Source organism: Vibrio sp. YMD68 (assembly GCF_029958905.1).
Lineage (GTDB): Bacteria > Pseudomonadota > Gammaproteobacteria > Enterobacterales > Vibrionaceae > Vibrio.
This window is the reverse complement of record NZ_CP124614.1, coordinates 632,171-688,915: the sequence shown is the minus strand read 5'-3', so window position 1 is coordinate 688,915 and position 56,745 is coordinate 632,171. Positions and strand designations below refer to the sequence as shown.

Annotated in this window: 61 protein-coding genes, 4 tRNA genes, 3 rRNA genes and 1 other annotated feature (2 of these 69 only partly in view); of the genes, 40 read left to right on the top strand and 28 right to left on the bottom strand. The window is 44.5% G+C overall.

Annotated elements, in window-relative coordinates; all coding sequences use genetic code 11:
* Positions 1-72 carry the 5' portion of a Fe-S cluster assembly transcriptional regulator IscR gene (gene iscR, locus QF117_RS09290; RefSeq protein ID WP_017034139.1) on the bottom strand. 435 nt of this gene lie to the left of the window's left edge, so only the first 72 of its 507 coding nucleotides appear in the window; the start codon lies at positions 70-72; its stop codon lies off the left edge, out of view.
* A 109-nt stretch (positions 73-181) separates the two neighbouring features.
* Entirely contained in the window at positions 182-910 is a 729-nt protein-coding gene (trmJ, locus tag QF117_RS09285; protein ID WP_282388644.1) for a tRNA (cytosine(32)/uridine(32)-2'-O)-methyltransferase TrmJ, read from the bottom strand.
* A gap of 175 nt (positions 911-1,085) precedes the next feature.
* Between trmJ and suhB the strand changes: the two genes are divergently transcribed.
* On the top strand, positions 1,086-1,889 hold the full coding sequence (gene suhB, locus QF117_RS09280; protein WP_282388643.1) for an inositol-1-monophosphatase: 804 nt from the start codon (positions 1,086-1,088) through the stop codon (positions 1,887-1,889).
* Positions 1,890-2,607: 718 nt separating this feature from the next.
* On the opposite strand, the gene QF117_RS09275 is transcribed toward suhB, so the two are convergent.
* The 4 genes from QF117_RS09275 to QF117_RS09255 form a co-directional block, all read right to left on the bottom strand.
* The gene (locus tag QF117_RS09275) at positions 2,608-3,177 is read right to left on the bottom strand and encodes a hypothetical protein (protein ID WP_282388062.1); all 570 of its coding nucleotides are present in this window, start codon (positions 3,175-3,177) and stop codon (positions 2,608-2,610) included.
* 145 nt (positions 3,178-3,322) lie between these two features.
* Positions 3,323-3,823 (bottom strand): hypothetical protein, encoded by a 501-nt coding sequence (locus tag QF117_RS09265; protein WP_282388064.1) that lies wholly within the window; start codon positions 3,821-3,823, stop codon positions 3,323-3,325.
* 53 nt (positions 3,824-3,876) lie between these two features.
* A complete protein-coding gene (locus tag QF117_RS09260) occupies positions 3,877-4,839 on the bottom strand; it encodes a tyrosine-type recombinase/integrase (RefSeq protein ID WP_282388065.1) in 963 nt (320 codons plus the stop codon).
* A gap of 46 nt (positions 4,840-4,885) precedes the next feature.
* Positions 4,886-5,182, bottom strand: coding sequence for a helix-turn-helix transcriptional regulator (locus tag QF117_RS09255; RefSeq protein WP_282388066.1), 297 nt, complete (start codon positions 5,180-5,182; stop codon positions 4,886-4,888).
* Between the two features lie 107 nt (positions 5,183-5,289).
* Between QF117_RS09255 and QF117_RS09250 the strand changes: the two genes are divergently transcribed.
* The 26 genes from QF117_RS09250 to QF117_RS09125 all read left to right on the top strand — a co-directional run bounded on the left by QF117_RS09250 (position 5,290) and on the right by QF117_RS09125 (position 15,278).
* Entirely contained in the window at positions 5,290-5,562 is a 273-nt protein-coding gene (locus QF117_RS09250; RefSeq protein ID WP_282388067.1) for a hypothetical protein, read from the top strand.
* Positions 5,559-5,723, top strand: a complete 165-nt coding sequence (locus tag QF117_RS09245; protein WP_282388069.1) for a hypothetical protein — start codon at positions 5,559-5,561, stop codon at positions 5,721-5,723. Before QF117_RS09250 ends, QF117_RS09245 begins: the two co-directional genes overlap by 4 nt.
* Positions 5,720-5,917, top strand: coding sequence for a hypothetical protein (locus tag QF117_RS09240; RefSeq protein ID WP_282388070.1), 198 nt, complete (start codon positions 5,720-5,722; stop codon positions 5,915-5,917). The genes QF117_RS09245 and QF117_RS09240 overlap by 4 nt, the downstream gene beginning before the upstream one ends.
* Positions 5,918-5,920: 3 nt before the next feature.
* Positions 5,921-6,091, top strand: coding sequence for a hypothetical protein (locus QF117_RS09235; protein ID WP_282388071.1), 171 nt, complete (start codon positions 5,921-5,923; stop codon positions 6,089-6,091).
* Between the two features lie 2 nt (positions 6,092-6,093).
* Positions 6,094-6,228, top strand: coding sequence for a hypothetical protein (locus QF117_RS09230; protein WP_282388072.1), 135 nt, complete (start codon positions 6,094-6,096; stop codon positions 6,226-6,228).
* A complete protein-coding gene (locus QF117_RS09225) occupies positions 6,225-6,434 on the top strand; it encodes a Lar family restriction alleviation protein (protein ID WP_282388073.1) in 210 nt (69 codons plus the stop codon). The genes QF117_RS09230 and QF117_RS09225 overlap by 4 nt, the downstream gene beginning before the upstream one ends.
* Positions 6,428-8,263 (top strand): replication endonuclease, encoded by a 1,836-nt coding sequence (locus QF117_RS09220; RefSeq protein ID WP_282388074.1) that lies wholly within the window; start codon positions 6,428-6,430, stop codon positions 8,261-8,263. Before QF117_RS09225 ends, QF117_RS09220 begins: the two co-directional genes overlap by 7 nt.
* Before the next feature lie 65 nt (positions 8,264-8,328).
* Positions 8,329-8,517, top strand: coding sequence for a hypothetical protein (locus QF117_RS09215; protein ID WP_282388075.1), 189 nt, complete (start codon positions 8,329-8,331; stop codon positions 8,515-8,517).
* Positions 8,510-8,785, top strand: coding sequence for a hypothetical protein (locus QF117_RS09210; RefSeq protein ID WP_282388076.1), 276 nt, complete (start codon positions 8,510-8,512; stop codon positions 8,783-8,785). Before QF117_RS09215 ends, QF117_RS09210 begins: the two co-directional genes overlap by 8 nt.
* Positions 8,785-9,036: a hypothetical protein gene (locus QF117_RS09205; RefSeq protein ID WP_282388077.1), complete on the top strand. Its 252-nt coding sequence runs from the start codon at positions 8,785-8,787 to the stop codon at positions 9,034-9,036. The genes QF117_RS09210 and QF117_RS09205 overlap by 1 nt, the downstream gene beginning before the upstream one ends.
* An 8-nt stretch (positions 9,037-9,044) precedes the next feature.
* Positions 9,045-9,590 carry a hypothetical protein gene (locus QF117_RS09200; protein ID WP_282388078.1) on the top strand — a complete coding sequence of 182 codons (546 nt, stop codon included), beginning with the start codon at positions 9,045-9,047 and terminating at the stop codon, positions 9,588-9,590.
* Complete coding sequence (locus QF117_RS09195; protein WP_282388079.1) at positions 9,583-10,287, top strand: hypothetical protein; 705 nt, start codon at positions 9,583-9,585, stop codon at positions 10,285-10,287. The genes QF117_RS09200 and QF117_RS09195 overlap by 8 nt, the downstream gene beginning before the upstream one ends.
* Before the next feature lie 114 nt (positions 10,288-10,401).
* The gene (locus QF117_RS09190) at positions 10,402-10,524 is read left to right on the top strand and encodes a hypothetical protein (RefSeq protein WP_282388080.1); all 123 of its coding nucleotides are present in this window, start codon (positions 10,402-10,404) and stop codon (positions 10,522-10,524) included.
* A 1-nt stretch (position 10,525) separates the two neighbouring features.
* A complete protein-coding gene (locus tag QF117_RS09185) occupies positions 10,526-11,374 on the top strand; it encodes a major capsid protein P2 (protein WP_282388081.1) in 849 nt (282 codons plus the stop codon).
* 10 nt (positions 11,375-11,384) lie between these two features.
* Complete coding sequence (locus QF117_RS09180) at positions 11,385-11,633, top strand: hypothetical protein (protein ID WP_282388082.1); 249 nt, start codon at positions 11,385-11,387, stop codon at positions 11,631-11,633.
* Positions 11,630-11,839, top strand: coding sequence for a hypothetical protein (locus tag QF117_RS09175; protein WP_282388083.1), 210 nt, complete (start codon positions 11,630-11,632; stop codon positions 11,837-11,839). Before QF117_RS09180 ends, QF117_RS09175 begins: the two co-directional genes overlap by 4 nt.
* A gap of 8 nt (positions 11,840-11,847) precedes the next feature.
* Positions 11,848-12,054, top strand: coding sequence for a hypothetical protein (locus tag QF117_RS09170; protein ID WP_282388084.1), 207 nt, complete (start codon positions 11,848-11,850; stop codon positions 12,052-12,054).
* Positions 12,039-12,407, top strand: a complete 369-nt coding sequence (locus QF117_RS09165) for a hypothetical protein (protein ID WP_282388085.1) — start codon at positions 12,039-12,041, stop codon at positions 12,405-12,407. The genes QF117_RS09170 and QF117_RS09165 overlap by 16 nt, the downstream gene beginning before the upstream one ends.
* Positions 12,397-12,873, top strand: a complete 477-nt coding sequence (locus QF117_RS09160; RefSeq protein WP_282388086.1) for a hypothetical protein — start codon at positions 12,397-12,399, stop codon at positions 12,871-12,873. The genes QF117_RS09165 and QF117_RS09160 overlap by 11 nt, the downstream gene beginning before the upstream one ends.
* Positions 12,873-13,538, top strand: a complete 666-nt coding sequence (locus QF117_RS09155) for a hypothetical protein (RefSeq protein WP_282388087.1) — start codon at positions 12,873-12,875, stop codon at positions 13,536-13,538. Before QF117_RS09160 ends, QF117_RS09155 begins: the two co-directional genes overlap by 1 nt.
* Positions 13,531-13,947: a hypothetical protein gene (locus tag QF117_RS09150; protein ID WP_282388088.1), complete on the top strand. Its 417-nt coding sequence runs from the start codon at positions 13,531-13,533 to the stop codon at positions 13,945-13,947. The genes QF117_RS09155 and QF117_RS09150 overlap by 8 nt, the downstream gene beginning before the upstream one ends.
* Positions 13,944-14,267, top strand: coding sequence for a hypothetical protein (locus tag QF117_RS09145; RefSeq protein WP_282388089.1), 324 nt, complete (start codon positions 13,944-13,946; stop codon positions 14,265-14,267). Before QF117_RS09150 ends, QF117_RS09145 begins: the two co-directional genes overlap by 4 nt.
* Positions 14,264-14,779, top strand: coding sequence for a structural protein P5 (locus tag QF117_RS09140; RefSeq protein WP_282388090.1), 516 nt, complete (start codon positions 14,264-14,266; stop codon positions 14,777-14,779). Before QF117_RS09145 ends, QF117_RS09140 begins: the two co-directional genes overlap by 4 nt.
* Positions 14,780-14,813: 34 nt before the next feature.
* Complete coding sequence (locus QF117_RS09135) at positions 14,814-14,999, top strand: hypothetical protein (protein WP_282388091.1); 186 nt, start codon at positions 14,814-14,816, stop codon at positions 14,997-14,999.
* Complete coding sequence (locus tag QF117_RS09130) at positions 14,999-15,157, top strand: hypothetical protein (protein WP_282388092.1); 159 nt, start codon at positions 14,999-15,001, stop codon at positions 15,155-15,157. Before QF117_RS09135 ends, QF117_RS09130 begins: the two co-directional genes overlap by 1 nt.
* On the top strand, positions 15,150-15,278 hold the full coding sequence (locus tag QF117_RS09125) for a hypothetical protein (RefSeq protein WP_282388093.1): 129 nt from the start codon (positions 15,150-15,152) through the stop codon (positions 15,276-15,278). The genes QF117_RS09130 and QF117_RS09125 overlap by 8 nt, the downstream gene beginning before the upstream one ends.
* 75 nt (positions 15,279-15,353) lie before the next feature.
* Here the strand turns inward: QF117_RS09125 and QF117_RS09120 are convergent.
* From QF117_RS09120 to rluD, 10 genes are all read right to left on the bottom strand, one after another.
* Positions 15,354-15,430: transfer RNA gene (locus QF117_RS09120), tRNA-Trp, on the bottom strand.
* A gap of 35 nt (positions 15,431-15,465) precedes the next feature.
* Positions 15,466-15,542 (bottom strand) — tRNA-Asp (locus tag QF117_RS09115).
* A 93-nt stretch (positions 15,543-15,635) separates the two neighbouring features.
* Positions 15,636-15,751: ribosomal RNA gene (gene rrf / locus QF117_RS09110) — 5S ribosomal RNA — on the bottom strand.
* 113 nt (positions 15,752-15,864) lie between these two features.
* Positions 15,865-18,753, bottom strand: a 23S ribosomal RNA gene (locus QF117_RS09105).
* 358 nt (positions 18,754-19,111) lie between these two features.
* Positions 19,112-19,187: transfer RNA gene (locus QF117_RS09100), tRNA-Ala, on the bottom strand.
* A 43-nt stretch (positions 19,188-19,230) separates the two neighbouring features.
* Positions 19,231-19,307 (bottom strand) — tRNA-Ile (locus tag QF117_RS09095).
* A 66-nt stretch (positions 19,308-19,373) separates the two neighbouring features.
* Positions 19,374-20,920 (bottom strand): 16S ribosomal RNA (locus QF117_RS09090).
* The 16S, 23S and 5S rRNA genes sit together here with 4 tRNA genes alongside, the layout of an rRNA operon.
* A gap of 618 nt (positions 20,921-21,538) precedes the next feature.
* Positions 21,539-24,118, bottom strand: coding sequence for an ATP-dependent chaperone ClpB (clpB, locus tag QF117_RS09085; protein WP_282388642.1), 2,580 nt, complete (start codon positions 24,116-24,118; stop codon positions 21,539-21,541).
* A gap of 126 nt (positions 24,119-24,244) precedes the next feature.
* On the bottom strand, positions 24,245-24,967 hold the full coding sequence (gene pgeF, locus QF117_RS09080) for a peptidoglycan editing factor PgeF (RefSeq protein ID WP_282388641.1): 723 nt from the start codon (positions 24,965-24,967) through the stop codon (positions 24,245-24,247).
* 2 nt (positions 24,968-24,969) lie between these two features.
* Positions 24,970-25,944, bottom strand: a complete 975-nt coding sequence (gene rluD, locus QF117_RS09075) for a 23S rRNA pseudouridine(1911/1915/1917) synthase RluD (RefSeq protein WP_017036905.1) — start codon at positions 25,942-25,944, stop codon at positions 24,970-24,972.
* A 129-nt stretch (positions 25,945-26,073) separates the two neighbouring features.
* On the opposite strand from rluD, the gene bamD reads away from it, so the two are divergent.
* From bamD to yjjX, 6 genes are all read left to right on the top strand, one after another.
* The gene (gene bamD, locus QF117_RS09070) at positions 26,074-26,799 is read left to right on the top strand and encodes an outer membrane protein assembly factor BamD (protein ID WP_017039777.1); all 726 of its coding nucleotides are present in this window, start codon (positions 26,074-26,076) and stop codon (positions 26,797-26,799) included.
* Positions 26,800-26,925: 126 nt separating this feature from the next.
* Positions 26,926-28,374: a lytic transglycosylase F gene (locus tag QF117_RS09065; RefSeq protein ID WP_282388640.1), complete on the top strand. Its 1,449-nt coding sequence runs from the start codon at positions 26,926-26,928 to the stop codon at positions 28,372-28,374.
* A 345-nt stretch (positions 28,375-28,719) separates the two neighbouring features.
* Complete coding sequence (gene raiA, locus QF117_RS09060) at positions 28,720-29,046, top strand: ribosome-associated translation inhibitor RaiA (protein ID WP_282388639.1); 327 nt, start codon at positions 28,720-28,722, stop codon at positions 29,044-29,046.
* Between the two features lie 109 nt (positions 29,047-29,155).
* Positions 29,156-29,276, top strand: a sequence feature (Phe leader region).
* A 13-nt stretch (positions 29,277-29,289) separates the two neighbouring features.
* Positions 29,290-30,465 carry a prephenate dehydratase gene (gene pheA / locus QF117_RS09055; RefSeq protein WP_017035443.1) on the top strand — a complete coding sequence of 392 codons (1,176 nt, stop codon included), beginning with the start codon at positions 29,290-29,292 and terminating at the stop codon, positions 30,463-30,465.
* Between the two features lie 239 nt (positions 30,466-30,704).
* A complete protein-coding gene (locus QF117_RS09050) occupies positions 30,705-33,089 on the top strand; it encodes an EAL domain-containing protein (RefSeq protein ID WP_282388638.1) in 2,385 nt (794 codons plus the stop codon).
* A complete protein-coding gene (gene yjjX, locus QF117_RS09045) occupies positions 33,061-33,588 on the top strand; it encodes an inosine/xanthosine triphosphatase (RefSeq protein ID WP_282389449.1) in 528 nt (175 codons plus the stop codon). The genes QF117_RS09050 and yjjX overlap by 29 nt, the downstream gene beginning before the upstream one ends.
* Before the next feature lie 160 nt (positions 33,589-33,748).
* Here the strand turns inward: yjjX and trpR are convergent, their stop codons facing one another.
* Positions 33,749-34,042: a trp operon repressor gene (gene trpR, locus QF117_RS09040; RefSeq protein ID WP_017035446.1), complete on the bottom strand. Its 294-nt coding sequence runs from the start codon at positions 34,040-34,042 to the stop codon at positions 33,749-33,751.
* Positions 34,043-34,100: 58 nt separating this feature from the next.
* Positions 34,101-36,005: a murein transglycosylase gene (gene sltY, locus QF117_RS09035; RefSeq protein ID WP_282389448.1), complete on the bottom strand. Its 1,905-nt coding sequence runs from the start codon at positions 36,003-36,005 to the stop codon at positions 34,101-34,103.
* Positions 36,006-36,307: 302 nt separating this feature from the next.
* On the opposite strand from sltY, the gene ettA reads away from it, so the two are divergent.
* Positions 36,308-37,975: an energy-dependent translational throttle protein EttA gene (gene ettA, locus QF117_RS09030; RefSeq protein WP_282388637.1), complete on the top strand. Its 1,668-nt coding sequence runs from the start codon at positions 36,308-36,310 to the stop codon at positions 37,973-37,975.
* 281 nt (positions 37,976-38,256) lie between these two features.
* Entirely contained in the window at positions 38,257-38,634 is a 378-nt protein-coding gene (locus tag QF117_RS09025) for a PilZ domain-containing protein (protein WP_282388636.1), read from the top strand.
* 141 nt (positions 38,635-38,775) lie between these two features.
* Here QF117_RS09025 and tyrA read toward each other — a convergent pair whose 3' ends face one another.
* Complete coding sequence (gene tyrA, locus QF117_RS09020; RefSeq protein ID WP_282388635.1) at positions 38,776-39,903, bottom strand: bifunctional chorismate mutase/prephenate dehydrogenase; 1,128 nt, start codon at positions 39,901-39,903, stop codon at positions 38,776-38,778.
* A 12-nt stretch (positions 39,904-39,915) separates the two neighbouring features.
* Positions 39,916-40,989 carry a 3-deoxy-7-phosphoheptulonate synthase gene (locus tag QF117_RS09015; RefSeq protein WP_282388634.1) on the bottom strand — a complete coding sequence of 358 codons (1,074 nt, stop codon included), beginning with the start codon at positions 40,987-40,989 and terminating at the stop codon, positions 39,916-39,918.
* A 237-nt stretch (positions 40,990-41,226) separates the two neighbouring features.
* On the opposite strand from QF117_RS09015, the gene QF117_RS09010 reads away from it, so the two are divergent.
* Positions 41,227-42,903, top strand: a complete 1,677-nt coding sequence (locus QF117_RS09010; protein ID WP_282388633.1) for a sensor histidine kinase — start codon at positions 41,227-41,229, stop codon at positions 42,901-42,903.
* A 9-nt stretch (positions 42,904-42,912) separates the two neighbouring features.
* Positions 42,913-43,632, top strand: coding sequence for a two-component system response regulator BtsR (gene btsR, locus QF117_RS09005; RefSeq protein ID WP_282388632.1), 720 nt, complete (start codon positions 42,913-42,915; stop codon positions 43,630-43,632).
* Between the two features lie 161 nt (positions 43,633-43,793).
* On the opposite strand, the gene nagZ is transcribed toward btsR, so the two are convergent.
* Positions 43,794-44,777 carry a beta-N-acetylhexosaminidase gene (gene nagZ / locus QF117_RS09000; RefSeq protein WP_282388631.1) on the bottom strand — a complete coding sequence of 328 codons (984 nt, stop codon included), beginning with the start codon at positions 44,775-44,777 and terminating at the stop codon, positions 43,794-43,796.
* Positions 44,778-44,875: 98 nt separating this feature from the next.
* Between nagZ and QF117_RS08995 the strand changes: the two genes are divergently transcribed.
* Positions 44,876-45,988 carry an anhydro-N-acetylmuramic acid kinase gene (locus tag QF117_RS08995; RefSeq protein ID WP_282388630.1) on the top strand — a complete coding sequence of 371 codons (1,113 nt, stop codon included), beginning with the start codon at positions 44,876-44,878 and terminating at the stop codon, positions 45,986-45,988.
* A 10-nt stretch (positions 45,989-45,998) separates the two neighbouring features.
* Complete coding sequence (murQ, locus tag QF117_RS08990; protein WP_282388629.1) at positions 45,999-46,925, top strand: N-acetylmuramic acid 6-phosphate etherase; 927 nt, start codon at positions 45,999-46,001, stop codon at positions 46,923-46,925.
* A 191-nt stretch (positions 46,926-47,116) separates the two neighbouring features.
* On the opposite strand, the gene QF117_RS08985 is transcribed toward murQ, so the two are convergent.
* Complete coding sequence (locus QF117_RS08985; protein WP_282388628.1) at positions 47,117-47,458, bottom strand: DUF2799 domain-containing protein; 342 nt, start codon at positions 47,456-47,458, stop codon at positions 47,117-47,119.
* A gap of 262 nt (positions 47,459-47,720) precedes the next feature.
* Here QF117_RS08985 and QF117_RS08980 point away from each other — a divergent pair, with 262 nt between their 5' ends.
* Positions 47,721-49,205: a carbon starvation protein A gene (locus tag QF117_RS08980; RefSeq protein ID WP_282388627.1), complete on the top strand. Its 1,485-nt coding sequence runs from the start codon at positions 47,721-47,723 to the stop codon at positions 49,203-49,205.
* 119 nt (positions 49,206-49,324) lie between these two features.
* On the opposite strand, the gene ispH is transcribed toward QF117_RS08980, so the two are convergent.
* From ispH to murJ, 6 genes are all read right to left on the bottom strand, one after another.
* Positions 49,325-50,287, bottom strand: a complete 963-nt coding sequence (ispH, locus tag QF117_RS08975; protein WP_017035459.1) for a 4-hydroxy-3-methylbut-2-enyl diphosphate reductase — start codon at positions 50,285-50,287, stop codon at positions 49,325-49,327.
* Positions 50,288-50,323: 36 nt separating this feature from the next.
* Complete coding sequence (fkpB, locus tag QF117_RS08970; RefSeq protein WP_282388626.1) at positions 50,324-50,755, bottom strand: FKBP-type peptidyl-prolyl cis-trans isomerase; 432 nt, start codon at positions 50,753-50,755, stop codon at positions 50,324-50,326.
* A 136-nt stretch (positions 50,756-50,891) separates the two neighbouring features.
* Complete coding sequence (gene lspA / locus QF117_RS08965; protein WP_282388625.1) at positions 50,892-51,404, bottom strand: signal peptidase II; 513 nt, start codon at positions 51,402-51,404, stop codon at positions 50,892-50,894.
* An 82-nt stretch (positions 51,405-51,486) separates the two neighbouring features.
* A complete protein-coding gene (gene ileS / locus QF117_RS08960; protein WP_282388624.1) occupies positions 51,487-54,345 on the bottom strand; it encodes an isoleucine--tRNA ligase in 2,859 nt (952 codons plus the stop codon).
* A gap of 63 nt (positions 54,346-54,408) precedes the next feature.
* Positions 54,409-55,344 carry a bifunctional riboflavin kinase/FAD synthetase gene (gene ribF, locus QF117_RS08955; RefSeq protein ID WP_282388623.1) on the bottom strand — a complete coding sequence of 312 codons (936 nt, stop codon included), beginning with the start codon at positions 55,342-55,344 and terminating at the stop codon, positions 54,409-54,411.
* Between the two features lie 68 nt (positions 55,345-55,412).
* Positions 55,413-56,745, bottom strand: the 3' portion of a protein-coding gene (gene murJ / locus QF117_RS08950; protein WP_348984837.1) for a murein biosynthesis integral membrane protein MurJ. Its footprint extends 230 nt past the window's final position; only the last 1,333 of its 1,563 coding nucleotides appear in the window; its start codon lies beyond the right edge, outside the window; its stop codon occupies positions 55,413-55,415.

Here is a 56,745-nt window from a genome sequence, read left to right as displayed (position 1 = left end):
GTTTTGCTGAGAGTGTAAAGCCACATCTAACATGGCTGTTACTGCGTATCGTCCTTTAGATGTCAGTCTCATATTGCTCATATCCACATCGTTTGTATGGCATGAATCTTTTCATACCCGACTAAATTGGTCAAGTATTATTTGAGCATTTTAGTCAGGTATCGAATGAGAATGTTTTCTGCTATTTTTCTCTTTTTTCTATAGATGTCAAAATCCCTCTGAGGATATTGATTTCCTGAACTTCAGGGCGTGCTCTACTGAATAACCTCTTAAGTTTATTCATTACTTGCCCTGGTTGTTCTTTGGATATGAATTGGGTCCCAATGATCACATTTTCAAGGTGCTCATAGAACATTTCTAGCTCTTTGTGACGAGGGTATTCTTCTTGTAAGTCATGACTCTTAGTATATTTACTTTGCTCTAATGCTAGGTGTGCAACTCTAACTTCATAACTCAGAGTTTGTACAGCCATCGCTAAGTTCAATGAGCTATATTCGGGATTAGCGGGGATACACACATGGTAATGGCAAGTTTGCAGCTCTTCATTTGTCAGACCGGTTCTTTCACGACCAAACACCAAAGCAACAGGATGGCTTAGCCCTTCGACAGCAAACTTTTCACCACACTCTCTAGGCTCTAGCATCGGCCACTCTAAAGTACGGGACCGAGCGCTAGAGCCTACAACCAATCCGCAGTCTTCAACAGCTTTAGATAAGTTATCGACGATAGTCGCGTTTTCGACTAAATCACTGGCACCAGCCGCTAACGCAAGAGCTTGATCGTCTACTTCACACTGAGGGTCGACTAAAACCAGGTGCTTTAGACCCATAACTTTCATAGCACGAGCGGCTGAACCTATATTTCCTGAGTGTGACGTACCAACGAGTACAATCTTAACGTTGTCTAACATAAAGCTTCTCTATCGCATGATTAAAAACGGATAAATTCTAACATATCTATGATTAATAGTGATGAGATGATACTGTTGATTTTTCTTGAACAAAAAATAACCACTTCCATTTGGAGATTTCTCTGTTATAATTCCGCAGCTTTTTTTTGTTCTTTAACATCCGCTGGGAAATTTTATGCATCCAATGCTAAACATTGCTATTCGCGCTGCGCGAAAAGCTGGCAACCATATTGCTAAATCGCTAGAAACTTCAGATAAAATTGAAACTACTCTGAAAGGTACGCACGACTTTGTTACCAATGTAGATCAAGAAGCTGAAACACTGATCATCGATACCATTAAAGCTTCATACCCTGATCACTCAATTATTGCTGAAGAAAACGGTCTTATCGAAGGAAAAGATAATGACGTGCAATGGATCATTGACCCAATGGATGGAACGCCAAACTTTGTAAAAGGCTTGCCACACTTCGCTGTATCTATTGCTGTTCGCATTAATGGCAAAACTGAAGTGGCTTGTGTTTACGACCCAATGTTAAACGAACTGTTCACCGCTCAACGTGGTGCAGGTGCACAGCTTAATAATAGCCGCCTTCGTGTTAACCCACTAAAAGACCTCAACGGCGCTGTTCTTGCGACTGGCTTTCCTTACAAGCAAAAGCAACACTCTGACTCTTACTTCAAAATAATGTCTTCTCTATTTGTTGACTGTGCTGATTTCCGCCGTACCGGTTCACCAGCCCTTGACCTATGTTACTTAGCTTCAGGTCGCGTGGATGGTTTCTTTGAGCTAGGCCTAAAGCCTTGGCAACTCGCAGCTGCAGAACTCGTAGCTCGCGAATCTGGAGCAATCTTGACAGACTTCTCTGGTGGCACTGATTACATGAAATCGGGTAATACTGTTGGTTCTAGTGCTCGCGGTGTTAAATCGATTCTTAAGCATATCCGTGAGAACGGAAACGAAGCAATGCTAAAGTAAGTTTTAAAGATTTATACAAGAAGCCTCGCTATATGCGAGGCTTTTTTTGTTTTTAGTCATAAGATAAATGTTTAAGAACCCAATACTCTATGGGACTCTTCACATTTTTATCAGCATTATATCTAAACTCATTTAACGCACTCGTTAGGCTGGCCAGTGCTGTATGGCACTCCAATGATATTGCCAATCAAACTTCCCAACATTTTCGATAGAGCTAAACCCTATCGAACTACTTTTGAGCTGATTACGACCACACTATCTAGCTAGCCAAAGCGTCGCTCATTATAACGACACTGTTTTTACAATTTTTTGTGTTTGGAATAGTTTCCTTGAGTGCAGGGATTAGAACCAGAATAGTAGCGGGAGAAATTGGTTGGGGCTTTGCAGTTTTCAGTGTGCCCTTATCGAGGTAATCCAAAAAGCAAAAAGGCTCTAGCATTTCTGCTAGAGCCTTAAATATGGCAGGGGTGGAGAGATTCGAACTCCCAACACGCGGATTTGGAAAACCGCCTAACAACCTTAAAAAACAATCACTTAGTATAGTAATAATTCGACAAGTAACGTTATATGCACGCGAAATGACTTTATCTGACAGTGAACAGACTATAAAAAGGCGACTAACGTTAATTCAGTCGCCATTGGTAATGGTGCATAGATATGTTTAATTTCTACTAACCTATATATTAGACTTGAAACCTTAAACACTTGTTAGGTGTATTCACCTTGGTCTATTGAGCCGAAATTCATGGCTAGGAATTTCTATACGCCATGCATTCTCAGGAAGAACTATAAAGTCAAAATCGTAATGTGATCCAGTGCAATATATTTCCTCTTTAGAAACCGTAGTCGCATAAACAGCCAAATTACCCAAACCATTAATTTCTGAGTGGTGAGCTGCATACCAAATAGCTTTATCTAGAGAATCGCACCATGACATACCAAGGTTATGTTTAGGACCGGCACAACCTCTAAATAGAGTGTATCGTGAACCTTTGGAAAATTGATGCCCCTCGCGTATAGGAAAACTCTCTTGCAACCGAGACTTGGAGCAAACATCAAAAACAGCTTTAAGTTGTTCTAGCGTAGTTTTTGAAAAATTACTTGAATGTAAATATGCTTCCATCCAGTTCGATTCTAGAAGTTTTAATTCAGCCAAATATCGATAGTTTCGCAAGATAAAGTCAAATCCCTTTTCAGGAATATAACCATAAAACTGCTCCCGATTTAATATAGCTTCCTGAACATTTTTTGATTCACCTGCATCTAATAATGAATAATCAATATTCATTCATACCTCACAAATTCTGATAAACACCTAACGCCCTGTTAAGGTGTGAGCAACGCAATACTGAAGCTCCCGCAAACCACCTTAAACACTAAACACAACGCATAGCAAAAATGCCAAGCGTTGCGAATCACTCTTAAACAGATTGTTAACTGTTTATGAGCCCCATTCTACCCGCATTTTGTATAAAGATTGTCGCATCGTCGTCCGACAATAGTTCAAGTGGGGTGTACACAACGCCCATTTCGATCAATTTATGTTTTTGCCCAACTAGGTAGGCAGTACCACGCTCAAACCTCGCCTCAAAAAGGCTCTGAATGCGAAGTGAAGCTGCTTTTGAAAATACCGTTCGAAATAGCGACAAATCAATGATTAAGTCATCAACCTCAACCCAAGCGTGACCGTCCCATTTGCCAATTACACCTTCCTTTTGACTAAGTATTGGTTTAATTGCTTGATGAGCAAAGATCTTAGATTCAGCAACTGATAAACTTCCTGTCACAAAGCGAGTCTCGACAGGCAAGTGATCATTCATCATCGCAGCTAACGTTGCACTCATATACAGACAGCTACCATCTACAGGTTTGAACTTCTGAGTTATATTTTCAGCTATATACTGGACTTCTTGTACTAATTCGCTTCGTGTCATTTGAACTCCAAATTCTGGAAACAGTTAACGCCTATTAGCCGACAGATTGTCGCCTAATAACGAAAATGCTGATTTAACGGATTCAGCTCTAACACCTCTTCTAGATGGTCAGGAGCTAAATGCGCGTATCTCATTGTTGTTGTGATCTCACTATGACCTAACGTATCCCTCAACTTCACAATATTTCCACCACCTACCACATAGTGACTCGCAAAGGTGTGCCGTAGAACGTGAGTCATTTGGCCTTTAGGTAATTCAATTTTGCTTCGTGCTACCGCCTTGCGAAATGCTGACAAACTGCTTAGAAATAACTTGTTATCACTGATTGGTTCAATTCTATGCAACTCATCAAAAAGCCAAGGCTTAATCGGAACGCTTCGGTTCTTACCTGATTTCGTGTTCAGAAAGGTGATCTTTCCATCTTTGATTTGCGAGGGCTTTAAACTTTCCGCTTCGTCCCATCTTGCGCCCGTAGCAAGACAAACCTTTACCACGTAAATCAATGAGCGATTAGTTGAAGAGGCGCAGGCTTCCAATAACTGATCGATTTCTTCATGAGAGAGATAGCGTAGCTCCCCTTCCCTTTCTTTGAATTGGCGAATCTTGGCTAGGGGGTTGGGGAACGCAGTAACCCCTAGTCTTTCTAACTCATTAAACATTGCCCTAAGATAACTATGCTCACGGTTTGCTGTAGTTGTACTGATCGTTTTAGTTCTTTCCTCACGATAGGCAGAAAAGTCTGAAGCCGTCAGTTGACTACCGATAGGATTCCCCAGCCCTTCCGACAATCGATACAACAATTTCCGTAATCTAACGTGGTCTTTTAATGCTTTCCCGTGCAGCCTATACCAAATGCTGATTAGTTCATCTAGCGTTCGGTTGTCTTGTTGTTTGGCACCTTGTCGTTCTAACTCTAATTTGAGGCGCATATCCAGTTGTACAGCCTTACGCTTGAGCTTAAAAACTTGCTCGGGTGCATAACTGGATGAATATCCATTTTCAACTTTTAGCAGCATGTCACGTTTACCTTACCAAGCGAATAAAACGAGCGATAACAAAGAGTTAAGCACTCTTTTTGTCGTCGGTGCTTTTTTCGACAATGCCGAGTTCTAATAGGATAGAAAAATCCGGTGCTATCTGGCCGGATTCTGGGAGGGTTTCATCGGTAGTAAGCCAATAGGCGTACTTTTTAAACCGTTCATGTTTTGTGACTTTAATCATATTTATTTCATTTACCGTTCTTCTGTCATTCTCATAACTTCTTAGAGAATCTATCGAAATATCAGTTAGTTGTGAAAAATCCAGTTGACTTAATTCCTCAGCGATGCGTACTGCTTTAATTTTTTTTCCCAAGCCCATTGTTGACACCATATGTACGAACGTAATAGTCTTACGCTCAATATGTACTTTCGTACGACCATAAAAAGCCAATTAAGGCTATTTACCTAAACTTTCGAGGATATCACATGCTTGGAATACCAACACCTAAAGAGCTGGATTTGATGGAGGCCTTGCAAGGTATGCCCTTGATGCCTTGTTTCTTTACTGATGTAACGACGTTCGCCAAGTCCCACCGCGTGGGGCGTGACAAGGTGTTAAGGCTAATGGATATCGGCAAGATTCCAGAGATAGACAACGATGATGGCGGTAAGCGTTATGTCGATATGCTCGAACTGGCGATAAGAATCCGCACTAAGCAATTCAGTCTTTCAGAGTTGTACGAAGAGGACGAAGCATGAATATCAATAAACTCCAGACAGGTTTAACACTGACTCTTATCGTCATGCTTTACACGATGGGACTCAAAAGCTTTGGCTTTCATCTTGTTGACCTTATTCCTTTAACGGCATTGAGTTGTACTGGCTGGCTGTTTTGGGATGAAAGGAGTGATAAGCAATGACCCCACTCGTTCAAATATTCTCTAACTCAAAGTGTTTACCCGTGGAAAACATTCCAACAAGTGAGCATTCATCTAATTTCTATCGCGCTGTGTCTGAAATGGAATACAAAGCTGGAAACCCCGTTTCTTTTATAGCTACCAAAATTGCAATCATTCCTTTAGAGGGTGATTTGCGCATCGTTGTACAGGGGTAAGACATGAACACACCTATTCACTCAATTAATATCGACATGAATACCTACGCAGAAGCTAAAGAGCTTTTTGATTACGCAACCAGAAAGGCAAGTCAAACAAACTCTAGCTTTTGGCTACACGTTCGGAACCAATCACTTGAAGCCATGAACACTCTCAAAGACTTGGAAGTATAGCCATGCCTGTTCCCCCACCTCTTGAATTAAAACTGGCGGTTAAACGCAGCCAATACAAACACGCTCGAACCGCTAAACGTAAAGCGATTATTGAGCAACAAGTTAAGCGCATAAAACGTGAGACCATCACCCAGTGAGTACCTTTATCCCATTAAGAGCGATCAAAGATTGCCAACATTGCGGCAGTAACGAAGCGTATTGTGAAAAAACCATCTTCCCACGTGCCTACCATAAACCCGTTTACACCGTGGTTTGTGTTGAGTGCGGTTGTGAGAGTGAAGAAGCGTACACCCATAATAGCGCAATTGAAGCGTGGAACATGAAAGGCTCAGCCTCATGCTAAGTACATCCTTTGGTAATCACTTCCTCGATAAACTGCCGCGCATCGTTCAAGACGATGTGCGCTTTGCCATATCTCAACGCCAAAAACGCACAAGCGCAACACGAGAGAATATGCAACGCTTTACCAATGACGCGATGAAACACGCCCTTAAGTGGTCGCCACGTATCGAAGATAAATTCCCGTTTGTGGATGAGCGCACCAATGCTCCTGACAGGCCTCGCTTTCATAGTCGCGCCCGCTCATCTGTTGAGTTGAATCATCAAGTGTTAATGAATGATGAAGCACTTGAACACTTAGCGTTTAATCTGACGGAGCTATTCACCCGAACCATGGGCGATATTGCGCCAACTGACACCGAACGAGGCTATTTGAACGCTTTGCAATACACTTTTCACGAAATAGAAAAGGTAATGAAAAGCGTCCATATCAACGCCCCCTCTCTTAAGAAAAAACACAAAGACATTGTTGATGCAGAAAGAGAGCTTGAACGCGCTATTCGTCGTTGTCTGGATGTGGATTACCTTATACGTAAGTTTAAATTTCTGCGAGGTCAATACATTGAATTTTCACAAATTGCCCTTGATAGAGTCGGAGCCCGTAAAAGTCAGCGTCATTATGTCTCTCGTCGGTCATTCGCTCGATGGCGTAAAAAGCAAATAGAAACCAAGCAATTCATTGATTCCATGTCAGTGATGAGTCAGGAGACAGGACAAAGTTTTGATTTAAAAGACGTCGTAAAGCGTACCACCGCCAATCCTGAAAACCGCCGTATTGAATTAGTGGTTCGCAGTCGGGGTGATGAAGAGCGTGCCATTGATTTGGGTTATGAAGGGGTATTCATTACATGGACATTACCAAGTAAATACCACCGTAATTCAAGTAAATGGGGAGGCTACACCCCTAAAGAGGGGCATCAAAACATCATGGAGCAATGGAAATTAGCCCGTGCTTGGCTCAAAAAATTAGATATTGACTGGTTTGGGCTACGAGTGGCTGAGCCACACAAAGACGGCACCCCACACGCTCACCTGTTTTTGTATGTTCATCCCTCACAAACGGCTGAGCTTATCCGCCTCTGTGAAGGTATTGCTTGCAATGAAGATAAGCCAGAGCTTTACAACAAAGAGGGGCAATTTGAAAAAGAGCGTCGAATTAAAATAGAACGTTGCGATCCTGCGAAAGGCACTGCAACGGGCTACATCATCAAATACATTTCCAAGAACATTAACGGGGCACACATGCCAGAAACAGACGCACAAGAGGCCGCATTCTCTGCCCGTGCGTGGGCATCCGTTCATCGTATTAAGCAGTTTTCTCAAAGTGGTGCACCTTCAGTTGGCCTATGGCGTCAACTGCGTCGAGCCACCGCACAAGACACAGCCTTTGATGAGGAATTAGAAGCCCTTCGAGAACATGCGGACAATTCACGCTGGAAGGGGTTTTGTGAGTTGGGCTTTAAGGCAAAGCTAGCCTATGAAGAAAAATTAAATGATTACGGTGATGTGGTCAAACGGGTCATTGGTATTGAGTGGCTCGGTAAGGTGATCGAAACCTGCAGCGAGCACTTTAATTTGGTGAAAACTAAAGACGTCAAACGCCTTGCTCTTGCTCTTAAAAAGGGCGGCGCCCTTCCTTGGAGCACTGAAAATAAGTGTAACCAGACTCCAGAAAAGGCGGTTACACCACTAGAGAAAGCATTGATGGACGTGACCGGATGGAGCGTTAAAGGTATTCAATGCTTGCTCGCACCACTGTCAAAGGGGGCAAAAGTTCCCATTGATAAACACATCACCCTAAGTATCCAAAATGGGCAGCTTAGGGTGACATAACCAATACGCCAACGATGGGAATCAGGGGCTACCTTTTAACCAACGTCGAGAGACAGGGGACCACTATGAAAAAACACGTTGAAACGCTCGATCGTTTATCACGGTCTGGCAACCTTTATCCATACCATCAGGCACTTGCTGAGCTGCTGGAAGCGCAACTCTCAGAGCTTGAGAGGTTTAAAAAAGACATCACCAACCTAAAAAGCCAGGTCACTAAATTGACCAATCGCATTAAGGAGTTAGAGCGTGAGTAAATCACTTTCCGTCCTCCTTATTGAGCACCAGAGGCATATCACTACGCGGCAGGAAGCGGAGCAGCGCCTTGCTCAGACGCTTTCTGGCCTCAACTTCGACCTATCCGGTGGGCTCATGGCAAAAGTCAAAGCGGTGACAACCGCAGGCAGTGAGTTAGAGCCTGTCATATCGGTGGTTGGCACCTATCTGGAAGCCGTCAGCGCAGAGCGTGATTCTGCCAATGCACTGATTATTTTGTTTGCCAAAGACAAACTGGAGGTGTCGTAATGCCTGACATCCTCAAAACCGTTCACTGTCCAACCTGTAAAAGTGAAGCGCACATTCGCCAGCGTCGCGGCAAGTACAAACAACTGGATTTGAAGTGCCCGCAATGTGGCGTACTCAATTATCAAACCCGTCAAGGACAAGCATTGTTATCCGGCTTACCAGAAATAACTAAGCCGGGGCCAGAGCATGACACTAAGCCGGAAAATAAACCGGAATATCCCGGTAAATCTACTAATACATTTTTTGAATAGGAGGGTCTATGAATCCCGTTGATATCAGTCCGGAAACCGTTGAGCGCGAATATGATGCCATAGCGGAAAAGTGGGGAGTCAGCGCCCCTCAAAGTGACATTGACACTAAACCGGAAACTCTAACACCAGAGCCAAATTTTGAACCGGAAAGAATTTCATCGGCCGAATCGCTAGCCGCGCAACGTGATATTGATGTGCCTATGGTGACACTTCGCAAGTGGGAGCATGACGACTCCATATCACCAGAGTTAATCCGCAATAGTGCGCATGTGACCCGTGAGTTTGTCGCTAAGAATACGGGGCTTGTCATCAAGCGAGTGGCGGGATTGGATGTAGATCAAGACGTGATCGATGAATTCGCGCTGAGCAATGCACAGCTTTTAGTTCATTACTATCCCAAAGGGGGCGTATTGGAGGTTATGGAAAACTATGGGCTGTGGTTCGGGGCGTTAGGCTCTACCGTAGGGCTTATTTTTGCAGTGAAACAAGCCAGTGAAAAAAAGACGCTAACCACTAATGCAGCAGGGACTCAGGAGGACTCAGACCATGCGTAATGACGGTGAATTAATTCTATCGATGGGTGTATCTCGAAGCGGTAAATCGGTATTGGTAAAACGCATCGCGGAGCAATTTGAGCGCGTGATGGCTTTTGATCCTAAAGGTGAGTATGTCCATCAAATGGGCTATGAAGCCTGTTTAACCCCTGCTGAATTTATCGAAAAAGCCAGAGCCACAAAGGGGACTGGTAAGCTGGCATTTGTAGCAAGTGACCCAAAATCTTTTGAGCTCTTTTGTGAAGTGGCCTTTACTTTTAACCGTGAAGCACCCGCGCTGATTATTCCGGAAGAGTTGGCAGCGGTAACCGGAACTGCAAAGGCACAGGGTGCGTGGGGCAAACTCATTAACCAAGGGCTGGCATTTGGTCCAACTATCTTAGGTACGGTACAGCGTGGCCAAGAGGTAGATAAGTCCATTATGAACAACGCGACCTATCTTCATATCTGTATGCACAATACCGATGATGATGCGGCTTACATTGCTAAAAAGCTCGGTATTGATATGGATGTCGTGCCACGCAAGCCACTTGATTTTATCCAGTGGCGAAGCGGCCAAGGCTTATTGTGCTCTGGAAAAATTGATTTTGTAGGGGCCAAGTCTAAGCACTGGCAGGAAGGATCGCCCCGTTTCCTTATTAACAACCAGCCTAAAAAGCTCAACAAAACCCGCTTTAGCGGTGTCAAATACAGCTAATTAATCCGGCTAAGCCGGATTAAAAACGCCTTTGTCATTGGCAAAGGCGTCATCTTAGTTGAGTGTTTCGGTGTTTATTCACACTTATTCACACCCACTATTTGGAAAATACTCATGAAAAAAGCAAAACCCTATTTAATCACGGCTGGCATTGTACTGGTCGTCATGGCAGGGGTTGGTCTTGCTAAGCGCAATTCAAAATCTGTCGCAAAAACACTCGATAAGGTAGGTATCTAAAATGTCTCAAGCTCTACGCCAAGCTATGAATATGCTTCGCTCTAACGTCATGCCACGCCGTCATGAAATTGACCGCTGGGAAAATATCCGCGCGGGCGGTGAAGCTATTCTTACTATCCCGGTTGGTCCTACTTACTGGGCAATTGAATTTATCCTTAACAATCTTGCACTCACCGACATTGAGTATTTCCAGTTTAAGTTGAACGGTCGTCCTCATATTCACGTGACCCCTCAAGAAATGAAAAAGCTTGCACAGGAAGCGGGTATTCATTGGGATGATTCTCGTCCAACGTTGTATTTTGGCGATCCGTCAATGCTGACATGGGAAGGTCAGTTTTTAAAAACCATGGTCACTAAGGTTACTGATACATGGAAATGCTACGTGCGCATCAAATCGGGTGTAACCAACCCAGAAATTACGTCTAACGCACTCACAACACCAAGCGAGCCGGAGCGTTACTTCTTACCGGAAATCATATCTACGTCATACCGTGCAGGTCGAGCAGGCTTTAACGACATTAACATTGATAACGAAGCGGACTTTTACGTTTCACGCCTCTTTATGGAAGGCAGCGACTTAGAGCACATCGAAATTAAACGCGATGGCACCACCTTCTTAAAAGGCAGTGTCGAAGATATTGACGCTGACCTACGCCGTTTTAAGCGTGTACCTCAAACCGACAACCTAATCCTTGATTTTGTTCAGCAAGGCTTTGGGGCGCTCGGTGTCTTCAACAAAATGGCACCAATGGGTGATTTGGTGTTCCGAGTGAAAAAGGCCTCTGCCGGTGATTTTCCCGTTCTTATTGAAGGTGTTCGTCAAGTGACTGCCTTTCCATCAGTGAAGTAAGGGGGCGCTTATGTCTTGGTGGGAAGGGATAACCGGAGTTATTGACTCAGTAGGTGGGGCGTGGGCTGGCATTGAAGATGCCAAAACATCGGATCCAGAGTATGGAAAAGATAAGATCCCCCCTAAAGGTGAAAATAATGATGGTTCAACCATTGTTGCCGCGCCTCCAAGTTGGCAACAAATGAATCCTCAATGGCTGTGGATTGGTGGTGGTCTATTGGCCTTAATACTGATCTTGCTTTTGGGAGGTCGCCGATGATTCCAGTTATTATCGGCGCGGCTGTCGCCTCTGGCCTAGGGGCTGGATGGTGGGGCGCGACCAAAACAGCCGAAAGCAGTAAAAGCGACATCATCATTGAAGGGGATGCCAGTGTTAAAACGGCAAACTTAACGACAACGGTTGTCGTCACGCTTATTGTGACGATTATCGCCAGTGTCATGCTTAAGAAATTCACGAAAACATAGGAGGCGACATGATACCAGGTATGCCAAGTTTTGGTGATGTGGCGGGCGGATTGGCTAACGGTGGGCCTAGTAGTGCCGAATCAGGTTCAAGCACAGGTAATACGGCAATTACCGCCGGAGGTATCGGCAACCGTGTAGATAGTTCTGGCCTTATGATTGGCGTTGTTGTCGCTGCATTGGTGATTGGGGGTGTCTTACTATGGAAATTAAAGTGATCGCCTACAGTCGTCAGATTGCAGCGTTATTTGCAAGTGCTTTAGGTGACTACTCAGAAGATATTCTTCGAAATATCAAATGTGGTTTGGCTCAAATTTGGCAAATTGAGCAGACGCATTTTGTTGTCATGGTAGAAAGCGACTCTAAAGGCAAAGTGTTGGTTGTGTTATGCGCTGTCGGTGAGGGGTTGGCAAATACGGCCCCTCGCGTTCTTGAGCAAGCTAACAACATAGGGGCTTACGGTTGTCGTTTTCATACCACGCATAAAGGGCTGCATCGACTCATTAACCTACCCGTTCAATGGGTTGAAAATGTGTTCTTAGTACCAGTGGAGGGATGCAATGGGAAGTAAAAGTAAATCATCATCCAGTACCACGAATAACTACACAACCAATACCGAAAACTACGCCCTACAAGGAGATAACGAAGGTAACGCTATTTTAGGCAGTGGCAATACCATGATATCCACTGACCACGGTGCAATAGGTTCCGCTTTTGACTTTGCCGAAGTGGGACTCAAAGAGGCGTTTGGATTTGGGGAAAGCTCCCTCAAGTTTGCAGGAAATGCCTTTGATGGGGCTTTAGATGCAGTAACAGGTACTACGCGTGATGCTATGGATATGATGTCAGGGTTGACGGCTTCACAGAGCGCCCAAAACGATAAATCCATATCAGCCATTCGTGACCTAGCCGAAAACGTCCAAACTGGGGGTGAAGCTGTCATTGCTAAAACCTCAAAAGACATGATGAAAATGGTCATGGCGGTGATTGGTGTCGGCCTTGTGGTCACAGGTGCGGTGCTTTGGAGTAAAAAGTAATGTCAATTGAAAAAACGCTCGCCTCTCATGCAGGGGCGACAGTTCTAGAAACAGGGCGCTTTCTTTACGTTCGCAAAGCCAGTGCGCCCATTTCTGTCACGTTAACGTCTGATGTTGATAATGGTCAGGCGGTAGAAGTTAAGCTTCAACGTGGGGAGCAGTATGATATTGGTGAGTTCTCGCCCACGGCACGCTTTACTCGTTTAGAGATAAAAAATCTATCGAGTGAAATTAATCTGATTGAACTTGAGGTTGGCTATCACCGCTTTACCCCGTCCATTTCAGGCTCTGACATTAACGCGACCATTACAGGATCTACCATTGATTTGCCTGTTGAGGTTGTCAAGCCCATTGAGGTTCAAAAAGTCATTGACCCTATTGATGTGCAGAAAGTCGTTGAGCCGATAGAAGTAAAAAAGGAAAGCAAGCGCTTAATTGACCTAGGTAAACATACCATTGATGTGCAAGGGCAAATCTCAATTGGTGATAACACTCAACGTTATGAACTCATTATGGTTTGTGCGAGTACGAATCAAGGCATGGTATTGGCAAACGGTGTGCCTTTGCTAGCGGGGCAGTCGTTTATCTTAACTTCTGATAAAGCGGTCACAATGACAGGCTTACAAAACGATGAAGTGTATGTCAGTGAGGTGTGTTATGAGTAACCTCTCACCTATCGTGCCAAGCGCTAATAATCAGGGTGGCTTACTTGATTTTGAGCTCGTCAATCAAAGCGCCAAAATAACCGATGCTACTTCTAGGCAAGTCGAGTTTTTACTTTCAGAAAACATCGAGCTTTTAGAGGTTCGCGTGAGCTGGTCAAATGGTGATAATTCTCGTGGGCTTGACCAAGTGTCATTTTGGTCTCAATGCTTTGATAGTAAAGGAAGCGTGATACCTAATAGTCACAGGCCTATGGTCGTGCCTTTTGTAGCGGGTCTTTCAGTGCGCTATTACTTTATTCCAATTTTTACGCCAAGCGAAGCAACCCGAATCGTCTTTACGTGCAACTACATTGATATTGATGTTTGCATTGTATCGCGTGCGACTTTTTTAGAGGGAGAAGAGTCATGATTCAAGTTAATAAGACTGGAGAAATTATTACGATTAACGCGCCTCAATCAAGTCCATCGCTGACCACGCTCAGCGTCGCTCTACCGCCTGAAGTAGCAAGCAATCCAGAGCATTATCGATGGGATGGGAGTGAGTTTGTGTTAACAACGGAAGTCTCTAACGCACAGCAGTATTACAACGCCAAGCGTTACCTTGAAGCAACGGACTTTTACGTCACCCGTAAACTCGAAACCGAATTAGATATTCCTACGGAAATACAACAAAAAAGACAGAAGGCGCGAGACATACTGACCGTGGCCCTACCGGAGTTTTCAATATGAATAAACTTCAGATGGGAACGCTCGGTGGTATTGCGCTCATCGGGTTGCAACTTTTTAGACATAGACATTCAGGCAATCCAGCCAAAACCGCTATCGAGGAGATAATCGGAATGGGAACACCACGAGGTATTCGTAACAACAACCCAACCAACATTAAGCACAGTGAACATAATGATTGGATTGGGCAAACGGGAAGTGATGGCACATTTGCAGTATTTGGTTCGCCAGAATATGGCATTCGCGCAGCAACAAAGCTTATCCAAAACTACCAAAGCAAGTACAACTTAGGCACGGTGCGCGACATTATCGGACGATGGGCACCAGCAGGTGAAGAGAACCCGCATGTTGAAAACTACATCAAACATGTCTCTAAGCGCCTAGGTATCAGCGAAAATAACCACAAAGTACTGACTTCACAATATCCAGTACTTATAGCCGCTATGATTGAGTTTGAAAATGGGGTACAGCCCTATGATATGGACTTGATCGCCCACGGTGTATCTTTGGCTTAACTCTACAACCCAACGTCGAGAGACAGAGGAAACTATGAAAAAACTATTGAACTACTTAACACAAGCATCAACTTGGGAAGGCCTAGCAACAGCAGCGTTAACAATTGGTGCAGTCGCTGATGTTGCGACAACAGGGGGGATTGCCTCGGGAGTATTAGCGGCAGTTGGCGCAATTGCTTCTACAACTTCAATTGCTCGTGATGACCGTAAAGGTAAGTAATGGACGGTGTATTACTTAATTCATTTGCTGGGTTGTTAGGTGATATCAATCCGTTAATTAGTTTAGTCGCTGCTTATCTGTACTTAAAAGCAGCGCAAACACTCAATCAGCATGATAAGCGAATCTCTAAACTAGAATGGGAGCAAGACAATGGCTAAAGCAGGACTCAAAGGCAACGGTACACTAAAGAAAGGCTACAAGTTCGTGAAAGGTAAAAGTACGCCAGTGAAAGTATCTACCGCGAAGAAAAAGCCAACAAAACGAAAACGACGTCGTTAGATTAACTAAAGATAAAATGGACAAAAGGCCGCTATTACTAGCGGCCTTTCTTTTTGCATAAGTATGCAAATTGTATGGCAGGGGTGGAGAGATTCGAACTCCCAACACGCGGATTTGGAATCCGCTGCTCTGCCAATTGGAGCTACACCCCTATATTCAGTTTTAATGAGCTGAAACTCAGAATAAGTGGCGGAGTGGACGGGACTCGAACCCGCGACCCCCGGCGTGACAGGCCGGTATTCTAACCAACTGAACTACCACTCCGCAGTGGTATCTTTGACTAAATAAAGTCTTAGCGTTGGTCGCTTTATTTAGTTTTGCCTTTAGATTTTTTAAAATCTAAAAACAAGGAAACAAGCCTGGCGATGTCCTACTCTCACATGGGGAAGCCCCACACTACCATCGGCGCTACTGCGTTTCACTTCTGAGTTCGGCATGGAGTCAGGTGGGTCCGCAACGCTATGGTCGCCAAGCAAATTCTTCTAAACTCGCCCTAAGGCCAGTTTAATAATTCGGAAAGCTGTTGTCGTTCTCTACACTACATTCAATGTTCTATTTGAGTCCATCAAAACCCCTTGGGTGTTGTATGGTTAAGCCTCACGGGCAATTAGTACAGATTAGCTCAATGCCTCGCAGCACTTACACACCCTGCCTATCAACGTTCTAGTCTTGAACAACCCTTTAGGGCACTTAAAGTGCCAGGGAAGACTCATCTCAGGGCTCGCTTCGCGCTTAGATGCTTTCAGCGCTTATCGATTCCGAACTTAGCTACCGGGCAATGCCACTGGCGTGACAACCCGAACACCAGAGGTTCGTCCACTCCGGTCCTCTCGTACTAGGAGCAGCCCCCTTCAATCTTCCAACGCCCACGGCAGATAGGGACCGAACTGTCTCACGACGTTCTAAACCCAGCTCGCGTACCACTTTAAATGGCGAACAGCCATACCCTTGGGACCGACTTCAGCCCCAGGATGTGATGAGCCGACATCGAGGTGCCAAACACCGCCGTCGATATGAACTCTTGGGCGGTATCAGCCTGTTATCCCCGGAGTACCTTTTATCCGTTGAGCGATGGCCCTTCCATTCAGAACCACCGGATCACTATGACCTGCTTTCGCACCTGCTCGAATTGTCATTCTCGCAGTCAAGCGGGCTTATGCCATTGCACTAACCACACGATGTCCAACCGTGTTTAGCCCACCTTCGTGCTCCTCCGTTACTCTTTGGGAGGAGACCGCCCCAGTCAAACTACCCACCAGGCACTGTCCGCAATCCCGATAAGGGACCAACGTTAGAACATCAAACGTACAAGGGTGGTATTTCAAGGTTGACTCCACTCCATCTAGCGACGAAGTTTCAAAGTCTCCCACCTATCCTACACATGTAGGTTCAATGTTCAGTGCCAAGCTGTAGTAAAGGTTCACGGGGTCTTTCCGTCTAGCCGCGGGTACACTGCATCTTCACAGCGATTTCAATTTCACTGAGTCTCGGGTGGAGACAGCGTGGCCATCATTACGCCATTCGTGCAGGTCGGAACTTACCCGACAAGGAATTTCGCTACCTTAGGACCGTTATAGTTACGGCCGCCGTTTACCGGGGCTTCGATCAAGAGCTTCGACCGAAGTCTAACCCCATCAATTAACCTTCCGGCACCGGGCAGGCGTCACACCGTATACGTCATCTTACGATTTTGCACAGTGCTGTGTTTTTAATAAACAGTTGCAGCCACCTGGTATCTGCGACTCCTAGTAGCTCCATCCGCAAGGGACTTCACCGCCAAGAGCGTACCTTCTCCCGAAGTTACGGTACCATTTTGCCTAGTTCCTTCACCCGAGTTCTCTCAAGCGCCTTGGTATTCTCTACCCGACCACCTGTGTCGGTTTGGGGTACGATTTCTTATAATCTGAAGCTTAGAGGCTTTTCCTGGAAGCATGGCATCAATGACTTCACCACCGTAGTGGCTCGACATCGTATCTCAGCGTTAAGAAAGTCCGGATTTACCTAAACTTTCCGCCTACGTACTTGAACCTGGACAACCGTCGCCAGGCCCACCTAGCCTTCTCCGTCCCCCCATCGCAATTATAAGAAGTACGGGAATATTAACCCGTTTCCCATCGACTACGCCTTTCGGCCTCGCCTTAGGGGTCGACTTACCCTGCCCCGATTAACGTTGGACAGGAACCCTTGGTCTTCCGGCGAGGGGGTTTTTCACCCCCTTTATCGTTACTCATGTCAGCATTCGCACTTCTGATACGTCCAGCAGCCCTTACAGACCACCTTCAACCGCTTACAGAACGCTCCCCTACCCCGCATACAAAGTATGCAGCCGCAGCTTCGGTGTATAGCTTAGCCCCGTTACATCTTCCGCGCAGGCCGACTCGACTAGTGAGCTATTACGCTTTCTTTAAATGATGGCTGCTTCTAAGCCAACATCCTAGCTGTCTAAGCCTTCCCACATCGTTTCCCACTTAGCTATACTTTGGGACCTTAGCTGGCGGTCTGGGTTGTTTCCCTCTCCACGACGGACGTTAGCACCCGCCGTGTGTCTCCCGGATAGTACTTACTGGTATTCGGAGTTTGCAAAGGGTTGGTAAGTCGGGATGACCCCCTAGCCTTAACAGTGCTCTACCCCCAGTAGTATTCGTCCGAGGCGCTACCTAAATAGCTTTCGGGGAGAACCAGCTATCTCCAGGTTTGATTGGCCTTTCACCCCTAGCCACAAGTCATCCGCTAATTTTTCAACATTAGTCGGTTCGGTCCTCCAGTTGATGTTACTCAACCTTCAACCTGCCCATGGCTAGATCACCTGGTTTCGGGTCTAATCCTAGCAACTGTACGCCCAGTTAAGACTCGGTTTCCCTACGGCTCCCCTAAACGGTTAACCTTGCTACTAAAATTAAGTCGCTGACCCATTATACAAAAGGTACGCAGTCACCCAACAAGTGGGCTCCTACTGCTTGTACGTACACGGTTTCAGGTTCTATTTCACTCCCCTCACAGGGGTTCTTTTCGCCTTTCCCTCACGGTACTGGTTCACTATCGGTCAGTCAGTAGTATTTAGCCTTGGAGGATGGTCCCCCCATATTCAGACAGGATATCACGTGTCCCGCCCTACTCGATTTCACTGATTATGATGTGTCGGTTACGGGGCTATCACCCTGTATCGCGAGACTTTCCAGACTCTTCACCTGCATCATTAAAAGCTTAAGGGCTACTCCAATTTCGCTCGCCGCTACTTTCGGAATCTCGGTTGATTTCTACTCCTCCGGGTACTTAGATGTTTCAGTTCCCCGGGTTTGCCTCGTTGTGCTATGTATTCACACAACGATACGTGCTTATGCACGTGGGTTTCCCCATTCAGAAATCCCAGACTCAAACGGTTATTACTACCTAATCTGGGCTTATCGCAAGTTATTACGTCTTTCATCGCCTCTGACTGCCAAGGCATCCACCGTGTACGCTTAGTCACTTAACCATACAACCCCAAGAGGTCTTATGTATGGTAAACAACCAAGGTGTAATTTGTCTCTCATTATTTGAATGAGCGAGAGACATCAGTTTGTCTCACTTTAAAAAGTGACATCAAACTGCGATTTTGCCGGACTCAAATATAAACAATCATGACGAGTCATGGTTGTTTCCAAGAACACTTGAATGTGTGTTGGTACCTAGTCTCTAAAAGAGAATAGGATTTGAGAACTTTTATTTGAACAACAACCAATCACAGTTGTTGTTCGTCAGCTTTCCAAATTGTTAAAGAGCAGATTTTGTTCTTTCGAACCAAACCATGTTTAAAAACACTCAACTTTTTTCAAAGTAAATGCACTTAAAGATGGTGGAGCTATGCGGGATCGAACCGCAGACCTCCTGCGTGCAAGGCAGGCGCTCTCCCAGCTGAGCTATAGCCCCAAAAACTTAATGCTTTAAAGCCAACCCTTTTTGGGAAAAGAATTGGTGGGTCTGAGTGGACTTGAACCACCGACCTCCCGCTTATCAGGCGAGCGCTCTAACCAGCTGAGCTACAGACCCAGCATTAAACTCTTAACGTATTAAACATATCAATCTGTGTGGGTACTCATCGTGAAAATCATCGTATAAGGAGGTGATCCAGCCCCAGGTTCCCCTAGGGCTACCTTGTTACGACTTCACCCCAGTCATGAACCACAAAGTGGTGAGCGTCCTCCCCGAAAGGTTAAACTACCCACTTCTTTTGCAGCCCACTCCCATGGTGTGACGGGCGGTGTGTACAAGGCCCGGGAACGTATTCACCGTGACATTCTGATTCACGATTACTAGCGATTCCGACTTCATGGAGTCGAGTTGCAGACTCCAATCCGGACTACGACGCACTTTTTGGGATTCGCTCACTATCGCTAGCTTGCTGCCCTCTGTATGCGCCATTGTAGCACGTGTGTAGCCCTACTCGTAAGGGCCATGATGACTTGACGTCGTCCCCACCTTCCTCCGGTTTATCACCGGCAGTCTCCCTGGAGTTCCCACCATTACGTGCTGGCAAACAAGGATAAGGGTTGCGCTCGTTGCGGGACTTAACCCAACATTTCACAACACGAGCTGACGACAGCCATGCAGCACCTGTCTTAGAGCTCCCGAAGGCACACCTGCGTCTCCGCTGGCTTCTCTAGATGTCAAGAGTAGGTAAGGTTCTTCGCGTTGCATCGAATTAAACCACATGCTCCACCGCTTGTGCGGGCCCCCGTCAATTCATTTGAGTTTTAATCTTGCGACCGTACTCCCCAGGCGGTCTACTTAACGCGTTAGCTCCGAAAGCCACGGCTCAAGGCCACAACCTCCAAGTAGACATCGTTTACGGCGTGGACTACCAGGGTATCTAATCCTGTTTGCTCCCCACGCTTTCGCATCTGAGTGTCAGTATCTGTCCAGGGGGCCGCCTTCGCCACTGGTATTCCTTCAGATCTCTACGCATTTCACCGCTACACCTGAAATTCTACCCCCCTCTACAGTACTCTAGTCCAACAGTTTCAAATGCAGTTCCGAGGTTGAGCCCCGGGCTTTCACATCTGACTTATTGAACCACCTGCATGCGCTTTACGCCCAGTAATTCCGATTAACGCTCGCACCCTCCGTATTACCGCGGCTGCTGGCACGGAGTTAGCCGGTGCTTCTTCTGTCGCTAACGTCAAGAGATAAGCGTATTAAACTTACCCCCTTCCTCACGACTGAAAGTACTTTACAACCCGAAGGCCTTCTTCATACACGCGGCATGGCTGCATCAGGCTTTCGCCCATTGTGCAATATTCCCCACTGCTGCCTCCCGTAGGAGTCTGGACCGTGTCTCAGTTCCAGTGTGGCTGATCATCCTCTCAGACCAGCTAGGGATCGTCGCCTTGGTGAGCCATTACCTCACCAACTAGCTAATCCCACCTAGGCGTATCCAATAGCACAAGGCCCGAAGGTCCCCTGCTTTGCTCCAAAGAGATTATGCGGTATTAGCCATCGTTTCCAATGGTTATCCCCCTCTACTGGGCAACTTCCTAGGCATTACTCACCCGTCCGCCGCTCGTCAGCAAAGAAAGCAAGCTTTCTTTCTGTTACCGCTCGACTTGCATGTGTTAGGCCTGCCGCCAGCGTTCAATCTGAGCCATGATCAAACTCTTCAATTTAAAGTTTTGATTCCCTAAATAAATAGGGGTCGGCTCAACGAATACTGACTTCAAAACTAGGATTTATCCGAAGATAAACCTGTAATTCTAAAGCTATTATCTTTCCAACAGAAAGATAATGAATTGACTGTGCTCTTTTTGGTTTTCACTTTAAAAAGTGAAATCAAACAGCTCAAGGCTGTACCAAATTGAATTGGTCACTCAGTTCATTGAAACCAAAGTTGTTTCCGAAGAAACTGTTTTTACCTAGGTAAAAACATATTGGATTATCATCAACGAGTGCCCACACAGATTGATAGGTTTAAATTGTTAAAGAGCGTTGCTTGTCGAGACATTCCTTTTAAGAAGAAGCTCTCTAAGCGGACGGTTATTCTAGCGATTTAAGTTTCAGTGTCAAACACTTTTTGAAATTTAATTCTTTTTGAATTTTCGTCTTACTGATAACTCTTGAAGCCTTGTGGCGTCTGCCGTCTCAGTGGTTGCGCATTATAATCAGACTCTCTAATGACGCAAGCCTTTTTTATACAAAAACAACACGAACTGAATCGTTTGTTCAATAAACGCTCAAAAACCACAAGGGCGGACAAAATAACATCAAATTGGACTCTACATGCCCCTTTATTTAGATTGGTGCGCCACTATTTTATTATCAACAACTAACAGTTCTACTTTTTTCTCTGGATCGACTTTTCCAGCTAGTATCGCTTTGGCTAATGGATTTTCTACCGTTTGCTGTATCGCTCGCTTTAGTGGCCTTGCGCCGTAAACGGGATCAAAGCCTACATTGGCAATTAAATCGAGTGCCTGATCTGATACAGCAAGTTGATAACCACTGTCTTCCATGCGTTGGCCCAATTGCGCAAGTTGTATCGACGCAATCGACTTAATATGCTCTTTTCCTAATGGATGGAAGACAACACTTTCATCAACACGATTTAAGAACTCTGGTCGGAAGTGCTTATTAACCACTTCCATTACCGCACTCTTAATGCCCTGATAATCTAAAGCTGCAAAATGTTCCTGAATTTGCGTCGAGCCTAGATTGGATGTCATTATCACAACTGTGTTTCTAAAGTCGACTGTGCGACCCTGTCCATCAGTCAGGCGTCCATCATCAAGAACTTGCAATAAGATATTGAATACATCTGGATGCGCTTTTTCTACTTCATCGAGTAATATCACTGAATAAGGTTTTCTACGAACGGCTTCTGTTATATAGCCACCTTCTTCATAACCTACATAGCCAGGAGGCGCCCCGACTAATCGAGCAACCGAATGCTTCTCCATGAACTCGGACATATCAATGCGAACCATTGCGTCTTCGCTATCAAACATGAAATTAGCGAGTGTTTTACACAACTCGGTTTTTCCTACCCCCGTAGGCCCAAGAAACAAGAATGAACCGATTGGTTTGTTAGGATCAGACAGGCCAGCACGACTTCGGCGAATGGCATTCGCCACCACTTCTACCGCTTCTTTTTGCCCAATAACTCGTTTATGTAGAACTTCTTCCATGCGTAGAAGCTTATCTTTTTCCGCCTCTAGCATTTTTGATACTGGGATGCCTGTCTGTTTAGAAAGGACCTCTGCGATTTCATTATTGGTTACTTTGTTTCGCAATAGTGTCATCTCTTGCATTTCGGCTTGTGTCGCTAGGTCCAATTGTTTTTCTAGCTCAGGTATTCGTCCATATTGCAACTCTGACATACGACTCAGATCACCAGCTCGGCGAGCAAAGTCCATGTCCATCCTCGCTTGTTCAAGCTCAGATTTAATATGTTGAGTACCTGACAACGCGGCTTTTTCTGCGTTCCAAACTTCTTCAAGTTCAGCAAACGCGCGTTCTTTTTCTTGCAGCTCTTGCTCTATTACCACTAAGCGTTTCGAACTCGCATCATCATGCTCATTAATTAATGCTTGTTGCTCGATTTTTATCTGGATTATTTTTCGTTCTAGCTTATCTAACGACTCCGGTTTCGAGTCTATTTGCATCCGTATGCTGGATGCCGCCTCATCAATTAAATCAATCGCTTTATCTGGTAACTGACGGTCTGATACGTAGCGGTGAGAAAGACTCGCAGCGGCAACGATCGCTGGATCCGTAATTTCAACATGATGATGCAATTCATAACGTTCTTTCAGACCACGTAAAATGGCGACCGTATCTTCAACCGAAGGCTCATCCACAATCACTTTTTGAAAGCGACGCTCTAAGGCTGGATCTTTTTCAATATAACGTCGGTATTCATCTAGCGTTGTGGCACCGACACAGTGAAGCTCGCCACGAGCGAGAGCAGGCTTTAGCATATTACCTGCATCCATTGAGCCTTCCCCTTTTCCGGCACCAACCATAGTATGAAGTTCATCAATAAAGAGAATAACGTTACCCTCTTCCTTGGCCAGTTCATTCAGTACCGATTTTAGGCGCTCTTCAAATTCACCACGGTATTTCGCGCCAGCCACAAGAGATCCCATGTCCAAAGACAAGACTCTACGGCCGCGTAAACCTTCTGGTACTTCATTGTTGATAATTCGCTGAGCGAGACCTTCTACTATCGCGGTTTTCCCGACACCAGGCTCACCGATAATAACTGGATTATTTTTGGTGCGACGTTGGAGAACTTGAATCGTTCGGCGAATTTCGTCATCTCGCCCAATAACAGGATCTAGTTTTCCTTGTTCTGCTCTCTCGGTTAGGTCAATGGTGAATTTTTCTAACGCTTGGCGAAGCTCCTCGGCATTTTGATCTTTTACTTTTTGCCCACCGCGAATTTTATCGATGGCGCCTGACAGGTTTTTCTCGGTCAGACCAACCTCTTTAAGTAACGCCCCTAAAGCGCCATTGTCTTCCAATGCGGCGAGTAAAAAGACTTCAGAGGAGATATAAGCATCTTGACGCTTTTGAGCAACTTTATCGCACAAATTAAAAAGCATTCCCATCGCGCTAGAGAGTTGTACATCGCCACCAATGCCACTGACTTTCGGCAAACGCTCTAAGATTTCACTCAATTTGGAGCGCAAATGTGGAACGTCCACATCGAGCATCGTCAGCAATGGTCGAATTGGGCTGCCGTTTTGGTCTAATAAAGAAACCATTAAGTGCACAGGTTCAATATATTGATGGTCACGACCCAAAGCCAATGATTGGGCATCAGAGATGGCAATTTGAAATTTACTTGTAAATCTATCTAGACGCATAGCGATAATTCCAACTGACTAAATGAGTTAATATTTACTAGAAAGATGGATACTAAAGGCTAAATTTTCAAGGGGTAGGGAATAGGAATGAGTCAAAAAAACAAATCACGAACATTACGGGTAGAGTTAGCTCGGTTCAATCCAAATAAATACGGCTTGTCGCCCGGTAATACCATCACGACGGTAGGAAAAGAAATCACGCTTTTGTTGATAGGTGCACATATCGCTAGAAAAGATATGATTAACCCCAACACGCTTTAGACGCTGAGTCGCTAACATCGTCATGTTCGCCAACCATTTGTTATTTTCAATGGGCATAAATGCTCGATCAGCATTTTCATCAAATAGACAAAATGCGTGCAAGACATCTTCACCTACTTCAAACGCTGTTGCACCAATCGCAGGACCAAGCCAAGCAATGACATCGCCATCAAACTGATTCACTGCATTTTCAATGATGCCACCTGCTAACCCTCGCCATCCCGCATGAACCGCTGCCACTTGCGTACCAGACGTGTTGGTTAAGAGTACAGGCAAACAATCTGCGGCCATCGCTGAGCATACAACGTTGTGTGAACGGGTAAAAACACCATCAGCATCTAACACCTTCTCTGTCGGTGCTTTGACTTCAATTATATGTGTCGAATGTGTTTGGTTTAGCCAAACAGGCTGACTAGGCATGGCACATTGTTCAGCAAATAACGTTCTATTTTGCTCAACCAGTGCAACATCATCCCCAACATGTGTTCCTAGATTCAATCCGTCATAGGGCGGCAATGAAACCCCACCAACACGAGTTGAAGACACTGCTTTTATACAGCTAGGAGCATTCCAGTTAGGGATGATCATGGTTAATAATCTTCGGCGTGGTTTAGTTTTGCATCTTCTCGCAGTGCTTCAGTAATCGCGACCATATCATCAGGAACCGGTGCATGGAATTCTAACGTTTCCCCAGTCACTGGATGTTCAAAACGAAGCATCACAGCATGCAGAGCTTGTCGTTGAAAGCCGCGAATCATCTCGGTCACTTCTTCACTTGCGTCTCTTGGTATACGAGCTCGGCCACCATAGGCGGTATCACCTAATAACGGATGCTGCAAATACGACATATGAACGCGGATTTGGTGCGTTCGACCCGATTCAAGGCGTAAGCGAATGCGCGTATGTTCTCTGAAGTGTTCAGCGACTCGGTAGTGAGTTACCGCCGGTTTCCCCATAGGCGCTACAGCCATCAGGGTACGCTTCGTTGAGTGACGACCAATCGGTTGATCTACTTTACCGCCAGCGGTCATTTTACCAATGGCTATCGCTTCGTATTCACGAGTGATTTTACGTTTTTGCAGTGCACGTACTAATCGAGTTTGTGCGGGCACAGTTTTAGCGACCACCATAAGACCTGTTGTGTCTTTATCTAAACGGTGGACAATGCCCGCGCGCGGTACTTCTGCAATATCAGGGTAATGAAAAAGTAATGCGTTAAGCACGGTGCGATCTGGCGTCCCTGCTCCTGGATGAACAACAAAACCAATCGGTTTATTGATAACCAAAAGATCGTCATCTTCATAGACAATATCAAGCGGAATATCTTGAGCTTCCCAACGCTGTTCGTCTTCAAGCTCTGCTTGAACGGTAATAAGTTCTCCACCCATTACTTTAACGCGAGGTTTGGTAATTACTTCACCATCCACTTGGATTTTACCGGCCAATAACCACTCTTTGATACGAGAGCGTGAGAAATCGGCGAATAATTCCGCGACAGCTTGGTCTAATCTCTGACCAAGCTGGCTATCTTTTACTGTATTTGTTAATTCTATCTGCTGGGCCATATCGAACTTTTTCAAAAACTGTGAGACTAATGCTCACTACTGTGGAAAAATAAGCGTCATTGTATCTGTTACGAAGAAGAAAGTAACGGAAGCTTAAGAAATATTTAATTCAAGGAATCAGCTCCTGACATGAAACACTATACTTTATCCAGTTTACTCGCTCTTACTTTACTGTTTGGTTGCTCAAGCAGTAATGAGATTGTTCCCGATGTTCCACCATCAGAGCTCTATGCAGAAGCTCAATTATCCCTGCGTTCAGGAAACTGGTTAACAGCAATAGAACAGCTAGAGGCCTTAGACTCACGTTACCCTTTTGGCGCTTACTCTGAACAGGTACAGCTAGACCTTATATACGCGTATTACAAAAACGATGACTTGGCATTAGGCCTTGCTACTATTGAGCGCTTTAGCCGTTTAAACCCAACGCATAACAAGCTCGACTGGGTGCTTTACATGCGTGGCCTAACACACATGGCTCAAGATCGTAATTTCATGCATGATTTATTTAATGTCGATCGAAGTGATCGAGATCCTGAACCAGTAAAGAAAGCGTTCGCTGATTTTAAAAAGCTGCTTCAGCGCTACCCGAATAGTCAATTTGCTAATGATTCTAGAAAACGCATGTACGCGCTAAAGAATCGATTAGCCGACTATGATTTGGCGACCGCAGATTTTTATCTACGCAGAGAGGCCTGGATTGCTGCTATCAACCGCAGCCAAGAGCTACAAAAGACCTATCCAGACACAGTGGCCGCCCGCAAATCATTAGAGATTCAATTAACGGCGTATGAAGAGCTTGGATTAGAAGAAGCGGTTGCTAGAACCCAAAAACTTATTGAGCTTAATGGCAATTAATACACGCCAATAAAAGTAACTCTCTGATTTAAAGCCGCTTCTTATGACGCGGCTTTTTTGTATCACTTGCTCATACCAGTATTTCGCCTACCCTTAAAGAATCACTTAGTAAAGGATTGGTTTATTGTGACCTTCAAATGTAGGCAGTGGTTTACTTTTATATTTCTGTTACTGGGCGTATCAAGTGCTTCTGCGCTAGAACTATCCCCTCTGCAAAAAAAACCCTACAAAGGCGACTTTGACGAATTAAAAGATAAGAGTGTTATCCGTGTTTTGGTGGCTGCTGATTTAGGGTTTTATTACATCGAAGGTGGACGGCCAAAGGGAATTATTGCCGAGTTACTTTATCATTTTGAAAAACAACTCAAAAAGACGTCGCCCTATCTAAACCTACAGGTGATTCCTATTCATCGAGATGACTTGCTACCCGCTATTGAAAGTGGGTACGGTGATCTCGCCATTGCCAACCTCACCATCACAGAAAAAAGAAAACAACGCGTCGATTTTAGTGCTCCTTTTATCAGCGATGTCAGTGAACTTATCGTGACTCAGCAATCGGTGACACCATTCACCTCAATTGAACAACTGAGTGGCCAAGAAATCTGGATTCGCGCAAGCTCCAGTTATTTTGAAAGCCTACAACGTATCAATTTTCAGCTCGATGCCATCGATCAACCTCCCGTTGTTATTCAGTTTATTGAAGAAACGCTACAAGACTATGAACTGATGGAAATGATCAATTTAGGCCATATCAAAGCAACCGTTCTAGACAGCCATAAAGCAGAACTATGGATGAACACAATGGAAAACCTACAGATCCACACTGATGTTCCACTTCGTGAGGGTGGAAAAATTGCTTGGGCAATGAGAAAAAATAGCCCTCAATTAAAAAAAGTAACGGATCAATTTTTAAAGTCTTCTCGAGCTGGGACACTTTTGGGTAACGTTATTTATAACAAATATATCGAAGACACTCGTTGGTTAGCACGATTACTCGACCCTAATAAAGTGGAACGTCTAGCTTCGTTATACTCGATATTTACAGTCTATTCCGAGCAATACTCATTCGACCCACTGATGATGTCAGCTCAAGGCTTTCAAGAATCAGGTTTAGATCAAAGTAAAGTGTCCCACAAAGGCGCGGTTGGTGTGATGCAGGTGCTACCAAGTACCGCAAAAGATCCCAACGTTGCGATTCCTGATATTCAAAAAGTCGACAACAATATTCATGCTGGCGTGAAATACATGCGGTTCATACAAGATCGGTATTTTACTGATGATGATATTTCCGCTGATAATCAGGTCTATTTCACTCTTGCTGCATACAATGCGGGACCGGCCAACATTCGGAAAATGAGACGATTAGCCGTTAAGCACGGTTATGACCCAAATGTATGGTTTAAAAATGTGGAAATTATTGCACGAAGAAATATAGGCAAAGAACCGGTCACTTATGTGGCCAACATCAATCGATATTACGTCGTCTACAAACAGCTGTCCGCATTAGAAAAGTTACGTGCAAAAAGAAATGCTAGCGTTACACCGACAGAATTACTGCCACTTCGCGAACAATAAAACAGCCTTACCCTGCTGCATTATCGTAGCCATTGAAGGGGCGCTTGAAGGTATCGGGAGCAAGATCACAATGATGAGTGAACAGAAAACAAACAGGAAAGTTTTTTAGGCTGTAAAAAGCCCCCAAAAATAAGGTTTTTTTTGCGTATTACCCCTTCCAATCTAGTCTTATCCCAATAAAAAACAAGCTTTTCTTTATGAAAACAACATGACTCTTTGCGTAAGATCACATTTAGTTTTCATTAGTTAATCCCGACAATAAATAGTGATCTATATCACATAATTTTCTACTCAAATGCGTAATCTGAAGTTAACCCATAAGGGATGACACAGAGGAAAGCATTTATGAAAGTAAAAATCACTGGTAAAAATATCGACATCACCTCTGCTATCCGTGATCACATTGAAAGTAAGTTTAAAAAACTTGAGAAGTGGCAAGTAGACATTATTGGATGCCAAACCACTTTTAGCGAAGCACCCAATAAGCAAAAGAAATTTGAAGCCATAATGACGGTACCCAAAGGGCAACTGGTCGCTTCAGCAACCCATGATGATTTATACGCTGCCGTTAACGAGGTAGAACAAAAATTAGAACGTCAGCTAAACAAACTACGTCACAAGCCAGAAGCTAGACGAGCAGAAAAACTTGAGCTTGAAGAAGAAATAGAATAACGATTGATAAATGAAACTTAAAAATAGCGCTGAAAAGCGCTATTTTTTTTCTTGACGCTCTAAGCTCGCTTGCTTATTGTGTTTAAATATTCACTCTTGAGTGAGCAATTATGCAAACTTACCTGTTCTTTTTTGACTTCTTTTTACTCCAATAACCTTGGAGGCGAGATCGTTTGCAGAAGATAAGTCAAAAACGAACAAGAAGCCTCCCAAATGGGAGGCTTTTTTATAAAGGAAATATTCATGACCGACAAACAATACTCACTGGAAGAAATTCGTACACGCCTTAACGAATTGGATGATCAATTACTCAGTTTGATCTCTGAACGACGAAAAATGAGTATTGAGGTAGCGAAAAGTAAAGTAGAAACCTCTAAGCCCGTTCGCGATGCCGATAGAGAACAGCAACTTTTGGTCAAACTCATTAATAATGGCCAAAATAAATACAACCTTGATGCTCAGTACATAACGAAACTTTTTCACACAATTATTGAAGATTCCGTTTTATTGCAGCAAGCTTACCTACAAAACTTAGCGAACCCTCAAAGCAGAAAACCACTCGCTAGAGTCGCTTTCCTTGGCTCGAAAGGCTCTTACTCTCACCTCGCAAGTAGAGAGTTCTTCAGCCGAAAAAATATGGAATTGGTGGAGCTCAACTGTGAAAGTTTTCGAGATATTACCAGCACCGTTGAGTCGGGCCATGCGGATTACGGCGTACTTCCTATAGAGAACACCAGTTCGGGTTCCATTAATGAAGTGTATGACTTATTACAACATACAACACTTTATATCGTAGGTGAGCTCACACAACGCATAGAGCACTGTTTAGTAAGCACTTCTGAGATTCGAATTGAAGACATTAAAACACTTTATTCTCACCCTCAGCCCCACCAGCAATGCAGTGAGTTCTTGAACCGCTTAAAAGGAGTGACTCTAGAGTCCTGTGCGAGTACCGCTGATGCAATGAAAAAAGTGAAGCAGCTAAACAGAAGCGATGTTGCGGCGATTGGTAACGCATCAAGCGGCAAGATATACGGTTTACAACCCATCCAAGGTAATATTGCCAACCAAACGGAAAATCACACCCGCTTTATCGTGGTGGCGCGTAAACCTGTAGAAGTATCGCAGCAAATACCAGCCAAAACGACGGTCATTATGTCGACTTCTCAAGAAGCAGGATCTCTGGTTGAAACACTACTGATACTTCAACGCTACGGCATCAATATGACGAAGTTAGAATCTCGACCAATCATGGGGAACCCTTGGGAAGAGATGTTCTATGTCGATCTTCAAGCTCATCTGGACTCACAACATATGCAATCGGCCATCAATGAACTTACGAAAATCACAAAACACCTTAAAGTATTAGGCTGTTATCCGGCAGAGAACGTGAAACCCACCCAAGTAAAGCTTCAATAAGTCTACATCTGTCTAATAAATCGTGGGAATGAGCTGACACTTTTACAAGCGCCCCGTAGAATTCTCCATTCTACGGGGTATAAAAAGTGACGTTTCTTTCGCCCCTCTTTATGAACCCATGAAGATTCAGATGCATATAACTTTAATATAACTCAGGATAAACTCACGACTATGATGTTAAGGATAACACCAGCTATTTTGGGGCAAGGGCCAGTACCGCATCCCGTTGCTAGGCTATTATGAAGCTTAATACCCGAATATTACTGCTAGTCGCCCCTGTTATAGCCTTAAGTGCTGCGCTATCAAGCTACTCTATTTTTCAGCAACAAAAAGATGCTTTACTGAAACGAGAAGAAAGTTATCTTCAGCTTAATATGGAGAAGCTGGCTGGGTATTTTCGTCATTCTGTTTCCGTGTTAAATGGCTATTCCTATACGCTGACGAAAAGCGACATCATTCGATACTACTTCCATAATGAGAATAGTCCCTACCATGATCTTGAATTAATCGATAATTTAAAGCGTTCTATTACCTCTCTTCAATCTGGTGCTGACGCCAGTGGCCGCCTAGCTATTCTAGATAATAATCGAAACGCTCGATTTTATGTCGACAGTAATACAGATACTCTCGACACGCTTGACCCTAAAATCCGAGAATATACTGACAACGTTTATACCAAGACGAAAAAAACCAGTCATATAGGCTACACACAAAACTCTCAAGGTGAAGGGGTACTGATTCGATATGATTTACTCGGAAAGGATAGCCTCAAACATCCTACAGAAAATGGGAATGAAGAGACCTTTTTTGTGGTCGTTTCTGTCTCTCTTACCGCTTTCAATCAACTGCGTAAGCAAATAGAGTTTGATACTAAAAGCAGTATATTCTTTACCGAAGTTCCAATTGTCCCTAAGCGCCTTATTCCAGACCCATCAAAACTGACTCAAACGGTGCAACTGAAAAAAAACTTCTATGCCACGTTAGATCCCGCTCATTTTATTATTGATGATAAGATCTATGCGCTAGGGAAAAACCTCGCTTCTTCTTTTGGTATTTCTTCACTTATCACCGTTCTTATTCTCACTTTTCTTCTCTATAGACATGTGATAAGCCCAATATCTAGGCTCGATCAGCAACTTGGTGAAGTAGAGAGCAAACAACGTAAAAATATTGAACTGCTGAAAGGTGACGATGAAATTGCGCATCTATCTCGACGCTTTCACGCTATGTATCAAGAGCTCAACACGACCTATCAAAAAACCAAAGCATTAGCAGAAAATGATCACTTAACCCAATTGGCCAATCGCCATCATTTTCATCAATTGGCTGAGCGTGCGTTGTCAAATACACGCTCCAGCAAGCAAGTTTGGATTCTTTACATCGACCTCGACAATTTCAAATACGTAAACGACAAATATGGTCATACGATTGGCGACAAACTCCTAATCAACTTTGCGCACCACATTCAAACGCTAAGTAATGAGTTCCATAAAAAGCATCACGTGAAATGCTTTGCTTCTCGGCTTTCTGGTGACGAATTCGCTATTTTCATCTCTTCAAAGCACTTTGATAACGAATGCCATATCATTCGAACTTTCACTGAAAAGTTACTTGAGCCTATTCAAAAAAGTCACGACTCTTTATTAGGTAGCTTTCCGGTAACGGCAAGCGTTGGCATCGCCACTTATCCTAAAGACGGTAACGACATCCACTCTCTCATTTCTAGAGCTGACACCGCCATGTATCAAGCCAAAAAAGCAGGGAAAAACCAGGTCGGCTACTACTCCAAAGAAATGGATGAAGCGGTTCAGCGCAGAACTCAAATTGAGCGTGCACTGAGAAATGCAGAGATAGAAAATGAGTTTCGTTTGGTTTATCAACCTTATTTTGATCAAAGCGGAGCGAACGTTGTTGGTGTGGAAGCATTGTTGCGTTGGCATTCATTAAAGCTGGGAATGGTTTGCCCTAGTGAGTTTATTCCCATCGCCGAACAAACAGGGTTATTTGGAAAAATTGACCGTTGGGTAATACGCACTGCGTTTGGTGACTTTGGTTCTTTGCAGTCAATGTTTGAAAAAGAGATTCAGCTGTCGATCAACCTGTCATCCGCAGAGTTGGACTCACTTCAACTTGCCAATTATGTCCAACAGCAAGCCACGTTATACAATGTAAACCCAAACCTTATTGATTTTGAGATTACAGAAACGTTTGCCAGCGATTCACAAAGCTTCCCATTACTGCATGAACTCACTATGCAAGGCTATCGTTTAGCCATTGATGATTTCGGCTCTGGATACACGTCGATTACGCACTTAGTTCAGTACCCGGTACAGAAAATTAAGTTGGATCGTTTTTTCTTAGAGACATTGATAAAGACGGGGAACGAGAAAGTCATCAAGCCACTCATTGACCTTTGTCATTCACAATCTATGGCCGTCACTGCAGAAGGTATAGAAAACGAAGAAATGCATTACTGGCTCTCAGCTTACCAATGTGATTACATGCAAGGGTTTCATTTTGCGCACCCTCTTTCATTAGAAGAATTAAAAATATGGCGCAAAAACTTGCAAAAAGGACATAAAAAACATGAACAAGATCAGCAACGTTGTCATAGCTTCGCTTAACCCAGCGAAGATTAATGCCGTTAAAAGTGCCTTTAGTGACACATTTCCCAACGTGGCGTTTGAATTTATGGGCGTGTCGGTTCCTAGTGAGGTCGATGATCAACCGATGTCAAACCATGAAACTCACCTAGGCGCACTCAACCGGGTAAAAAATGCCAAACAGGTTCAAGCAAACGCAGACTATTATGTAGGACTAGAGGCTGGGATAGAAAACAACATGACATTTGCTTGGATGGTCGTTGAATCACAGTCTCAGCGAGGAGAATCTCGCTCGGCAAGCTTAATGTTACCTCCAAAAGTCCTAACAAAGCTTCAAGACGCCAATGAGCTGGGCGATGTTATGGATGATGTGTTTGGAACTCAAAACATTAAGCAACAAGGTGGGGCAATTGGCCTACTGACACACAATCAACTAAGTCGAAGCCGCGTGTATCATCAAGCCTTAGTCTTAGCGCTGATCCCATTTATCAATCCAAACCACTTCCCTGATAGTTTATAGATTAATTAAGTTAATAGGTTGGTTGGGTGAATATCTTAATCATGTTAAGAGCGGCCCTTTATAGGCCGTTCCTTCGGGCTTGAAGATAGAGCACCCCTTAGTTAATGAACATAACTATCGACATAACAATCGCCATAACATACTAAGAAAATCTCGCCTGTTATTTCAAAAGCAATTTGGCTATCTGAGCTTTTTCATCATCGGATTTTGCTTTGAGTTCATTAGAACCTCGAGTAATCGTCGCCACACCAACCCCCAACATTTGGCTCACTTGACGTTGCGATATTTCACCTTTCAATAGCTCACAAACAATATTTGCACGTGCCAGTAGCGCGTCTCTTTCATCGGGTGTCATTAACATTGTCAACAGCAGCTCATGTTGCTCGGTGTCTGCTGCATGCTTAATTAAATCCATTAATTGTTGCCAATCTCGATATTGAGGTTCTAATGACATATTACTGCTCGATTCAAAATTAATGATCCTATTGTAAAGGGTTCAAACGCCATTGGAATCAATATTTAGTTTTCATTTCATGTTCATTAAGAAAGGCGCCATCCACCCCCATTAAATCTCGATAATAGGTTTCAAACATCAATATATTCTGGACATAACCACGGGTTTCTTTAAACGGAATCGCCTCAATAAACGCATAAGCATCCAACTTCTCGTTAGTTCGCTCTCGCCACTGTTTTACTCGGTTAGGGCCAGCGTTATAAGCGGCCAACGCAAAAATACGGTTGTTGTCATATTGCTCTAACAGTCCATCTAGATAATGGCTACCAATTTCAATATTTTTCCCCACTTCGTACAGCTCATTTTTCCCCTGATAATTTAACTGGTATTTTTTAGCCGTATACTTAGCTGTTGTCGGCATAATTTGCATGATGCCTCTTGCCCCTACTGGCGATTGAGCTTCGCTGTCTAATGCACTTTCCTGTCTCGCCAGAGACATTAAAGTTATCGGATCAATATTGTGCTTTTCCCCATAAAAATTAAACCACCACATATGGGCGATAGGGAAACGTAAACTCGTGTTGTCCCACATTTTGGCGGAAATAGAAGCGGCAACAGACAAGTGATGCCAACGTTGCGTTGATGCATAAGCAGCGAGCATCTCTTTTTCTTTGGTTGGGCTATTTTTAAGGAGCCAACGCCACTCACTTTTTGCGGCGGTGATCTTATCTGTATTGATGAGCTCCTGAATACGCGTTAACGCTACTTGATGGTGTTTGATCAAAGCGTGATCCAGAGTTATCGTCGTCACTGGATACTGAATAGATTGCTTAATCTCCTTGGCAGCGGCTACGCTATAAAAGTTTCTCAAGCCCACTATTTTTTCAAGCCTTTGATGGCCGGATGAAGTATCCCCTAGTGCAATTTCGGAGCGCCCTAACCAATACTGCCATCGCGGTAATTGTTGGTAAGAGTTAGGCAGTAGTGCTGTCCACTTCTGTAAACCTTCCCAGTCTGCATGTTGAATCGACAGTCTGATTCGCCTTTCTATTAGAGAGCGGTTTTGTGATGTTTTAATGGCTTCATCACGCCAGTTAGCCAACTCCGAGGAATCGGTATTAATTAAGCGAAATGCGAGAAAATCAGCCAGTTCCTGTTGACTTTCCTTTGGTAATTGCTGCGCATTAACAACCTCTTCAAAGGCACTTTGTGCTTGCTCTATATCTTTACGAGCAAGCTTCTTTAAAGCATACACGCTGAGTTTTTGATGAAAATCATTCGGTTTATGTTTGCTAGCAAAATCCCCTACTGATTGAGGTTCACGGTACAGAGACTGCATTTCTTTTGCTTGTGTCGCCGCTGAGGAGCTATTAAGCTGCTTCATCAAGTAGTTCATCAAACTGCTGTTACCCGCTTTAAAAGCAAGTAACATTCTCTCTAAAATCAACGGATCCGTTTTAAGCCCTGCTTCACTCCACGCTTTAAACAGTGGGTCACAAGCATCCGACACCCCTTCCCCGCTTAACCAAAGATCATTGGCCCCTTTGAATGCTTTCGCCTTGTCACCCACCTTAAAGTGCGCGTAATAATAGTGGCACTGATACGTTTCTCCATTAGGTCGCTTTGTTTGAAAGGCCAGCAAGGTCGACCAATCCTTTTTCGACGCTAGCTCATCAAGATACGGAGCTCGGATTCGATAAGAAAAAGGAAAACTCTGATAAGTATCGATAAAATGGCTCACATCCTCTGGCGTCTTTTGTTCAAGCTCGGCCAAGAATGCTCGATAGTCGACATAAGGCGTTAATGGGTAAGAGGCGATCTGTTCTCGCATCTGACGATATTGTTTAATGTTTTTATCGTCTAGAAGCTGTTGTGCTTGCTGATAGAGTTTTCTTTGAGTCGTTATACTTGACGATGTTTCAGCATACGAAGTACCGCTCATCAATGAACTAACAGCGATCATTGAGGTAAGAAGGCGTTGCGGTAGAGTGAATGGCATTAACTTCATTAGCTCTCTTCCTGTTGAGATAAGGTTTGATTCCCTTTAATTACGCTAATTCTAGCCTTAAATGTAAAGCGTTTAAGTGTAAATAGAGATAATTTAATAAATGTGCGACAAAAACATTTACGTCAATCGAGATATCAGCTTCATTTGATAATCGCTCACCGTATTCATGAGACAAAAGCACGCTCCTTAGTAACAAAAACATGTAGATTGGTATAAAATACCTCTTTTGTATCCACAAACATTAGGAACGATCGGCAATGGCTGAATACGTATATACCATGTCTCGGGTGAGTAAAACGGTGCCCCCGAAACGTCAGATTCTGAAAGATATCTCTCTAAGCTTTTTTCCTGGAGCCAAAATCGGTGTTTTAGGTCTCAACGGTTCAGGTAAATCAACACTACTGCGTATTATGGCAGGTCTTGATACCGACATTGATGGTGAAGCTCGCCCACAGCAAGGTTTAAAAGTCGGTTATCTCCCACAAGAGCCTGTTCTTGATGAATCTAAAACCGTTCGTGAAATTGTTGAAGAAGCCGTTTCAGATGTCGCTGGAGCCTTAAAACGTCTAGACGCCGTTTATGCGGCCTATGCGGAACCTGATGCAGACTTCGATGCTCTAGCAAAAGAACAAGGTGAGCTTGAAGCCCTGATTCAAGCGAAAGACGGCCACAACCTAGAAACAGCACTAGAGCGCGCTGCTGATGCACTTCGTCTTCCTGAATGGGATGCGAAAATCGAATTTCTATCAGGTGGTGAACGTCGCCGTGTTGCTATCTGCCGTTTACTTCTTGAGAAGCCAGACATGCTGCTTCTTGATGAACCGACTAACCACTTGGATGCAGAATCGGTCGCATGGCTTGAGCACTTCCTGGTGGATTACAGCGGTACGGTTGTGGCGATTACCCACGACCGTTACTTCCTAGACAATGCGGCAGGCTGGATTCTAGAACTTGACCGTGGTGAAGGTATACCATGGCAAGGTAACTACACGTCTTGGCTAGAACAGAAAGATGAGCGTTTGAAGCAAGAAAAAGCCGGCGAAAGCGCGCGTCAAAAAACAATTGAAAAAGAACTGGAATGGGTTCGTCAAAACCCGAAAGGTCGTCAAGCTAAGTCTAAAGCTCGTATGGCTCGTTTTGAGGAAATGACAACAGGCCAATACCAGAAGCGTAACGAAACCAACGAGCTGTTTATCCCACCTGGTGAGCGTTTAGGTGACAAGGTACTTGAAGTTAAGAACCTAACTAAGTCATTTGGTGATCGCGTTCTTATCGACGACCTATCATTCAGCATGCCTAAAGGCGCTATCGTCGGTATCGTTGGTGCCAACGGTGCAGGTAAGTCAACACTGTTTAAGATGCTAAGTGGCGCTGAACAGCCAGAGTCAGGCACCGTTGAACTTGGCGAAACGGTTAAGCTTGCTTCTGTTGATCAGTTCCGTGACAGCATGGACGACACAAAAACCGTATTCCAAGAGATCTCTGAAGGCGCTGATATCATTAAGATCAACAACTTCGAAATCCCTGCACGCGCATACTGCTCTCGCTTCAACTTCAAAGGCAACGACCAACAGAAAATCATCGGCCAGCTTTCTGGTGGTGAACGTAACCGTGTTCACCTAGCGAAACTGCTAAAAGCGGGCGGTAACGTACTGCTACTCGATGAACCGACCAATGATCTTGATGTTGAAACGCTACGTGCACTTGAAGAAGCACTGCTTGAGTTCCCAGGTTGTGCCATGGTTATCTCGCATGACCGTTGGTTCCTAGACCGTATTGCAACGCACATTTTAGATTACCGCGATGAAGGACAGGTCAACTTCTACGAAGGCAACTATACTGAATACAGTGAGTGGCTGAAGAAGACATTAGGTGCTCAAGCGGCAGAACCACACCGTATTAAGTACAAGCGAATTACCAAGTAGTCACAAGCTTAATAGTGGAATCAAGAACCGCAGACATTCTGCGGTTTTTTTGTATCTGTGTACCCTTTAATTTCATCATTGAAAAGAAGCTAAAGGCATTCTAAGAGCTGAGGCACATTGAACATCGCGGAACTTTGCTATGATGATTAATTAAACGTCGAAACACATGCTATTGAAGCGCATACATTTGAATCAGAAACACTTGAAGCTAATGCACTTACAGCTAATTCATTTACAGCTAATACATTCACAGTAAGTACAGAGAAAGAAGAGATATCACTATGGTTGAAAAACGTCGATTTTCAAGAGTTGTCTACAAAGCATCTGCTGTTGTTATGCAAGGGAATACCTCTGTAGACGCACACATTCAAGACTTATCGCTGCATGGCTTGCTGCTCAGTGCAGAGCCAAGCTGTAATCAGCTTAATGAAAATCAAGTGGCTGATGTTCGGTTCTCACTGCCAGACAGTGACATTGCGATCCAAATGACCGTCAATTTAATCAAGATTGATAACAATATCATTCGAGCGAGTATCAACCATATTGATATCGACAGTATCAGCTATTTAAAACGGCTCATTGAATTAAACGTTGGTGACGATAGCCTGCTGCACCGAGACATCGAGCATCTATCCGATCTTGGCGAACACACTCACTAAGAGCAATACGGGTAACATAAACATCGGTGAGCTTTGATTTACTGACTAAAAAACAAAAAGAGCAACCAAGGCTGCTCTTTGAGACTTTCTATGCACTTTCACTCGTTAAACGCACTAAGACTATCTTTTGCCTGCTTAGATCTAACCTCTGTGGATAGCGTCGTTCGCTTGCTTTAATAAGTTTTGGCTCTCATTCATAAACTGCGAAGAGTAATCACCGAACCAATCACTGACTTCATTAAAACTCGTGATAAAGGCCTTTTTATCTTTTCCTTCTAATATTTCTAACGCATCACCAAAACGCTGGTGAAAACGCTTGATCATATCTATGTTGTCCTGAGAAGAGAAAATGATATCGCCATACAGGTTAGGATCTTGGCCAAATAGACGGCCCACCATGGCCAGTTCAAGCCGATAAATCGGCGAACTCAATTGCAATAACTGATCAATATTCGGGTTTTCTTTGCTTAAGTGTAAACCGTAAGCAAAAGAGGTAAAGTGACGTAAAGCTTGGATCAGCGTCATGCCATTATCATGCTCATTGGCATCGATTTCACACAATGAAGCTCCCCAAATGGCAAACTGTTTCAACAGCCACTGGTAACTCTCTTCACCTCGACCATGACAATAAACTATGACTTGTTTCGCCAAACTCGGTACATCAGGGCCAAACATTGGGTGTAAACCGACAACGGGGCCTTGATGAACGTTAAGCATCGTTTCCAATGGCATCGATTTAATTGACGTCAAATCGCATAAAATACAGTCAGAAGGTAAGTTCGATAGTTTCTCAATGACACCTTGAGTAAGATGAATAGGCACGGTGACAACCACGAGTCCAGCGTTGTCTAAGATCTCATCGGCTCTATCCCAATCTTGGCTTCCCAGCACTTTTACCTGGTAGCCAGAAAGAGTGAACATGCGGCCAAATAAGCCACCTAATTGCCCTTTACCACCAACAATAACAACCGATCTTAACTCTGGGTTTAGGCACTTGAATCCGGAATCTTTTTCACTAGCATAGGACTCTCGCATGGTTCTTCTCAGAATATCTTCGATCAGTTGTGGTGGCACACCTTTTTTCTCTGCCTCATGCCGACGTGATGCAAGCATTGCCGCTTCACGATCAGGGGCATAAATAGGTAATCCATGCTCACTTTTGACTTCACCAACTTTCTCAACCAACGACAAACGTTGTGCAAGTAAGTCCAATATTTGCTTGTCTACCGCATCTATTTGCTCACGCAATTCGTTTAATTCAACAGCCATGCTAGTTCCTTTTTACCCTTTCAGGCGATTTTCCAAAAACGGCACTAATTCTGTGTGCGCGTGACGTAATAGTGCCTCAGTTGCTTCCCAATTGATACACGCATCCGTAATGGAAATTCCATATTTCATGTCACTAAGCGGTAAATCAGATGATTGATTTCCTTCGTGAATATGGCTTTCAATCATAAGACCAATAATTGACTGATTTCCTTCGCGAATTTGATGAATCACATCTTCAGCAACTAAAGGCTGGCGGCGGTAATCTTTACGGGAATTAGCATGACTGCAATCCACCATTAATGACGCATCTAAGCCAAACTTGGCCATGTCTTGCTCACACTCAGTCACGGATACTGAATCGTAGTTGGTCTGTTTACCACCACGGAGAATAACGTGCCCATTTGGGTTACCTTGAGTGGTTAAAAGCGCGACCTGGCCTTCACGGTTAATCCCCATGAAACGGTGACTGGATGAAGCTGCTTGCATGGCATTAATCGCGGTCGATAAGCTACCATCCGTACCATTTTTAAAACCAATCGGCATTGAAAGCCCACTGGCCATTTCTCGGTGCGTTTGTGATTCGGTTGTTCGGGCACCAATTGCTGCCCAGCTAAATGTATCAGCTAAGTATTGTGGACTGATCGGGTCAAGTGCTTCTGTTGCCAACGGGATGTCCATTTCAGCAAGCTCAACCAGCAGTTCACGGCCCACATGAAGACCATGCTCAATATCAAATGAACCATCGAGATGAGGGTCATTAATCAGGCCTTTCCAGCCAACCGTGGTTCTCGGCTTTTCAAAGTACACTCTCATCACAATGTAAAGCTGGTCGCTTAACTCTTCAGATAACGCTTTTAAGCGCTTCGCGTATTCTCTAGCGGCGTCTATATCGTGAATAGAGCAAGGACCGCAAACAACGAGTAAACGATGATCTTTTTTATGAATAATATTGGCGATGTTCTGACGTGCTTCTTGAATAAACTGGCGTGCTTTATCGCTCAAAGGTAACTTGGTTTTTAGCTCTTCAGGAGTAATTAACACCTGTTCATCACTAATATTGATATTACTTAATTCACTTTTCTGCATAATCAAACCTGTACATTATTTTTTACATTAAATTTTTTAGCATTCAACAACCTGCCATAGCCATAAATTAACAGGATAAAATGACATTTCAAGTGTAAATATTAAAAAACACAAAGTGTAAATATATAATTACACATATTCTTTGGTTATCTTTCATTGAAAAGAGGGTGACTAATGGTGTTTTATTGCGCTCTTCTTATCTAGAATATCCTTACTTCTCTTCATTTGGATGGCATTATGGATCTTATCCTGTCGTTACTTCAGCAGATGTGCGTCTACCTCGTTTTGGCTTACATGCTCAGTAAGACGCCCATTTTTCTCCCTTTGCTGAACATATCAAATCGTATTAGCCATAAGCTCAGTGTTTATGTCCTATTTTCTCTGTTTTGCATTATGGGCACCTACTTTGGTTTACAAATCAATGATGCGATAGCAAATACTCGAGCGATCGGCGCGGTCATGGGGGGAATATTTGGTGGGCCTGTCGTAGGATTTTTTGTCGGACTCACTGGTGGCATGCATCGCTACTCTTTGGGCGGTTTTACCGATGTCGCTTGCGCAATATCAACCACCGCAGAAGGGCTCATAGGCGGACTCGTGCACACTTACTTTGTTAGAAAAAACAAAGTAAGTCAGCTATTTAGCCCCAGTATCGTATTTGGGACCACATTGTTTGCTGAAATTATACAAATGCTCATCATTTTGCTGGTTGCCAAGCCTTTTGCACAATCGTATGCCCTAGTCTCTGACATTGCCGCTCCTATGATCATCGCTAATTCCTTCGGGGCAGCACTGTTTATGAGTATCTTACAAGATAGAAAAACCATCTTTGAAGAGTATTCTGCGACGTTTTCACGTCGAGCCTTAAACATTGCAGAGCGCTCTGTTGGCGTCCTTTCTTCTGGATTTAATAGCAGAAATGCCGAAAAAATCGCACGTATCGTCTACGAAGAAACCAGTGTCGGTGCCGTCTCCATAACGGATGACCAAAAGATCTTGGCGTTTGTCGGTATAGGGGATGATCACCATAAGCCAGAGACACCCATCTCATCGAACAGCACGTTAGAGGCGATCAGTGAAAACAAAATCAAGTACCTTGATGGAAAAGAGACGCCCTACCAGTGCTCATTATCCCCAAAGTGCAAACTCGGCTCTGCTTTAATCATTCCATTACGAGCGGGCGATCGAGTCATCGGAACCATTAAGCTTTACGAACCAAAGCGAAAACTCTTTTCGACCATTAATATGTCGATGGCTGAGGGTATTGCTCAGTTGCTTTCAAGTCAGATTCTCTATGGTGATTATCAACAGAAACAGATCTTGCTATCACAAGCCGAAATAAAATTGCTTCACGCTCAAGTGAATCCACATTTCTTGTTCAATGCATTGAATACTATTAATGCCATTATTCGCCGGGACCCCGATAAAGCGCGTGACCTCATTCAGCATCTGTCGCATTTTTTTCGCAGTAACCTTAAGCAAAATATTGAGACCGTGACGCTAAAAGAAGAGCTTGCCCACGTTAATGCTTACCTGACCATCGAAAAAGCGCGCTTTAGTGAACGGTTAGAGATCGATGTGAACATTGACCCATTACTACTCACGCGACAGCTCCCTAGCTTTACACTCCAGCCTCTGGTTGAAAATGCCATCAAACATGGCACATCACAGAAACTGGAAGGCGGTATAGTTCGGATTTACAGTCAACCGGTTTTACAAGGTCAACGTATTGTTGTGGAAGATAATGCCGGTCACTACCAAGCACCGAGTGACGATCACTCTGGTTTAGGAATGTCCATCGTTGATAAACGCTTAACCAATAAGTTTGGGCGTGATGCGGCACTAAAAATTGAAGTGGAAGAGAACCAATACACTCGAATGAGCTTTATTATTCCCACTCAAGAAAACCGCTAAGGAATGAGTATGCTTTCGGCTTTGGTTATTGATGATGAATTACTTGCTCGAGAAGAGCTCTCTGATCTACTCGAAGAAACCGGCAAAGTATCCGTGTTGGATACTGCCAGCAATGCCATTGAAGGGCTGAAAAAAATTAATCAGTTAAAACCTGACGTGGTCTTTCTTGATATTCAAATGCCTCAAATTACCGGCATTGAATTACTAGGCATGCTTGATCCAGAGACGATGCCCTATGTTGTGTTTGTTACCGCTTATGACGAATATGCGATTCAGGCTTTTGAAGATAACGCATTTGATTATTTACTAAAGCCAGTCAATCCATGCCGATTGGATAAAACGATATCTCGCCTTCAAAAGCACACGAATCCGATAGAGCAAAAGATCTCAACCATTGCCCCACCATCGCTTGAGCAAGTACCATGTATTGGATTAAACCGCATCATGATCATCCCAACGCTTGATGTTGAGTTCGCCTACACCGATATCAGCGGCGTGCACGTACAAACTCAGCAGCAAACCGCGACCTGTCAACTCACCTTAAAAGTGCTCGAAGAGAAAACCCCATTAGTTCGCTGTCACCGTCAGTACCTAGTCAATCCAAAAGCCATTAAAGAGATTAAACTATTAGAAAATAACCTAGCTGAAATCGTAACGGTGAGCCACCATCAAGTTCCAGTCAGTAGACGTTACTTAAAAAGCTTAAAAGAGATGTTGGGATTTCACTAAAACCTTTATGGCATGCTTAAACTTCATGGTTCAGTGACGTGCAATCTGTCGTGAAAAACCACCCTAAAGTGGTCTCTCATTTTAAATCTCGGTACATTCTTAGACGTAAGTACATTCTTATCCGTAAGCACATTCCTAGCCGCAGAGAACACAGACGATCACTAGCCGAGCATTATTTTCATCGCTTCTGACGCTTGCTTCCATTGGTTTGAACCGCGTAATTGAGACAGACTGAAAGACTGTTTTTTCAATAATGTCTCAGCGATAGGCACATCCATGATAGGCAGGTTATCAAGGACTTCGACTTGAGCATCCCGCTTGTTACACACCAGAAGCATGTCGCATCCCGCGACCAATGATTGATGAGCTCGCTCAGCTGGGCTTCCCATGATCGATGCGCCTTCCATGGTTAAGTCATCAGAAAAAACCAACCCGTTAAAGCCCAGTTTTTGACGTAATATTTGTTGCAGCCAATATTCAGAACCGCTGGCTGGCTGATCATCATAATGAGGGTAAATAACATGAGCTGGCATCATGGCGTCCAATACTCCCGCTTCAATCTGAGCCCTAAAAATGGCCATGTCTGATTCAAAAATATCATCTCGATGATCATAAGGCGTTTCTAGGTGTGAGTCTGCTAATACACCACCATGGCCTGGGAAATGTTTCCCTGTCGTCGCCATACCCACGGACTTCATCCCCTGCATAAACGCTGTGCTGTAACAAATAATATCGTCAACACTGTCACCAAAGGCGCGGCTGCCTATCGCCTTGCATTCATGTCCTTTATCTAAAACAGGCGCGAAACTAAGATCGATATCATGGGCGATAAGTTCTGCAGCCATCAACCAGCCACCTTGCTGAGCCAATGGTGCTCCCTCTTTACTTCTCGCGTATTCTTGAGCCGCTGGAATGATCGAAAAGCCTTCTCGGAAGCGCTGTACTCGGCCCCCCTCTTGATCGACGCCAATTAAGAATGGTCGCTTAACCGTTTTACGGATCGCTTTGTTCAATGCTAATAGCTGCTCACTATCGTGATAGTTTCGAGCGAATAGGATCAAACCGCCCACCGTTGGGTGCTCTAGAATTTCTTTGTCTTCTGCCGTCAGTTCATAGCCTTCAACGTCGACCCATAATGGACCCATATCTTCTCCTAACTCCGCATAAATTCGCTAAGTCATCGAGATTATTCGCTTTAAAAATGCTTTACAATGATTTTAGGTTTGAACTCAGTGAATATACGATGAAACAACCAGAACTTTACATTGGCGTGATGTCGGGAACCAGCATGGATGGCGTTGATACCGCTTTAGTGCAGATTGATGGTGAGAACGTTCACATGCTCGCACACGACGAATACCCAATGCCAAGCGACATAAAATGTCGCTTATTGAATATTGCCACAGGTCAGCTAACCAATTTGATTGAAATAGGTGAACTGGACCACCAACTTGGCCGACTGTTTGCGGATGCGGTTAATGCGCTACTGGATAAATCCGGTTACCAAGCCGATCAAATTGCAGCGATTGGTAACCATGGACAAACCGTCTTTCATCAGCCTACAAGCGATTTCCCGTTTACCATGCAGTTGGGTGATGCCAATATCATTGCTGCCCAATGTGGCATTGATACTGTTGCCGATTTCAGACGCAAGGACATGGCGCTTGGCGGGCAAGGCGCTCCGTTAGTCCCCGCTTTCCATCAAGCTATTTTTAGTGCGACTCACTCCAGCGTCGTCGTGTTAAACATTGGGGGAATATCGAATATTTCAGTGTTGCGCCCAAATCAAAAGGTCATCGGCTACGATACCGGGCCAGGAAATATGCTGATGGATGCTTGGTGCCAAAAGCACCGAAACCAACCGTATGATAAAGATGCCGAATTTGCGTATCAAGGTAACGTCGAACCTTCGCTTCTCTCTGCATTACTTGCCGAAAGCTATTTACAGAAACCCCCACCGAAAAGTACCGGACGTGAGCTGTTTAATCTCGATTGGCTTACGAAACATTTAGCGGACCATCACGTGTCCGCCGAGGATGTCCAGCGTACGCTGTGTGAATACACCGCCCTCACTATCTGTGAACAAGTCAGGCTCTATCAAGTCGGTCAATCCCCAGAATTATTAGTTTGTGGCGGAGGGGCACAGAATCCATTGCTCATGATGCGTTTAGCCGAGCTGTTACCAGACTGGCAGGTTGCTTCCACTTCAGAAAAAGGGGTCGATGGTGACTTTATGGAAGCCATCGCTTTTGCCTGGCTAGCGCAAAGACGCCTTCATGGACTAAGCAGTAATTTGCCTGAAGTCACCGGTGCCCGTAAGCTTGCCTCCTTAGGCGTAATCTATCCATCCAATTAAAAGGCTTAACATGACTAATGATGCCCTTATTTCTGCCCTATCTCATCTAGTATCGGAAGGGCGTAACCCCGACACCATGGATATCGATCTTCTTTCAGCAGAGCAAATAGTGAGCAGGCTCAATCAACAGGATAAGCAAGTGCCTATCGCGGTTGAGAAAGAGTTGCCTCAAATCGCAAAAGCGGTTGAAGCCATCACGAAGGCATTTAGAAACAATGGTAGGCTTGTTTATATGGGCGCAGGAACCAGTGGTCGATTGGGGGTACTTGATGCGTCAGAGTGCCCGCCCACCTTTGGGGTATCGGATAAAATGGTCATCGGGCTTATCGCTGGGGGGCCAGAAGCGATACTCAAAGCCAAAGAAGGCGCAGAGGATTCTCTAACCCTTGGCGTTGATGATCTTAAAAGCATCAACTTTAATCACAAAGATGTGGTGGTTGGCATTGCCGCCAGTGGTCGAACGCCCTATGTCATTGGCGCGCTGGAATACGCAAACGACATTGGAGCAACAAGCGTCGCTTTATCTTGCAATCCCGACTCTCCTATTGCTGAAATCGCACACATCGCCATCAGTCCAGTCGTGGGGCCAGAAGCCCTAACGGGATCGACTCGATTAAAGTCAGGAACCGCGCAAAAACTTGTGCTGAATATGCTCACAACAGCCAGTATGATTCGCCTCGGGAAAAGCTACCAGAACCTAATGGTCGATGTAAAAGCCACCAATAAAAAGTTGATTGCTCGTGCCGCTCGAATCGTCACTCAAGCAACCGAGTGCGATATTCAACAAGCAACGAAAACACTGGAAGTCACTGGATACGATGTGAAGTTGGCTATTCTGATGATTTTGACCGGGTTGGACCTCGATAGCGCGAAGCAACAACTTCTGCACCAACACGGATTTCTTAGAAAGGCGGTTGAAAGTAGCAAGCCCTCTTAACTGACATAATTTAGCTGATGTGGCTTAACTAATCTGCCTTAACTAATGTGGCTTAACTAATCTGCCTTAACTAATGTGGCTTAACTAATCCGCCTTTAACATAACATTCGCTTAGCTCGTGGGCCAAGCATTGGCCAGGTTGTTGTTTCCCCTAGCCAATGCTTTACTTCTTTATGGTAGACACCCATTCATCAGTTGCTGTATTCAGACCAACCGCGTTGCCACTCCATGCGAAATTTCTGTGATTCTTCAGTTCCTTCACATACCCCCTCATAGTACTGACCAGACAGTCCCATTTGATAAGCAAAATTAGGATTACAGTACTCAGTCACTCCAACCGTGTATCCTTCGGTGTATTCCGACACTTTAACGCCACCAAGCTTTGATAAGTCTTTATATGAACGTTCGGTATGTCCTTTAATTCCATCTTGGTATCCAATTTGATACCAATCCCCGCTTTCCGCTAACTGCTCTGTACTACTAGCACAGCCAGTAAGAGCGCCAAGCAAAGCCAGTGCGATAATATGTTTCATTATTTTCCTTTCGCTCAAAACGTTTACTACAACATGACATTTAATTTCCTATCCCGCCACTTAATTTTGAAAGCGTCCTTTTAATTCGGTCACAGACCTTTGAGACATAATGGCAACCGTTTACGTCCAGCACGAACCACTTAATTATATTGGCTACCACTCAGCTAGGTATATGACCACTGAGTGGTTTACTGAATGTGCCTATTCATTGGGTTAGTTAACATAGAGGCTGAACTGATCATTTAAATCAAAGGATGACCCTATGCTGTGGTTTTTTACTTGTGTTGCTGCCCTTATTGGCGGCTACTTTATTTATGGCGCTTTCATTGAAAAAGTTTTTGGTATCAATGAAAAACGTAAAACGCCCGCTCACACGAAAACCGACGGTGTGGATTACGTTCCAATGTCGACACCAAAAGTTTATCTGGTTCAACTACTCAACATAGCGGGTGTTGGCCCAATCTTTGGCCCAATCATGGGGGCACTGTACGGCCCAGCCGCGATGCTTTGGATTGTTATCGGTTGCATCTTTGCGGGGGCCACTCATGATTACTTCTCAGGTATGCTTTCTGTACGAAATGGTGGGGCTTCAGTACCAACCATCACAGGCCGCTACTTAGGCAAAGGCGCCAAACATTTCATGAACATTTTTGCCATTGTCTTATTGCTGCTTGTTGGTGTGGTATTCGTTTCTGCGCCTGCTGGAATGATCACCAACCTAATCAATGACCAAACGGATCTGAACGTTAGCATGAGCACGTTAGTCGCCATTATTTTTGGTTACTACATCATCGCTACGATTGTTCCTGTTGATAAAATCATTGGTCGCTTCTACCCACTATTTGGGGCGCTACTGATCTTCATGTCGGTTGGTCTAATCACAGCCGTAGCCGTATCAAGTGAGCACACGGTTCTTGGTGGTTTTGAAGTGAGCGACATGTTCAACAACATGAACCCTAACGATATGCCACTTTGGCCTGCACTCTTTATCACCATTGCTTGCGGTGCTATTTCTGGTTTCCACGCGACTCAGTCTCCACTGATGGCTCGCTGCATGGAAAATGAAAAAAATGGGCGCTTCGTCTTTTACGGTGCAATGATTGGTGAAGGTATCATCGCTCTTATCTGGTGTGCTCTTGCTCTATCTTTCTTTGGCTCGGTTGATGCTTTGGGCGAAGCCGTCGCAAATGGCGGACCTGGTGCGGTGGTTTACGGTGCTTCATTTGGTCTTCTGGGTGTATTTGGTGGAATCTTAGCGTTCCTAGGTGTGGTGATTCTGCCAATCACGTCTGGCGATACCGCTTTCCGTTCAAGCCGTTTGATTTTGGCTGAATACTTCAACATGGAGCAAAAAACACTGCGTAACCGTCTACTCATGGCATTACCACTGTTTGTACTTGGCGGTGTGTTAACTCAAGTTGACTTCGGTATTATCTGGCGTTATTTCGGGTTTGCTAACCAAACGACCGCCGTCATGATGCTTTGGACCGCTTCCGCATACCTGCTGCGCCACGGAAAATTGCACTGGGTAACCACGGTTCCAGCAATGTTCATGACGACTGTTGTATCGACCTTCATTTTAAACAACAGTACCCTTGGTTTTGGCTTACCAATTCAACTATCTACCATCATGGGCATCTTATTCACGCTAGGCGTAACAGCTTATGTCATTAAGATTTCAAAAGGCAAAGGCGACACTGATTTGGCTGATGAAGAACACCCTCAGGTTGAAACTAAGACCGCGTAATGCGTCGATAACACTTTGTATCAATTGGTACAAAAACAAAAAATAAAAATGGAGCGCTACCTCAGCGCTCCATTTTTTATCTCTCAACATAAACTTACAGTAAATAAACCTACGGAAAACTAGTCTATCTGCTTAATCTGTAATTCTTTAGGAACTTCAAAGAACATATTCTCTTCTCTTCCTAGTACGTTTTCTACCGAGCTTGCTCCCAGCTCTTTAATACGATCCAATATTTGATCAACCAGCTCTTCTGGTGCTGATGCGCCAGCGGTCACGCCCACTTTTACTTTTCCACTAAACCATTCTGGCTTAATGTCTTCTGGACAATCTGTCAGGTAACCCGGTGTACCTAGTTTTTCAGCTAATTCTTTAAGACGTGTTGAATTGGAGGAATTCTTTGAACCAACGACGACCATCACATCAACATCATTAGCGAGTTCACGAACCGCATCTTGACGATTCTGGGTCGCGTAGCAAATATCATCTTTGCGAGGCCCTTGAATATCAGGGAATACACGACGCAGCTCATCAATCACATCAGCGGTTTCATCGACCGACAGCGTCGTTTGACTGACATAGTGAAGATGTGAGGTGTCTTTTACCTTCGCTTTTAACGCTTCAACATCGCTCGGTACTTCAACCAAATACATACCGCCCTGATTGCTGGCGTATTGCCCCATCGTGCCTTCCACTTCAGGGTGCCCAGCATGGCCAATCAGTACCACTTCCATATGCTTACGGCTGGCTCTTGCGACTTCCATATGGACTTTTGTCACCAATGGGCAAGTCGCATCAAAGACGGTTAATTCACGTACTTTAGCTTCTTGGCGAACCGCCTGAGATACACCATGGGCCGAAAAAATGACAATCTGGCCATCTGGCACTTCATCCAGTTCTTCCACAAACACCGCACCGCGCTGCTTTAGCCCTTCGACCACAAAGCGGTTATGCACCACTTCATGACGCACGTATATTGGCGCTTCATAGATTTCAAGTGCGCGTTCCACAATGCTAATGGCACGGTCTACACCGGCACAAAAGCCACGTGGGTTAGCTAAAAGAATTTTCATGTCTTTACTCATGCGAGTTCATCTCAATGTTCGATATTTTACGATAACTTATTCAACAGACAAAATGTCCACTTCGAAGGTCACATCTTGCCCGGCAAGGGGGTGATTAAAATCAACCGTGACAGAGTCGCCCGCGATATCCGTGATAATTCCGGGGATCTCAGCGCCATCCGGGCCAGAGAATGCCATAACCGTTCCCACTTCGACTTCCGAATCGCCAACAAACTTTGCTCTGTCCATGTAATGAATATTGTCTGGATTTGGCATGCCGAATGCGTCTAGTGCTTTAAGCTCAATGGCCTTTTGCTCGCCCGCAGACAAGCCCATTAAGCATTGCTCAAAGTTATCACTTAGGCTGCCATCACCGATGATCAATTTTGCAGGTTTCCCCATGTTCTGAGTACTATCGGCAACGGAGCCATCTTGCAGTTTAATGGTGAAATGAAGCGTTACTGCTGAGTCTTTTTTTATGGTCGCCACGTTTCTTCTCTTCCTTGTTGTGTGATCTTGTTGTGTGATAGAGGTGCAGGGTAAACAAAAAGCGCCATCTGAACAACAGACAGCGCTTAGGGTTATTTCAATTTTGAAGGGCTGGGCGAATTTTAAATGGCCTTAATCACGCTTTTTTTGTCTGATTTTTTTTACGAAAACCATCCAATATGATCATAGCAGCACCGATACAAATCGCGGCATCAGCGAGATTGAACGCTGGCCAATGGTAGTTTCCCCAATAGAAATCCAGGTAATCGACAACAAAACCATGAACAATACGATCAAATACATTACCAACAGCACCACCAATGATCATGGCATAGGCGATATTGTTCCACTTCTCGGTTACGGGTAACTTACTCATCCAGTAAGTGAGCATGCCTGTAACAATAAAGGCGATGGTAGAAAAAAACCAACGCTGCCAACCAGGCTGATCAGCGAGAAAGCTAAATGCTGCTCCGTAATTGTGTACATGCAATAGATTAAAGAATGGCAAGACCTCGATTCGGTTTGCCCAGCCATATCCCATATGCTCAAGAACAACGAATTTTATGCCTATATCAGCAAAAAAAATGACCACCGCAAGCCATAGCCAACGAACGCCTGAATGTTTTAGTGTGATTGCTTGTTCGTTCATAATCTTCCTAAAAAATAACCCCAGTTTATACTGGGGCTATATTATTACTAAAAAGTTCACTCATACTCAAAAAGAGTTGGAGTTAGGCAAATTTACGCACTTCACCGTCACCTTCAACGTTTGACACGCAGCGGCCACACACTTTCTCATGGCCTTCAATCGTGCCCACATCTGGGGTGTGGTGCCAGCAGCGATCACACTTCTCAGATTCTGTCGCTGCCACTTCTACAAAGAGACCTTCGACTTCGGTGCTATGAGCAGTATCCGTTTTATCTGTCAGTGGTTTCACTTCGACTTTAGACGTTAGCAGAACAAAACGAAGCTCATCTTCTAGTCTGTTCATTTTCGCCGCTAATGCTTCGTCAGCGTAAAGCGTGACTTCAGCTTGCAGTGAACCACCAATGGTTTTCTCTTTACGAGCTTCTTCTAGTAACTTGTTCACCGCACCACGAACCGCTTGGATTTCAGTCCAGAATTCGTTGTTCAGTTCTTCACCTTCAGAAAGATCACGTAGACCTTGATACCATTCACCTGTGAATACGAATTTATCGCGAGCACCTGGCATTTCATTCCAGATTTCATCGGCAGTGAAAGACATAATCGGTGCCATCCAACGAACTAAGGCTTCAACGATGTAGTAAAGAGCTGATTGACAGCTACGTTGAGCGTGACCGCCCAATTTTGCTGTGTATTGGCGATCTTTAATCACATCAAGATAGAAAGAACCCATTTCGATTGAACAGAACTGCATCAGACGTTGAGTTACTGCATGCGTGTTATATTCATCGTACGCTTTTACAATTTCTTCTTGTGCAGCAAACGCACGTCCTACCGCCCAACGATCCAATGCAACCATCTCTTCAAGTGGCACTAAATCTGTTTCTGGGTTGAAACCATTGAGGTTCGCCAGGAAGAAACGCGCGGTGTTACGGATACGACGGTAAGCATCAGCTGAACGTTTTAGAATCTCATCAGAAACGGCCACTTCACCCGTGTAGTCAGTAGATGCAACCCACAAACGAAGGATATCAGCACCTAGCTTGTTGGTGACGTCTTTTGGCGCAACCACGTTACCAATAGATTTCGACATCTTACGGCCGTTACCATCAACAACAAAGCCGTGAGTAAGCACTTGTTTGTAGGGTGCTTCATCTTTCATCGCGATAGATGAAATCAATGAAGATTGGAACCAACCACGGTGTTGATCGGAACCTTCTAGGTAAAGATCAGCACTATTACCTCTCTCTTCATTCGGGAAAGAGTACTCTTCACGAGCATCCACCACCGAGTAGTGCGTCACACCAGAATCGAACCATACGTCTAACGTATCCAGTACTTTCTCGTACTTTTCAGCATCAGCATCGCCCATCAGTTCAGCGGCATCAACATCCCACCACGCTTGAATGCCTTTCTCTTCTACCAATTTCGCTACTTTTTCGATAAGCGCAGGGCTGTCAGGGTGAAGTTCTGCTGTTTCTTTATGAACGAACAGTGCAATTGGCACACCCCAAGTACGTTGACGAGAAACACACCATTCTGGGCGACCTTCAATCATGCCCTCGATGCGGCTTTGACCCCACTCAGGCATCCACTCAACACTTTTGATTGACTCTAGTGCTTTTGCACGTAGGCCAGCTTGATCCATTGAGATGAACCACTGCGGCGTTGCGCGGAAGATGATTGGTGTTTTGTGTCTCCAGCAATGTGGGTAGCTGTGTTCGTACGCGTGATGATGTAAAAGCGCGCCTTTTTCTTTCAATACTTCAAGGACTGAGTCGTTCGCTTTAAAGACATGCTGACCTGCAAATAGCTCTGTATCTGGCAAGTAAACACCGTTAGAGCCAACCGGGTTAGCGACTTCTAGATCGTATTGTTTACCGACCACGAAATCTTCTTGGCCGTGACCTGGAGCGGTGTGGACTACGCCTGTACCGGCATCAGTGGTTACGTGATCACCAAGCACGGCTGGGACACTAAAATCATAGAACGGGTGGTTGAACTGCATAAGTTCAAGCTCTGCACCTGTCGCAAAACCTAGGTTATGGTAATGCTCGATACCCGCGCGATCCATGACGTCTTTCGCCAGTTCAGAAGCCACAATGAGACGTTGCTCTTGCTGCTCACCTTTCGCTTCCACTTGAATCAGAACGTATTCTAGATCGTCTCGCAGACACACTGCGCGGTTCGCAGGCAATGTCCAAGGTGTTGTTGTCCAGATAACGACTGAGATATCACCTTGACCAACGTGATCGTTAGCCAGTGTAAACTTTTCAATTAAAGCCGCTTCATCTGCCGCTGCAAATTTCACGTCAATAGACGGTGATACTTTATCTTTGTATTCCACTTCGGCTTCAGCAAGGGCACTGCCACAATCCGTACACCAGTGAACAGGTTTGAACCCTTTCAATAGGTGACCATTGTCGGCAATTTTTCCAAGCGCACGAATGATGTTTGCTTCTGTACCAAAGTCCATAGTGCGATAAGGTTTTTCCCACTCGCCCATGATGCCCAAACGTTTGAAGCTCTCTTTTTGGCCTTCCACTTGCTGAGCCGCGTATTTACGACACTCTTCGCGGAAATCGGCCGCAGAAATCTTTTGCCCTGGTTTGCCTTTCTTCTTTTCAACCATTAATTCGATCGGTAGACCGTGACAGTCCCAACCAGGAATATAAGGCGCATCAAAGCCAGATAATGTCTTTGATTTAACAATAATGTCTTTAAGAATCTTATTTAATGCATGACCAATATGAATATCACCGTTAGCGTACGGAGGGCCGTCATGCAGTATGAACGACTTTTTGCCTTTCTTGGCTTTACGAATTTCACCGTAAAGATCTTCTTTATACCAACGCTTAAGCATTTCTGGCTCGCGGTTTGCTAAATTACCGCGCATTGGAAACCCTGTTTCTGGTAAGTTCAGGGTATTTTTGTAATCACTCATCGATTCTTAATTCCGTTCTATTGGGCGAAGTTAGACATTATGTTAATCGGTGGAATAAACCGATCAACGCTTAAGCTGAAGCAACCACACCCTTGCGGCTTCAGCATCCAATTCTATTTGTTGTTTAAGCGCTTCGAACGACTCAAACTTGTGCTCATTTCTGAGTTTGTGTAACAGTAACACTTCCAACTGTTGACCGTACAAATTGCCATCAAAGTCAAATAAGTGCACTTCTAGCTGTTGACGAATTCCATTCACGGTAGGCCGTTGACCTATATTCGCCACACCACCAATTCTTTGTTGCCCTAGGCCTAATGCCTGCACGACATAAACACCTGATACGGGCGATACACATCGTTTAAGTGGAATATTTGCTGTTGGGAAACCTATCGTCCGTCCAAGCTTTCTTCCGTGTGATACCCGGCCACTGATGCTGTACTCACGTCCTAACATTTCACTGGCCGTATCCAACGCATCTTCTGCTAGCGCGTTACGGATACCAGTGCTGCTTACACGTTGATGCTGTAAACAAAAGCTGTTAGTGCTGACAACATCAAAACCAAATAGCTGTCCCGCTTCTCTCAGCATTGAAAAGTCGCCCGTGCGCCCTTTGCCAAAGCAAAAATCATCACCAACAACGAGGTATTTCACCCCAAGCTTATCAACGAGTAAATCTCGTATAAATGCCTCAGCCGATAATGAAGCAAAATAGCGATTAAAGTTTACGCACAGTAACCTGTCTAAGTCGAGCTTACTTAGCTGAACATATTTATCCCTTAAGCGGGTTAAACGAGCGGGAGCCCTGTCTTGACTAAACAGTTCCATCGGCTGTGGTTCAAATGTCATCACAACAGAAGGCAGTTCGAGATCATGGGCTTTTTGAGTCACTTGATCTAAGACTTGCTGATGTCCTAAATGAACACCATCAAAATTACCTATCGTTAAGACACAACCTTTATGCTGAGGCTTAATATTGTGAATACCACGAATTAATTCCATTGGGATGAACTAAATACCTATTTATCAATTACTATGCGTGAAACCGACGGATTATATACTAATCAAGTTCACTCTGTCGCTGCTTTTACATCTTTTAAGCGGATACCTAAAGCAAGCAAGGCAAAAATATACACACAAGCCCCGATACCAATAGCAAGTACTAACATCGTCACTCGCTCACTGAACGCCCACATTAACCACTGAGACATATCGTCTAGGTGCCACAATAACACCGCAACCATCGCGGAACCTGCAATGACAAGCTTGGCTAAAAAGATCATGGTGTGCTTTGTCACTTTATAAACATTATTGATATGCAGACCTCGGTAAAGCAGCACCATATTGACAAAAGCCGATAACGCCGTCGCCATCGCGAGCCCAACATACCCATAAAACCATGCGAAGATGGCGTTGAAGAACATATTGGTTACCATCGCGATGATGCCATATCTCACTGGCGTCTTAGTATCTTGACGAGAGTAGTACCCGGGCGCCAGCACCTTAATTAACATAAAGTTCAGCAAACCAGACGCATAGGCAAACAAGGATAGTGACGCTTGATGTACGTCATGAGGAGTAAATTCACCACGCATAAATAACACCATTAGCATAGGCTTAGCTAATACCATTAAACCTAACATGGCGGGCACACCGAGCAGGGTGACCATGCGGACTCCCCAATCCATCGTATGGGCAAAGCCCTCACTTTGCGCATCTACGTGCTTTCTTGATAACGCAGGTAAAATAACCGTCGCAATGGCGATACCAAATAGCCCAAGTGGAAACTCTAGTAAACGGTCGGAATAATAGAGCCAGCTGATTGAGCCCGTCGCTAGAAAACTGGCAATAAAAGTATCAAACAGCAAATTAATCTGACTGACCGATACACCAAATAAGGCCGGGATCATTAGGGTACGAATTTTTACGACCCCAGGATCTCTCCAGCCCCATTTCGGTTTAACCAGTACGCCCGCTTTGATTAGAAAAGGCAGTTGAAAAAGAAATTGGACCAATCCACCTAAAAAGACGCCGATAGCCAATCCAATCTCCGGTTGGCTCAGCATAGGGGAAATAAAATAAGCCGATCCGATGATCATCACATTGAGAAAGACCGGTGTAAACGAAGAAACCGCAAACTTGCCTAAGGTATTGAGGATGGCGCCGGAAAGTGCCACAAAGGTGATAAACCACAAATATGGGAACGTAATTTTCAGCATAAAGCTCGCTAATTCAAACTTTTCTGCAGAAGGCCCTCCATTTAACCAATCCAAAAACCAACCTGCGCCAAAAAGCGCAGTAATGACTCCCGAACCCAAAACCCCCACTATGGTGACAACAGACACAATAACGCCCAGGGTACCCGAGGCTTTTGCTATTAACTGTCGAGTTTCATCCATATCA

What these genes read in the sequence shown, in the direction of transcription:
- lspA (WP_282388625.1), bottom strand. Translation starts at nt 51,404, where the DNA reads ATGAACGAACAAGCAATCACACTAAAACATTCAGGCGTTCGTTGGCTA.
- QF117_RS09010 (WP_282388633.1), top strand. Translation starts at nt 41,227, where the DNA reads ATGGATCTTATCCTGTCGTTACTTCAGCAGATGTGCGTCTACCTCGTT.
- QF117_RS09215 (WP_282388075.1), top strand. Translation starts at nt 8,329, where the DNA reads ATGAAAAAACACGTTGAAACGCTCGATCGTTTATCACGGTCTGGCAAC.
- ileS (WP_282388624.1), bottom strand. Translation starts at nt 54,345, where the DNA reads ATGAGTGATTACAAAAATACCCTGAACTTACCAGAAACAGGGTTTCCA.
- nagZ (WP_282388631.1), bottom strand. Translation starts at nt 44,777, where the DNA reads ATGGGTCCATTATGGGTCGACGTTGAAGGCTATGAACTGACGGCAGAA.
- QF117_RS09130 (WP_282388092.1), top strand. Translation starts at nt 14,999, where the DNA reads ATGGACGGTGTATTACTTAATTCATTTGCTGGGTTGTTAGGTGATATC.
- rluD (WP_017036905.1), bottom strand. Translation starts at nt 25,944, where the DNA reads ATGGCCCAGCAGATAGAATTAACAAATACAGTAAAAGATAGCCAGCTT.
- QF117_RS09205 (WP_282388077.1), top strand. Translation starts at nt 8,785, where the DNA reads ATGCCTGACATCCTCAAAACCGTTCACTGTCCAACCTGTAAAAGTGAA.
- QF117_RS08985 (WP_282388628.1), bottom strand. Translation starts at nt 47,458, where the DNA reads ATGAAACATATTATCGCACTGGCTTTGCTTGGCGCTCTTACTGGCTGT.
- QF117_RS09125 (WP_282388093.1), top strand. Translation starts at nt 15,150, where the DNA reads ATGGCTAAAGCAGGACTCAAAGGCAACGGTACACTAAAGAAAGGCTAC.
- clpB (WP_282388642.1), bottom strand. Translation starts at nt 24,118, where the DNA reads ATGCGTCTAGATAGATTTACAAGTAAATTTCAAATTGCCATCTCTGAT.
- QF117_RS09140 (WP_282388090.1), top strand. Translation starts at nt 14,264, where the DNA reads ATGAATAAACTTCAGATGGGAACGCTCGGTGGTATTGCGCTCATCGGG.
- QF117_RS08980 (WP_282388627.1), top strand. Translation starts at nt 47,721, where the DNA reads ATGCTGTGGTTTTTTACTTGTGTTGCTGCCCTTATTGGCGGCTACTTT.
- QF117_RS08995 (WP_282388630.1), top strand. Translation starts at nt 44,876, where the DNA reads ATGAAACAACCAGAACTTTACATTGGCGTGATGTCGGGAACCAGCATG.
- QF117_RS09250 (WP_282388067.1), top strand. Translation starts at nt 5,290, where the DNA reads ATGCTTGGAATACCAACACCTAAAGAGCTGGATTTGATGGAGGCCTTG.
- QF117_RS09260 (WP_282388065.1), bottom strand. Translation starts at nt 4,839, where the DNA reads ATGCTGCTAAAAGTTGAAAATGGATATTCATCCAGTTATGCACCCGAG.
- QF117_RS09160 (WP_282388086.1), top strand. Translation starts at nt 12,397, where the DNA reads ATGGGAAGTAAAAGTAAATCATCATCCAGTACCACGAATAACTACACA.
- raiA (WP_282388639.1), top strand. Translation starts at nt 28,720, where the DNA reads ATGAAAGTAAAAATCACTGGTAAAAATATCGACATCACCTCTGCTATC.
- ribF (WP_282388623.1), bottom strand. Translation starts at nt 55,344, where the DNA reads ATGGAATTAATTCGTGGTATTCACAATATTAAGCCTCAGCATAAAGGT.
- suhB (WP_282388643.1), top strand. Translation starts at nt 1,086, where the DNA reads ATGCATCCAATGCTAAACATTGCTATTCGCGCTGCGCGAAAAGCTGGC.
- QF117_RS09220 (WP_282388074.1), top strand. Translation starts at nt 6,428, where the DNA reads ATGCTAAGTACATCCTTTGGTAATCACTTCCTCGATAAACTGCCGCGC.
- QF117_RS09150 (WP_282388088.1), top strand. Translation starts at nt 13,531, where the DNA reads ATGAGTAACCTCTCACCTATCGTGCCAAGCGCTAATAATCAGGGTGGC.
- QF117_RS09170 (WP_282388084.1), top strand. Translation starts at nt 11,848, where the DNA reads ATGATACCAGGTATGCCAAGTTTTGGTGATGTGGCGGGCGGATTGGCT.
- murQ (WP_282388629.1), top strand. Translation starts at nt 45,999, where the DNA reads ATGACTAATGATGCCCTTATTTCTGCCCTATCTCATCTAGTATCGGAA.
- sltY (WP_282389448.1), bottom strand. Translation starts at nt 36,005, where the DNA reads ATGATCGCTGTTAGTTCATTGATGAGCGGTACTTCGTATGCTGAAACA.
- QF117_RS09185 (WP_282388081.1), top strand. Translation starts at nt 10,526, where the DNA reads ATGTCTCAAGCTCTACGCCAAGCTATGAATATGCTTCGCTCTAACGTC.
- QF117_RS09165 (WP_282388085.1), top strand. Translation starts at nt 12,039, where the DNA reads ATGGAAATTAAAGTGATCGCCTACAGTCGTCAGATTGCAGCGTTATTT.
- pgeF (WP_282388641.1), bottom strand. Translation starts at nt 24,967, where the DNA reads ATGATCATCCCTAACTGGAATGCTCCTAGCTGTATAAAAGCAGTGTCT.
- QF117_RS09255 (WP_282388066.1), bottom strand. Translation starts at nt 5,182, where the DNA reads ATGGGCTTGGGAAAAAAAATTAAAGCAGTACGCATCGCTGAGGAATTA.
- QF117_RS09240 (WP_282388070.1), top strand. Translation starts at nt 5,720, where the DNA reads ATGACCCCACTCGTTCAAATATTCTCTAACTCAAAGTGTTTACCCGTG.
- trpR (WP_017035446.1), bottom strand. Translation starts at nt 34,042, where the DNA reads ATGTCATTAGAACCTCAATATCGAGATTGGCAACAATTAATGGATTTA.
- QF117_RS09230 (WP_282388072.1), top strand. Translation starts at nt 6,094, where the DNA reads ATGCCTGTTCCCCCACCTCTTGAATTAAAACTGGCGGTTAAACGCAGC.
- QF117_RS09265 (WP_282388064.1), bottom strand. Translation starts at nt 3,823, where the DNA reads ATGACACGAAGCGAATTAGTACAAGAAGTCCAGTATATAGCTGAAAAT.
- btsR (WP_282388632.1), top strand. Translation starts at nt 42,913, where the DNA reads ATGCTTTCGGCTTTGGTTATTGATGATGAATTACTTGCTCGAGAAGAG.
- QF117_RS09155 (WP_282388087.1), top strand. Translation starts at nt 12,873, where the DNA reads ATGTCAATTGAAAAAACGCTCGCCTCTCATGCAGGGGCGACAGTTCTA.
- ettA (WP_282388637.1), top strand. Translation starts at nt 36,308, where the DNA reads ATGGCTGAATACGTATATACCATGTCTCGGGTGAGTAAAACGGTGCCC.
- trmJ (WP_282388644.1), bottom strand. Translation starts at nt 910, where the DNA reads ATGTTAGACAACGTTAAGATTGTACTCGTTGGTACGTCACACTCAGGA.
- QF117_RS09200 (WP_282388078.1), top strand. Translation starts at nt 9,045, where the DNA reads ATGAATCCCGTTGATATCAGTCCGGAAACCGTTGAGCGCGAATATGAT.
- QF117_RS09145 (WP_282388089.1), top strand. Translation starts at nt 13,944, where the DNA reads ATGATTCAAGTTAATAAGACTGGAGAAATTATTACGATTAACGCGCCT.
- QF117_RS09245 (WP_282388069.1), top strand. Translation starts at nt 5,559, where the DNA reads ATGAATATCAATAAACTCCAGACAGGTTTAACACTGACTCTTATCGTC.
- QF117_RS09275 (WP_282388062.1), bottom strand. Translation starts at nt 3,177, where the DNA reads ATGAATATTGATTATTCATTATTAGATGCAGGTGAATCAAAAAATGTT.
- QF117_RS09175 (WP_282388083.1), top strand. Translation starts at nt 11,630, where the DNA reads ATGATTCCAGTTATTATCGGCGCGGCTGTCGCCTCTGGCCTAGGGGCT.
- bamD (WP_017039777.1), top strand. Translation starts at nt 26,074, where the DNA reads ATGAAACACTATACTTTATCCAGTTTACTCGCTCTTACTTTACTGTTT.
- ispH (WP_017035459.1), bottom strand. Translation starts at nt 50,287, where the DNA reads ATGAGTAAAGACATGAAAATTCTTTTAGCTAACCCACGTGGCTTTTGT.
- tyrA (WP_282388635.1), bottom strand. Translation starts at nt 39,903, where the DNA reads ATGGCTGTTGAATTAAACGAATTGCGTGAGCAAATAGATGCGGTAGAC.
- QF117_RS09190 (WP_282388080.1), top strand. Translation starts at nt 10,402, where the DNA reads ATGAAAAAAGCAAAACCCTATTTAATCACGGCTGGCATTGTACTGGTC.
- QF117_RS09050 (WP_282388638.1), top strand. Translation starts at nt 30,705, where the DNA reads ATGAAGCTTAATACCCGAATATTACTGCTAGTCGCCCCTGTTATAGCC.
- pheA (WP_017035443.1), top strand. Translation starts at nt 29,290, where the DNA reads ATGACCGACAAACAATACTCACTGGAAGAAATTCGTACACGCCTTAAC.
- QF117_RS09195 (WP_282388079.1), top strand. Translation starts at nt 9,583, where the DNA reads ATGCGTAATGACGGTGAATTAATTCTATCGATGGGTGTATCTCGAAGC.
- QF117_RS09025 (WP_282388636.1), top strand. Translation starts at nt 38,257, where the DNA reads ATGGTTGAAAAACGTCGATTTTCAAGAGTTGTCTACAAAGCATCTGCT.
- QF117_RS09235 (WP_282388071.1), top strand. Translation starts at nt 5,921, where the DNA reads ATGAACACACCTATTCACTCAATTAATATCGACATGAATACCTACGCA.
- QF117_RS09180 (WP_282388082.1), top strand. Translation starts at nt 11,385, where the DNA reads ATGTCTTGGTGGGAAGGGATAACCGGAGTTATTGACTCAGTAGGTGGG.
- QF117_RS09015 (WP_282388634.1), bottom strand. Translation starts at nt 40,989, where the DNA reads ATGCAGAAAAGTGAATTAAGTAATATCAATATTAGTGATGAACAGGTG.
- QF117_RS09135 (WP_282388091.1), top strand. Translation starts at nt 14,814, where the DNA reads ATGAAAAAACTATTGAACTACTTAACACAAGCATCAACTTGGGAAGGC.